This window comes from Achromobacter sp. D10 (assembly GCF_035282245.1).
In the GTDB taxonomy this organism is placed as follows: Bacteria; Pseudomonadota; Gammaproteobacteria; order Burkholderiales; family Burkholderiaceae_B; genus Achromobacter; species Achromobacter insolitus.
In genome coordinates this window covers 342,071-397,855 of record NZ_JAYJLE010000002.1, presented here as the reverse complement: position 1 = coordinate 397,855, position 55,785 = coordinate 342,071, and the positions used below count along the sequence as shown (strand labels likewise).

53 protein-coding genes and 2 tRNA genes (2 of these 55 only partly in view) are annotated in these 55,785 nt (G+C 65.1%); 19 read left to right on the top strand and 36 right to left on the bottom strand.

Going from position 1 to position 55,785, the window contains the following annotated elements; translation table 11 throughout:
- A protein-coding gene (locus VCS63_RS08665) for a phosphate/phosphite/phosphonate ABC transporter substrate-binding protein (protein WP_063642141.1) crosses the window boundary here: on the bottom strand, positions 1-64 show its beginning. It extends 872 nt beyond the left edge of the window; only the first 64 of its 936 coding nucleotides appear in the window; the start codon lies at positions 62-64; its stop codon lies beyond the left edge, outside the window.
- Positions 65-293: 229 nt separating this feature from the next.
- On the opposite strand from VCS63_RS08665, the gene VCS63_RS08660 reads away from it, so the two are divergent.
- On the top strand, positions 294-1,133 hold the full coding sequence (locus VCS63_RS08660) for an HAD-IIA family hydrolase (RefSeq protein ID WP_323879326.1): 840 nt from the start codon (positions 294-296) through the stop codon (positions 1,131-1,133).
- Here the strand turns inward: VCS63_RS08660 and VCS63_RS08655 are convergent.
- The 4 genes from VCS63_RS08655 to VCS63_RS08640 form a co-directional block, all read right to left on the bottom strand.
- Entirely contained in the window at positions 1,127-2,029 is a 903-nt protein-coding gene (locus tag VCS63_RS08655; protein ID WP_232033759.1) for a MurR/RpiR family transcriptional regulator, read from the bottom strand. The genes VCS63_RS08660 and VCS63_RS08655 overlap by 7 nt on opposite strands.
- A 160-nt stretch (positions 2,030-2,189) precedes the next feature.
- Positions 2,190-2,666, bottom strand: coding sequence for a preprotein translocase subunit SecG (secG, locus tag VCS63_RS08650; RefSeq protein ID WP_042796655.1), 477 nt, complete (start codon positions 2,664-2,666; stop codon positions 2,190-2,192).
- A gap of 21 nt (positions 2,667-2,687) precedes the next feature.
- Positions 2,688-3,434: a triose-phosphate isomerase gene (gene tpiA / locus VCS63_RS08645; RefSeq protein WP_042796654.1), complete on the bottom strand. Its 747-nt coding sequence runs from the start codon at positions 3,432-3,434 to the stop codon at positions 2,688-2,690.
- A 140-nt stretch (positions 3,435-3,574) separates the two neighbouring features.
- On the bottom strand, positions 3,575-4,552 hold the full coding sequence (locus VCS63_RS08640) for an NAD(P)H-quinone oxidoreductase (protein ID WP_042796653.1): 978 nt from the start codon (positions 4,550-4,552) through the stop codon (positions 3,575-3,577).
- A 116-nt stretch (positions 4,553-4,668) separates the two neighbouring features.
- Between VCS63_RS08640 and VCS63_RS08635 the strand changes: the two genes are divergently transcribed.
- A tRNA-Ser gene (locus VCS63_RS08635) sits at positions 4,669-4,756 on the top strand.
- A gap of 145 nt (positions 4,757-4,901) precedes the next feature.
- Here the strand turns inward: VCS63_RS08635 and VCS63_RS08630 are convergent.
- Positions 4,902-5,516 (bottom strand): DUF4202 domain-containing protein, encoded by a 615-nt coding sequence (locus VCS63_RS08630; RefSeq protein WP_323879322.1) that lies wholly within the window; start codon positions 5,514-5,516, stop codon positions 4,902-4,904.
- Between the two features lie 181 nt (positions 5,517-5,697).
- On the opposite strand from VCS63_RS08630, the gene VCS63_RS08625 reads away from it, so the two are divergent.
- Positions 5,698-6,135, top strand: a complete 438-nt coding sequence (locus tag VCS63_RS08625; RefSeq protein ID WP_042796652.1) for a universal stress protein — start codon at positions 5,698-5,700, stop codon at positions 6,133-6,135.
- Here VCS63_RS08625 and VCS63_RS08620 read toward each other — a convergent pair.
- From VCS63_RS08620 to VCS63_RS08600, 5 genes are all read right to left on the bottom strand, one after another.
- Positions 6,119-7,087 (bottom strand): hydroxymethylglutaryl-CoA lyase, encoded by a 969-nt coding sequence (locus VCS63_RS08620; protein ID WP_323879321.1) that lies wholly within the window; start codon positions 7,085-7,087, stop codon positions 6,119-6,121. The genes VCS63_RS08625 and VCS63_RS08620 overlap by 17 nt on opposite strands.
- 25 nt (positions 7,088-7,112) lie before the next feature.
- Positions 7,113-8,072 carry a Bug family tripartite tricarboxylate transporter substrate binding protein gene (locus VCS63_RS08615; protein WP_063642144.1) on the bottom strand — a complete coding sequence of 320 codons (960 nt, stop codon included), beginning with the start codon at positions 8,070-8,072 and terminating at the stop codon, positions 7,113-7,115.
- A gap of 75 nt (positions 8,073-8,147) precedes the next feature.
- Positions 8,148-9,356 (bottom strand): CaiB/BaiF CoA transferase family protein, encoded by a 1,209-nt coding sequence (locus VCS63_RS08610; protein WP_063642145.1) that lies wholly within the window; start codon positions 9,354-9,356, stop codon positions 8,148-8,150.
- A gap of 200 nt (positions 9,357-9,556) precedes the next feature.
- Positions 9,557-10,477, bottom strand: a complete 921-nt coding sequence (locus VCS63_RS08605) for a LysR family transcriptional regulator (RefSeq protein ID WP_063642146.1) — start codon at positions 10,475-10,477, stop codon at positions 9,557-9,559.
- Positions 10,478-10,577: 100 nt separating this feature from the next.
- Entirely contained in the window at positions 10,578-11,528 is a 951-nt protein-coding gene (locus VCS63_RS08600) for a LysR substrate-binding domain-containing protein (RefSeq protein WP_112966555.1), read from the bottom strand.
- Positions 11,529-11,611: 83 nt separating this feature from the next.
- Here VCS63_RS08600 and VCS63_RS08595 point away from each other — a divergent pair, with 83 nt between their 5' ends.
- From VCS63_RS08595 to VCS63_RS08585, 3 genes are all read left to right on the top strand, one after another.
- Complete coding sequence (locus VCS63_RS08595; protein WP_063960058.1) at positions 11,612-12,535, top strand: carbon-nitrogen hydrolase family protein; 924 nt, start codon at positions 11,612-11,614, stop codon at positions 12,533-12,535.
- 514 nt (positions 12,536-13,049) lie between these two features.
- Positions 13,050-13,739 (top strand): glutathione S-transferase family protein, encoded by a 690-nt coding sequence (locus VCS63_RS08590; protein ID WP_253637696.1) that lies wholly within the window; start codon positions 13,050-13,052, stop codon positions 13,737-13,739.
- Positions 13,740-13,923: 184 nt separating this feature from the next.
- On the top strand, positions 13,924-14,487 hold the full coding sequence (locus VCS63_RS08585) for a PIN domain-containing protein (RefSeq protein ID WP_416379185.1): 564 nt from the start codon (positions 13,924-13,926) through the stop codon (positions 14,485-14,487).
- A gap of 5 nt (positions 14,488-14,492) precedes the next feature.
- On the opposite strand, the gene VCS63_RS08580 is transcribed toward VCS63_RS08585, so the two are convergent.
- The 4 genes from VCS63_RS08580 to rpsO form a co-directional block, all read right to left on the bottom strand.
- Complete coding sequence (locus VCS63_RS08580; protein WP_063642149.1) at positions 14,493-15,710, bottom strand: threonine ammonia-lyase; 1,218 nt, start codon at positions 15,708-15,710, stop codon at positions 14,493-14,495.
- A gap of 14 nt (positions 15,711-15,724) precedes the next feature.
- Positions 15,725-16,453 carry a hypothetical protein gene (locus VCS63_RS08575; protein ID WP_042796645.1) on the bottom strand — a complete coding sequence of 243 codons (729 nt, stop codon included), beginning with the start codon at positions 16,451-16,453 and terminating at the stop codon, positions 15,725-15,727.
- Between the two features lie 226 nt (positions 16,454-16,679).
- Positions 16,680-18,842 carry a polyribonucleotide nucleotidyltransferase gene (pnp, locus tag VCS63_RS08570; protein ID WP_042796644.1) on the bottom strand — a complete coding sequence of 721 codons (2,163 nt, stop codon included), beginning with the start codon at positions 18,840-18,842 and terminating at the stop codon, positions 16,680-16,682.
- 90 nt (positions 18,843-18,932) lie between these two features.
- Positions 18,933-19,202, bottom strand: a complete 270-nt coding sequence (gene rpsO / locus VCS63_RS08565; RefSeq protein ID WP_006223612.1) for a 30S ribosomal protein S15 — start codon at positions 19,200-19,202, stop codon at positions 18,933-18,935.
- Positions 19,203-19,511: 309 nt separating this feature from the next.
- Between rpsO and VCS63_RS08560 the strand changes: the two genes are divergently transcribed.
- The gene (locus tag VCS63_RS08560; RefSeq protein WP_076816005.1) at positions 19,512-20,030 is read left to right on the top strand and encodes a hypothetical protein; all 519 of its coding nucleotides are present in this window, start codon (positions 19,512-19,514) and stop codon (positions 20,028-20,030) included.
- 64 nt (positions 20,031-20,094) lie between these two features.
- On the opposite strand, the gene pssA is transcribed toward VCS63_RS08560, so the two are convergent.
- From pssA to VCS63_RS08540, 4 genes are all read right to left on the bottom strand, one after another.
- On the bottom strand, positions 20,095-20,868 hold the full coding sequence (gene pssA, locus VCS63_RS08555; RefSeq protein WP_013391930.1) for a CDP-diacylglycerol--serine O-phosphatidyltransferase: 774 nt from the start codon (positions 20,866-20,868) through the stop codon (positions 20,095-20,097).
- 179 nt (positions 20,869-21,047) lie between these two features.
- Complete coding sequence (gene ilvC, locus VCS63_RS08550; RefSeq protein WP_042796642.1) at positions 21,048-22,064, bottom strand: ketol-acid reductoisomerase; 1,017 nt, start codon at positions 22,062-22,064, stop codon at positions 21,048-21,050.
- A gap of 76 nt (positions 22,065-22,140) precedes the next feature.
- Positions 22,141-22,632, bottom strand: a complete 492-nt coding sequence (gene ilvN / locus VCS63_RS08545) for an acetolactate synthase small subunit (RefSeq protein ID WP_006223608.1) — start codon at positions 22,630-22,632, stop codon at positions 22,141-22,143.
- Positions 22,633-22,643: 11 nt separating this feature from the next.
- Entirely contained in the window at positions 22,644-24,413 is a 1,770-nt protein-coding gene (locus VCS63_RS08540; protein WP_223306567.1) for an acetolactate synthase 3 catalytic subunit, read from the bottom strand.
- A 418-nt stretch (positions 24,414-24,831) separates the two neighbouring features.
- Here VCS63_RS08540 and VCS63_RS08535 point away from each other — a divergent pair, with 418 nt between their 5' ends.
- Positions 24,832-27,054, top strand: a complete 2,223-nt coding sequence (locus VCS63_RS08535) for an FUSC family protein (protein WP_063642151.1) — start codon at positions 24,832-24,834, stop codon at positions 27,052-27,054.
- Between the two features lie 57 nt (positions 27,055-27,111).
- Here the strand turns inward: VCS63_RS08535 and yaaA are convergent, their stop codons facing one another.
- The 3 genes from yaaA to VCS63_RS08520 all read right to left on the bottom strand — a co-directional run bounded on the left by yaaA (position 27,112) and on the right by VCS63_RS08520 (position 30,000).
- Positions 27,112-27,882 (bottom strand): peroxide stress protein YaaA, encoded by a 771-nt coding sequence (yaaA, locus tag VCS63_RS08530; protein WP_042796641.1) that lies wholly within the window; start codon positions 27,880-27,882, stop codon positions 27,112-27,114.
- Between the two features lie 15 nt (positions 27,883-27,897).
- Positions 27,898-28,680 (bottom strand): 3-hydroxybutyrate dehydrogenase, encoded by a 783-nt coding sequence (locus VCS63_RS08525; protein WP_042796640.1) that lies wholly within the window; start codon positions 28,678-28,680, stop codon positions 27,898-27,900.
- 102 nt (positions 28,681-28,782) lie between these two features.
- Complete coding sequence (locus tag VCS63_RS08520; protein WP_112966559.1) at positions 28,783-30,000, bottom strand: cation:proton antiporter; 1,218 nt, start codon at positions 29,998-30,000, stop codon at positions 28,783-28,785.
- Positions 30,001-30,280: 280 nt separating this feature from the next.
- On the opposite strand from VCS63_RS08520, the gene VCS63_RS08515 reads away from it, so the two are divergent.
- Positions 30,281-30,371 (top strand) — tRNA-Ser (locus tag VCS63_RS08515).
- Positions 30,372-30,521: 150 nt separating this feature from the next.
- On the opposite strand, the gene VCS63_RS08510 is transcribed toward VCS63_RS08515, so the two are convergent.
- The 4 genes from VCS63_RS08510 to VCS63_RS08495 form a co-directional block, all read right to left on the bottom strand.
- Positions 30,522-32,120 carry a methyl-accepting chemotaxis protein gene (locus VCS63_RS08510; RefSeq protein ID WP_290367547.1) on the bottom strand — a complete coding sequence of 533 codons (1,599 nt, stop codon included), beginning with the start codon at positions 32,118-32,120 and terminating at the stop codon, positions 30,522-30,524.
- A 364-nt stretch (positions 32,121-32,484) separates the two neighbouring features.
- Positions 32,485-33,102 carry a flavin reductase family protein gene (locus VCS63_RS08505; protein ID WP_042796637.1) on the bottom strand — a complete coding sequence of 206 codons (618 nt, stop codon included), beginning with the start codon at positions 33,100-33,102 and terminating at the stop codon, positions 32,485-32,487.
- Between the two features lie 3 nt (positions 33,103-33,105).
- Positions 33,106-34,056, bottom strand: a complete 951-nt coding sequence (locus tag VCS63_RS08500; protein ID WP_042796636.1) for a carbon-nitrogen hydrolase family protein — start codon at positions 34,054-34,056, stop codon at positions 33,106-33,108.
- A 14-nt stretch (positions 34,057-34,070) separates the two neighbouring features.
- Positions 34,071-35,723, bottom strand: a complete 1,653-nt coding sequence (locus tag VCS63_RS08495) for an MFS transporter (protein ID WP_323879307.1) — start codon at positions 35,721-35,723, stop codon at positions 34,071-34,073.
- A 171-nt stretch (positions 35,724-35,894) separates the two neighbouring features.
- Here VCS63_RS08495 and VCS63_RS08490 point away from each other — a divergent pair, with 171 nt between their 5' ends.
- Positions 35,895-36,743: an IclR family transcriptional regulator gene (locus VCS63_RS08490; RefSeq protein WP_323879305.1), complete on the top strand. Its 849-nt coding sequence runs from the start codon at positions 35,895-35,897 to the stop codon at positions 36,741-36,743.
- A gap of 18 nt (positions 36,744-36,761) precedes the next feature.
- Here VCS63_RS08490 and VCS63_RS08485 read toward each other — a convergent pair whose 3' ends face one another.
- From VCS63_RS08485 to VCS63_RS08475, 3 genes are all read right to left on the bottom strand, one after another.
- Positions 36,762-38,348 (bottom strand): EAL domain-containing protein, encoded by a 1,587-nt coding sequence (locus VCS63_RS08485; protein ID WP_323879302.1) that lies wholly within the window; start codon positions 38,346-38,348, stop codon positions 36,762-36,764.
- 99 nt (positions 38,349-38,447) lie between these two features.
- Complete coding sequence (locus tag VCS63_RS08480; protein ID WP_323879299.1) at positions 38,448-39,428, bottom strand: tripartite tricarboxylate transporter substrate binding protein; 981 nt, start codon at positions 39,426-39,428, stop codon at positions 38,448-38,450.
- Between the two features lie 55 nt (positions 39,429-39,483).
- Positions 39,484-40,611 (bottom strand): mandelate racemase/muconate lactonizing enzyme family protein, encoded by a 1,128-nt coding sequence (locus VCS63_RS08475; protein ID WP_042796632.1) that lies wholly within the window; start codon positions 40,609-40,611, stop codon positions 39,484-39,486.
- 162 nt (positions 40,612-40,773) lie between these two features.
- Between VCS63_RS08475 and VCS63_RS08470 the strand changes: the two genes are divergently transcribed.
- On the top strand, positions 40,774-41,652 hold the full coding sequence (locus VCS63_RS08470; protein ID WP_042796631.1) for a LysR family transcriptional regulator: 879 nt from the start codon (positions 40,774-40,776) through the stop codon (positions 41,650-41,652).
- Between the two features lie 14 nt (positions 41,653-41,666).
- Here the strand turns inward: VCS63_RS08470 and VCS63_RS08465 are convergent, their stop codons facing one another.
- A complete protein-coding gene (locus tag VCS63_RS08465) occupies positions 41,667-42,863 on the bottom strand; it encodes an amidohydrolase family protein (RefSeq protein WP_063960047.1) in 1,197 nt (398 codons plus the stop codon).
- A gap of 67 nt (positions 42,864-42,930) precedes the next feature.
- Positions 42,931-43,128, bottom strand: a complete 198-nt coding sequence (locus VCS63_RS08460) for a hypothetical protein (RefSeq protein ID WP_042796629.1) — start codon at positions 43,126-43,128, stop codon at positions 42,931-42,933.
- A gap of 191 nt (positions 43,129-43,319) precedes the next feature.
- Here VCS63_RS08460 and VCS63_RS08455 point away from each other — a divergent pair, with 191 nt between their 5' ends.
- The gene (locus tag VCS63_RS08455; RefSeq protein ID WP_164793358.1) at positions 43,320-43,832 is read left to right on the top strand and encodes a hypothetical protein; all 513 of its coding nucleotides are present in this window, start codon (positions 43,320-43,322) and stop codon (positions 43,830-43,832) included.
- Between the two features lie 318 nt (positions 43,833-44,150).
- On the top strand, positions 44,151-44,480 hold the full coding sequence (locus tag VCS63_RS08450; RefSeq protein WP_042796627.1) for a virulence factor: 330 nt from the start codon (positions 44,151-44,153) through the stop codon (positions 44,478-44,480).
- A gap of 115 nt (positions 44,481-44,595) precedes the next feature.
- Here VCS63_RS08450 and VCS63_RS08445 read toward each other — a convergent pair whose 3' ends face one another.
- From VCS63_RS08445 to VCS63_RS08425, 5 genes are all read right to left on the bottom strand, one after another.
- A complete protein-coding gene (locus tag VCS63_RS08445) occupies positions 44,596-44,757 on the bottom strand; it encodes a hypothetical protein (RefSeq protein ID WP_162726401.1) in 162 nt (53 codons plus the stop codon).
- On the bottom strand, positions 44,744-44,992 hold the full coding sequence (locus VCS63_RS08440) for a hypothetical protein (RefSeq protein WP_082884704.1): 249 nt from the start codon (positions 44,990-44,992) through the stop codon (positions 44,744-44,746). Before VCS63_RS08440 ends, VCS63_RS08445 begins: the two co-directional genes overlap by 14 nt.
- A gap of 232 nt (positions 44,993-45,224) precedes the next feature.
- Positions 45,225-46,583 (bottom strand): serine--tRNA ligase, encoded by a 1,359-nt coding sequence (serS, locus tag VCS63_RS08435; RefSeq protein WP_042796625.1) that lies wholly within the window; start codon positions 46,581-46,583, stop codon positions 45,225-45,227.
- A gap of 42 nt (positions 46,584-46,625) precedes the next feature.
- Positions 46,626-47,966, bottom strand: a complete 1,341-nt coding sequence (locus tag VCS63_RS08430) for a replication-associated recombination protein A (RefSeq protein WP_323879295.1) — start codon at positions 47,964-47,966, stop codon at positions 46,626-46,628.
- 87 nt (positions 47,967-48,053) lie between these two features.
- Positions 48,054-48,845: a deaminated glutathione amidase gene (locus VCS63_RS08425; RefSeq protein ID WP_082884705.1), complete on the bottom strand. Its 792-nt coding sequence runs from the start codon at positions 48,843-48,845 to the stop codon at positions 48,054-48,056.
- 153 nt (positions 48,846-48,998) lie between these two features.
- On the opposite strand from VCS63_RS08425, the gene VCS63_RS08420 reads away from it, so the two are divergent.
- The 6 genes from VCS63_RS08420 to VCS63_RS08395 form a co-directional block, all read left to right on the top strand.
- On the top strand, positions 48,999-50,270 hold the full coding sequence (locus VCS63_RS08420; RefSeq protein ID WP_323879292.1) for an amino acid deaminase: 1,272 nt from the start codon (positions 48,999-49,001) through the stop codon (positions 50,268-50,270).
- Positions 50,271-50,414: 144 nt separating this feature from the next.
- On the top strand, positions 50,415-51,971 hold the full coding sequence (locus VCS63_RS08415) for an ABC transporter substrate-binding protein (RefSeq protein ID WP_063642158.1): 1,557 nt from the start codon (positions 50,415-50,417) through the stop codon (positions 51,969-51,971).
- Positions 51,972-52,108: 137 nt separating this feature from the next.
- A complete protein-coding gene (locus VCS63_RS08410; RefSeq protein WP_042796622.1) occupies positions 52,109-53,050 on the top strand; it encodes an ABC transporter permease in 942 nt (313 codons plus the stop codon).
- A gap of 115 nt (positions 53,051-53,165) precedes the next feature.
- Complete coding sequence (locus tag VCS63_RS08405; protein ID WP_042796621.1) at positions 53,166-54,035, top strand: ABC transporter permease; 870 nt, start codon at positions 53,166-53,168, stop codon at positions 54,033-54,035.
- 2 nt (positions 54,036-54,037) lie between these two features.
- Entirely contained in the window at positions 54,038-55,045 is a 1,008-nt protein-coding gene (locus tag VCS63_RS08400) for an ABC transporter ATP-binding protein (RefSeq protein ID WP_042796620.1), read from the top strand.
- Positions 55,042-55,785, top strand: partial view of an ABC transporter ATP-binding protein gene (locus tag VCS63_RS08395; protein ID WP_063960046.1) — the 5' portion only. It continues 258 nt past the right edge of the window; only the first 744 of its 1,002 coding nucleotides appear in the window; the start codon lies at positions 55,042-55,044; the stop codon falls past the right edge of the window. Before VCS63_RS08400 ends, VCS63_RS08395 begins: the two co-directional genes overlap by 4 nt.

The following is a 55,785-nucleotide window of genomic DNA, read 5'->3' as shown; positions in this document are numbered from 1 at the left end:
CGAGAGGCGCGGAGGCGAGCAGGGAAAGCAGCGCCAGAGCGGGCGCGCAAGTACGGATTTTCATTTGATTGGTCCTGGTCTTGGGGAAGTTGCCATCGGGGCGCAAGAAGCGCGGCCCTGATTCCGGAACGCAGATTAGTCACCGCACATGACAGGCAAATGAAAATTTCTCAAATCAAAAAAATGATTTTTTGAATTTTGTTCAGATAGAATCACAGCCGCCGGGGATGCCCGAATCGTCGCGACGCCCCATCCCTCAACCCGCACGCGTTTCGACGCCCACTCGCCGATCCATGACTCGCATTGCCAGCACTTCCCTCTCTTCCTCGCCGCAAACCTCAAGCGCGCAACCGCCCTGGACCGCCTGCTCGCGCGGCCTGATCCTGGATCTGGACGGAACCTTGATACGCGGACATGAGGTGATACCCGGCGCCAGCGAACTACTGACCCGCTGGGCGGGGCGCTACGTCATCGTGTCCAACAACTCCACCGATACGGCGGCGGGCCTGGCGCCGCGCCTGCGCACAATGGGATTGCCGGTACAGGCCGAAGCACTGGTCCTGGCCGGTGAACAGGCCTTGCGCCATATCGCCCGCCAGCATCCGCGCGCCGGGCTGATGCTCTGCGCCTCGGAGGCGCTGCAGGCCTGCGCCGCCGGCCTGGGCTTGAAGCTGGTGTCCCGCAACGCGGACATCGTGCTGCTGGCGCGCGATCTTGCCTTTTGCTATGGCACCTTGCAGACCCTGGCGCGAGAGCTTGCGCAAGGCGCGGCGTTGATGGTCAGCAATGGCGACCTCACCCACCCCGGCCCGCAAGGGGCTGTCGTCCCCGAGACGGGCGCGCTGCTGCAGGCGGTGCTGGCGTGCGCGCCCGGCGCGCGCCCGCGCATACTGGGCAAGCCCGGCGCCATGCTGCTGGAGGAAGGCCTGCGCCGGCTGGGCCTGACGCCGGCCGACGCGACGGTCATCGGCGACAACGTGCGCACCGATGCGCTGGGCGCGGTACGCCTGGGCATCGGCTATCTGCTGGTCGGTAATGCGCCCCACGCGGATGCGCCGGACGTGGCCGCGCTGCTGGACAGCGCATGCGCGCGCCGGCATGAACTGCCGGCGGGCATCGAGGGCGATCAGTAGCGCTTGTTCGACAGCACGTCGAAGGTGCTGCGCAGCGTGGAGACGGCCTTGTCGTAATCCGACAGGGCCAGGCAGGCGATCAGGGTGTCGATGATGGCAAGCTGCGCCAGCCGGCTGGTCATCGCCTCGGTGCGGAAGCGCGTCTCGCGCGACATGGTGTGCAGCACCACGTCCGCATGTTCCTGGATGGGTGACTTGCCGAAATTGGTGATGCAGATCGTGCGCGCGCCGGCTTCTTTCGCCAGCCGCGTTGCCAACACGGTTTCATGCGTGCTGCCCGAATGCGAGATGGTCAGCACCGCAACGTCCGGCCCGGTCAACGAAGCGCTGATGGCCTGCACGTGGGAATCGGTAACGGCGGTGGCATGCAGCCCGATGCGCAGCATGCGGTAGTGCGCGTCGTGCGCGATCACGGCCGAGCTGCCGATACCGTAGATTTCCACGCGGCGGGCGCTGCGGATCAGATCCACCGCCGCCGATAACGCGGCCACGTCCAGCACCGATTCAGTTTCCTGCAGTGTCTGGATATTGCTGTGGAATATCTTGCTGACCACCTGCGCGGGCGAATCCTGGGCAGCGAGGTCTTCGTGGATGTACTGCACCGGCTGCACGATCTGCTGGGCCAACGCGATTTTCAGTTGCTGAAAACCCGTGGCGCCCAGCAGCTTGCAGAAACCCACCACGCTGCCTTCGCTGCACTGGGTACGTTCCGCCACCTCGCTGACCGACATGTGCACCACCTCGGCCGGGTGGCGTATGACGAATTCTCCGATGCGCTGCGAGGCCGCTCCCATCGAGGGCAACAAGCTCTGGATGCGCGACAGCATGGCCTGCGGCGAGCCCCGCTGCGGATCGGCGGCTGACGGCGTGCGGGAAGAGCGTTTGGATGTGGCCATGGCGGGATAGAAAAACGGAAACCGGATGCGAAGGCAACGATACCCTACCCGCATCCGGCGTGGCGACCGCGCATGCTACCGACCGCGGATGACAGCATGTCCTGGCGGGCCGCGCCCATGAAAAAGGCCGGCATGTGCCGGCCTTTCCGTTTGCTGTGGCTTACTTCGCAGGCGTCGCGGGCGCTTCCGTCGGCTTGTCGCCTGCGGCCGGAGCTGCCGGGGCAGCCGGTACCGAGGGCACCGAGGCGTCAGGCTTGGCCGGCGCGGCGGGGACCGAAGAGGCGCCAGGAACCGACGATGCGCCGGCGGGGGCAGGCGCGGCGCCCGGCACTTGCGGAACCGAGCGGTCAGCCGGGTAGCTCTGCATCACGCCGGAATCCACGGCGGGGCCGCTGGTGCCCTTGTGGCTGACATAAGCCAGGCCGGCGGTGGAGGCAAAGAAGACCACGGCGGCCCACTTGGTCGCGCGCGACAGGAAGTTCGCCGCGCCGGTGGCGCCGAAAAGGCTGCCGGCGGAGCCGCTGCCGAAAGCGGACCCCATGTCGGCGCCTTTGCCCTGCTGCAGCAGGACCAGGACGATGATAGCCAGCGCCGAGATCACTTGGACGGCCAGCAGGATTTTGAGCATCAAGGGCATTACAGACTCCGGAACGGAAACTTAGATGGCGGCGATTCGCAAAAATTCTTCGGCCACGAGCGACGCGCCGCCGACCAGGGCCCCGTCGATATCAGTCATGGCGAACAAACTGGCGGCGTTGGCAGCTTTGACGCTGCCGCCGTACAACACTTGCACCTGCGCGGCGCCCAGCGCGCGCAGAGCGGCGCGGATCGCGCCATGGACTTCCTGCGCCTGCTCGGGGCTGGCGCTGCGGCCGGTACCGATGGCCCAGACGGGCTCGTAAGCCAGGACCATGCGCGAAACCGCCTCGGCGCCCAGCGCCAGCACGGGCTTCAACTGGCGTTCGATCACGGCCAGGGTGTTACCGGCATCGCGGTCGGCCAGGGATTCGCCAACGCAGACGACCGGCGTCAGGCCGGCAGCCAGCGCGGCCTGGGCCTTGGCAGCCACGGCTTCGTCGGTTTCACCGTGGAGCACGCGGCGCTCGGAGTGGCCAGCCAGGGCCCAGCGGCAGCCGAATTCCTTCAGCATGGCACCGGAGACTTCCCCGGTGTAGGCGCCTTTTTCATGGGCGCTGACGTCTTGCGCGCCCCAGGACACGCTGCTGCCGGTCAGGGCCGAAGCCGCTTGCGCGAGATAGGGAAACGGCACGCAGACGCCGATTTCGCAGTGGCTAGCAGCATCCGCGGCGCGCAGCTCCGTCAGCAACGCGGCGTTCTCGGCCAGGTTGCCGTGCATCTTCCAGTTGCCCAGCACGAGGCGGGCGCGGTTTTCGACTGAAGTCATGGCGAGGTATCTGTATCGGTTGGACTGGGCGAGCCAAGGGCTGCGTAGCAACCGCCCACGGGCCTGCCTGGAAAAAATTCCAGGCGAAACCCGTGATTGTATCCTGTTGCGGGACGCTACGCCGAGCGTCCCCCCATTTCTTACATGGTCAGGATGATTTTGCCTATGTTTTCACCGCTTTCCATCATGGCATGGGCGCGCGAGGCCTCGGCCAGCGGGAAGGTGGCGTGCACAATGGGCTTGATGGCCCCTTTTTCCAGCAGGGGCCAGGCGTGCTCGCGCAGGGCGCGCGCGATCGCGCCCTTGAAGGCCACCGGACGGGGACGCAGGGTCGAGCCGGTGATGGTCAGGCGGCGGCGCATGACCTGGGCGGTGTCCACATTGGCGTGCGCGCCGCCCAGTTGGGCGATGATCACGATGCGGCCGTCATCGGCCAGGCATTGCATATCACGGGCGATATAGTCGCCGGCCACCATGTCCAGGATCACGTCCACGCCGCGTCCGCCGGTGGCGTCCAGCACTTCCTTCACGAAATCCTGGGTCTTGTAGTTGATGCCGCGATCCGCGCCCAGCGCTTCCACGGCGCGGGCCCGGTCGTCGCTGCCAACCGTGGCGTAGACCTTGTGACCCATGGCGCGGGCCAGCTGGATCGCCGTGGTGCCGATGCCGCTGGCGCCGCCGTGCACCAGCAGCGCCTCGCCTTCGGACAGGCGGCCGCGGTCGAACACGTTGCTCCAGACGGTGAAGTAGGTTTCCGGCAGGCCTGCGGCCTCGATGTCGGACAGGCCCTTGGGAATGGGCAAGCATTGCGCGGCGGGCGCGACGCAGTATTCCGCGTAGCCGCCGCCCGCCACCAGGGCGCAGACCTTGTCGCCCAGGGCAAAGCCGCTGCCCGCCAGGTCGCCGCCGACGATTTCGCCCGCCACTTCCAGGCCCGGCAGGTCCGAGGCGCCGCGCGGCGGCGCGTAATTGCCTTTGCGCTGGAACACGTCGGGACGGTTGACGCCCGCGGCGCTCACTTTGATCAGGACTTCACCCGCGCCGGTTTCCGGCGTGGGGCGTTCCACGGGGACCAGGACCTCCGGGCCACCGGGGCGAGAGATTTCTACGGCGTGCATCGCGTGCCTCCTTTGCAGCAAATGGATTATTATTGCGCCCTTTACGGCGTATCGTGTTCCCGGCCAGGTAGATTGTTTGCCTGATGGGCGGATCACCGGAAATATACGCAATACCAGGAAGCGTGGCAGAGTGGTCGATTGCACCGGTCTTGAAAACCGGCAACGGGCAACCGTTCGTGAGTTCGAATCTCACCGCTTCCGCCAGAACATCCGATGCCAGCTGCGCATCGCCGCCCCGGAAGGTGTATGTGTCCCAAAGGCTGCCGTAAGCATGCAGCCGCGGCAGGAACATGTTCACCCCGAGGTGTGCACCCCGAGGAAGGCGAAGCTCGTCACAAGCTCCCCTTCCTTACCCACCCGCCAGCGCCGTTTTCAAATAACCCCGCCCCCGTTCGCTGAGCGGCAGCGTTGCGGCAATCTGTCTGCCGGCGTCATCCATCTTGTTCCAAGTCTTCTGCAACACCGCCACCACCTTGTCCGGATAGCGGTCGCAGAACTCCTCGTACTGGTGCTCAAGAAATACCAGGCACAGCGCGTTTTCCATGCATTGGACGTCGGGATCGTGCTTGATGCCCTGCTTGCGCACAATCTTCAATACCGCTTGTATGGTTTCCGCGTCATGGCCCGCCTGCGCGAGCAAGCGTTGCGCAATGGCGGCGTGATGCTCCTTGAGCGTGTTGCGCCATTGCAGATAGCCTGCCCTGCCGGCCGGACAGGCATCGCGCGGCACCTCCCAGCGTCCGATATGTTGGCAACGAGCAGCCAGGCGCAAGGCAATACCGGCCTGCGGCGCCAGCTTCATCACCCAGCCATGCAGGAACTGCGCATGCAGCCATTCGCGCGGATGCGCCGCACCGTTCCAGTCAGCCAGGTTGGGATCCCGCCGGTTGTAGTCGTCGAAAAGTTGCAGGGCGCGCTGCAGCGGCGCGTCGTCCGCCTTCATCGGCGTGGGCGAAAAGTCCATGCGGCCTCCTGTTGCGTCATCGGTCAGAGCGCGGTTCCCAGAGTGTAAGGGACGACAACGGGCTATTTCTTCACGGTTCGCCCAACGCCGCGACTAGGCGTAGTATGGGGATAGCTGCCGCTGTTCACGCTCCTAGGGCCGCCCGGACCCGCGCCGCCCTCCCCACCCTCAGGAGGTAGTCATGTACAAGCACATACTCATCCCCATCGACGGATCCGCGCGGGCCTATGCCGGCCTGGCGCAAGGATTGGGCCTCGCCCGCGCCCTGGGCGCGAGCGTAACGGTGTTGACGGTGTACAGCGCCTTCCGCCCCACCTCCATGGAAACCGTGCACCTGGAAGGTGTGCACACGGAATACGCGCGCGAGGCCACGGAATCGGCCAAGACCTACCTGGCGCAAGCAAGCGCCCAGGCCAGCGCCGCAGGCGTGCCCTGCACCGCCGAAATGCGCGAAAGCAACGACCCGGCGCAGACCATCATCGACGTCGCCATGACCCAGGGCTGCGACCTGATCGCCATGGCGTCACGCGGTCACGGCGGGCTGGCGGCCGTATTGCTGGGCAGCCAGACGCAAAAAGTGATGGCGCATTCGACGCTGCCGGTCATCGTGTACCGCTAAGGCGAGCGTCGCTCGCACTCGGGACCGGGACAGGAGCCCGCGCGCCGTAGGTCCTGGGTATGCCGGCAGCCGCCACGCCGCTGCGCAGGTTTTCCTGCGGCAATGCCTGCGCCAGCAGCGGGCGGGCCTCCAACAGCCGGGACAGGTCCACACCCGTGCGGTACCCCATGCTCTCCAGCATGAAGACCAGGTCTTCGGTGACGATATTGCCCGACGCGCCGGGCGCGAAGGGGCAGCCGCCCAAGCCACCCAGGCAGGAATCGAAGGCGCGGATGCCTTCGTCGAGGCCGGCCAGGGCATTGGCCAGCCCCAGCCCCATGGTGTCATGCAGGTGCAGCTTGACCAGCCGCGCGCCCACGGCATCTTGCGTTGCACGTACCGCTATGCGCACCAGGCCCGGGTGCGCGTAGCCCACGGTATCGGCCAGCGCAATCTCGTCGGCCCCGGCCAGCGCGGTAGCGGCGGCGACCTGCGCCACCCGGCGCACGGGCACCGTGCCCTCCAGCGAACAGCCAAAGGCGGTGGCGACCGCGGCATCGATGCGCATGGGCCGCGGCTGCGCCCGCGCCCAATCGACGATGGAGGCCAACACGTCCACCTGGGCGTCGGTGCCCTTGCCCACGTTGGCGCGGCTATGCGTGTCGCTGACCGAGACGGGAAACGACAACGCATGGGCGCCAGCCTCGTAGGCGGCGATGGCGCCCTTGAGGTTGCATACCAGCGCAACCACGGTCAGGCCATCGATCTTCAGGACGTCGGGAAGAATGGCGCCGGTGTCGGCCATCTGCGGCACGAGCCTCGGCGACACGAAGCTGCCCGCCTCGATCTCGCGCAGGCCGGCATCGGCAAGCTGCCGAATCCAGCGCAGCTTGTCGGCGGCGGACATCATGCCCTTGGCCATTTGCAAACCGTCGCGCGGTCCCACCTCGCAAAGCCTGACTTCCTGGTTCATTTGCTGTCCTGTTTTCGTTCCCGCGCTACTGCTGCACCACGATGCCGGCGCTCTCGATCGTCTGCTTCGCCTTGCCGATGTCCGACTGGATCAGCGCGGCAAATTGCTCGGTGGAGACCGGATCGGTTTCCAGTCCTTGCGATGCCAGGGCTTCCTGCACGTCCTTGCGTGCGAGCAACTTGTTGAAGTCGCTGTTCAGGCGCGACACGATGGCCGGCGGCGTCTTGGCGGGCGCCAGCACGCCGTAGTAGGTCACGACGCTGAAGTCCTTGTAGCCCAGCTCCGCGACCGTGGGCACGTCGGGCAGTGCCGGATTGCGCCTGGGCGAGGTGACCGCCAGCGCGCGCACCTTGCCGGACTTGATCAGCGTCGCCGCCGACGAGATCGAGGACCCCGCGAACTGCAGGTGTCCGCCCATCAGGTCCGCGAGCGCCGGCGCGGAACCTTTGTATGGCACGTGCTGCATCTTGAAGCCGGCCGCGTGCTGCAGCATTTCGATGGCGATGTGCACGCCCCCGCCCGTGCCCGACGTACCGTAGGAAATCTTGTTGGGGTCCTTCTTGGCCGCGTCGATCACGTCCGGCAAGGTCTTGTACGGGGAACTCTCGGACACCAGCAGCACCATGGGCGTGGTGGCCACCAGCGCCACCGGGGCCAGATCCTTGACCGGGTCGTACGACACTTTCATCAGGAGGGGAATCAGCGTGACGTTATCGGACTGGCCGATCACCAGGTCGTAGCCCTGGGCCGGCGACCGCGCCGCTTCGGCCAGCCCCAGCGCCGTACCCGCCCCCGGCTTGTTCTCGGGGATGACGGACCAGCCGTTCAGTTCATGCAGCTTGGTGCTCATCAGGCGTCCGATGTAATCGGTGCCTCCGCCCGGCGTGGACGGGATGATGATGCGAATGGGCTTGCTGGGGTAGTCCTGGGCGTGCGCGGCACAGGCGGCGGCCAGCGCGGCCACCGCAAACAGTTTGCGGATCATCTCGACGTGTCTCCTCTTTGATGGATGTCTTGGCGGTCTGCGCCGCCTCGACAGGTATCGGGCGCTACCGCCCGTTCATGCAATCACGCCCGCGCTGCGCAGGGCTTCGATACGCGCGGCATCGCAGCCCAGCCCCTGCAGGATGGCCTGCGTATCGCCGCCCTGCCGCGGCGGATCGAAACGCTTGCCGGCTTTCAGCCCGTCAAATTCGATGGGCAGCGCAGCCGCGGAGATCTCGCCGCCCTCCGGCAGCCGGGTCTTCAGCAGCGCCCCACCGGCGTTCAGATGCGCGTCGTCCAGCAGATCGTGCGGTTGGCGTATCGGCCCATAGGACAGCCCGGCGGCTTCCAGGGCCGCGCACAGCTCGTCGGTCTTCCAGTGCTTCAGGATCTCGCCCACCCCTGGCACCAGCCAGGGCCGCGCCGCCTCGCGATCGACGGCGGTAGCCAGGCGCGGATCGGCGGCCCATTCGGGGGGCAGGAATTTCTGGGCAAAATTGCGCCATTGCGCATCGCCGACGACGGCGACGAACACGCGTCCGTCCGCTGTCTCGAACACGTCGTACACGCCCCAGGGAGGCCGGCGTTCCGCGCCCATGGGCTTGGGCGCCGCGCCCGTCAGCTGGAACTGTGCAATGAACTGCGCGACCAGCAGCAGGTTGTTCTCGAACAGGCCGGAGCGCACGTGCCTGCCACGCCCCGTGGCGTGGCGGTCGTGCAGCGCCGCCAGCGCGCCCACCACGCCGAAGGTGCCGCCCAGGATGTCGTTGACCGAAGCCGCCACGCGCTGCGGAGTGTCGGCGCCGCCGTTGATGTAGGCCAGTCCGCCCATCATCTGCACCACTTCATCGAGCGCGGTGCGCTGCTTGTAGGGACCGGAAAGAAAGCCCTTGAGCGAAACGTATATGAGGCCGGGGTTCTCGGCCGACAGGGACGCGTAGTCCAGCCCATACTGGGCCAGGCTACCGTCGCGGAAGTTCTCCACCACCATGTCGGCCTGCAGCGCCAGCTGGCGCACCACGGCCTGCCCTTCCTGCGCCTTCAGGTCGATGGCCAGGCTTTGCTTGTTGCGGTTGAAGACGGGAAAGTAGCCGCTGCCCGAGCCCTTGAGGCGCCGCGTGCGGTCGCCTTCTATCGGTTCCACCTTGATCACTTCGGCCCCCAGGTCGGCCAGCGCCAGGCCTGCCGCCGGCCCCATGATCATGTGAGACAACTCCAGCACCTTGATGCCGCGCAGCGGCAATTCGCTGTTGTCCAGGTAGGGTGAAGCCGGTGTTGCTGCCATCTGCATATCCTTGGGGCCTGACGCAATGAAGACAGGCGGCGGCAAAGCCGATGCATGCCGGCCATGCCGCCGCCCCTATGCCTCCATCATCGGCGGCAAGGCGCGCTGGCGGGTAGCGGTCTTTGAGCACGGGGGCATTCTCGTTTGGGAACGTCCGGGAAAGCCCTGAGCCCTCCGGCACGCCGGCACGCGGCCCCCGTTCAGGCGGCGCCGGCCACGCCCAGGTGCGTCAGCAGCACGCGGGCCGCGGGTGGCAATGCCTCCAGCCCCAGCACGGCGATACACAGCGAAGTGCTGGACCATGCGCCGACAAGCGGAATGAAGCGGATGTCCAGGTTGGCATGCCGCGCCTTGAGATACATGGGCACCACCGCTACGCCCATGCCGCGCGCGACCAGCATGCAGATGGTTTCGTGCGAACTGACGCGGGCGCTGATGCGCCGCATCACGCCCGCCTCCTGCGCGGCCTGCTGGAACACCGCGCTGATGCCGTTGTCGCGGTTCAGCTCTATCTGCTCGAAAGGCAGCAATTGCGCATAGTCCAGTGTCTCGCGGTCGGCAAGCAGATGCTGGCCCGGCACGACCGCCGCCAGATCGCAGCGACCGCAAGGAAACACCTGCAGGCCGTCATGGCCGAAATCGGAGCCGACCGCCACGTCGGCCTGGCCATCCAGCACGGCGCGGAACACCTCCTGCGTCGTGCCTTCTTCCAGCGAGATATCGATCTGGGGATAGGCCCGGCGGAAAGACTGGATCTGCGCCGGCAGCTCGCCGGACAGCGCCGCCACACTGACCGCCAGGCGGATGCTGCCGCGCACGCCGGTAGCAAAGCCCGCCATTTCGCGGCGCATGCGGTCCATGCTCTGCAGCACCATGCGCACGTGCGTGGCGAGGGCATTGCCCGCAGGCGTGGGCTGCACTCCCTTGACCCCACGCTCCAGCAACGGCACTCCGAAGGCATCCTCCATTTCGGACATCCGCTTGCTGACGGCGGAAGGCACGATGTTTTCCCGAGCGGCGGCGCGCGCCAGGCTGCCCTCTTCCAGCGCGGCGAGAAACAGGCGGAGAGACACGGGATCGATATCGCGGGGATGCGGCGGCGGAGACTGAACTGGCTTCATGGCGGGAAGTGTCGTGCCTTGCAACGGGATCCAGGCATCGGGGTTTTCCCGGCCCGGGGCGTCCTGGGGGTTGGTGGGTGTTGGTGGGCCTTGCTGGGCGTTACACGGTCGCCGGCCGCTCTCCGCCGGGCTTCCATTCAAAGCCATTCAACAGGCCCAGCAGGCCACGTCTGGCCGCGGCTACCGCCTCATCGCGCAAGGCGTCGGCGCGCCAGCCCATTTCGATGGCGTACCCCGGCATGGCGACCGGGCAAGGCAGCATGCGCAGGCCGGAAGCGGCGGCCAGGCCGCGCGCCGCATGCGCGGGCAATGTCGACAGCGCATCGCTGCCAGGCAACAGAAATGCCAGCGCCGAAAAATGCGTGGTAGATGCCTGCACCCGGCGCGCCAGCCCCAGGGCGTGCAGCACTTCGTCCACGACGCCGATGAAACCGCCTGACGACACCAGCACATGCTGGCGGCTGATGAACTCCTCCACCGATAGCGTGACCTGGCCCGGCGCGAGGCTGGCGGGGTCCATCAGGCAGGCATAGCCGCCTTGCCCGACGGTCACGCGCTGCAAGGCATGCGCCGTCAGGCCGCCCGAGGCGATCACCAGGTCGGCCTCGCGCGCCATCAACATATCGCCCGCCAGCCGGCTGTGCGTCTGCCGGAAAATGATCCGCAGGCCAGGCGCGCTTTCCGCCAGGGCACGGATCGCGTCCCGCCCCAGTGCGATCTCAAAATCATCCGACAGTCCCAGCGTGACCGACCTGCCGGCAAAGCCCGCCGCTCCCGGGCGCGCCAGCGACAGGCTTTGCCGGCACTTGTCCAGCGCTTCGCCGATCACGGGCCGCAGCTCGCGCGCCCGCAGACTGGGCGTTAGCCCTCTGCCCGTGCGCGTGAACAACGGATCGCCATAGAGCGCGCGCAGACGACCCAGCGCCGCGCTCACGGCGGACTGGGTCACCCCCAGGCGCAGCGCGGCGCGTCCTGCCCCGCCTTCGTCGTAGATGGCCTCGAACACCTTGAGCAGGTTGAGATCGGCGGACTCGATATCAATCTGGTTCATATCATTTATCTCTGACCTGGATTGATTGATTTTAGGCTCGGCCGGACACTGAAGCCTGTTGCCACGCCCCGAGATCCCCCGCCATGACCACGAAAACCATCGCCGCGCTACAGATCGGCTCCTCCCCCGAAGGCAAAGCCCGCACCCTGGAAAACATCCTGGCCTACGAAAGCGAGATCGCCGCCTCCGGCGCTACGCTCGTGGTCATGCCTGAAGCGCTGCTGGGCGGCTATCCCAAGGGCGAGATCTTCGGCACCCGGCTGGGCTACCGCCTGCCCGAAGGCCGCGAGGCCTTTGCCCGCTATTACGAGAACGCCATCGACGTGCCCGGCCCCGAGACCGAGGCGCTCGCCGGCCTGTCCCAGCGCACCGGCGCCAGCCTGGTCGTGGGCGTCATCGAACGCGGCGGCAATACGCTGTATTGCACCGCCCTGTTCTTCGAGCCCAACACGGGCCTGGCCGCCAAGCACCGCAAGCTCATGCCCACCGGCACGGAACGCCTGATCTGGGGCCAGGGCGATGGGTCGACCCTGCCCGTCGTCGACGCCGAAGCCGGCCGCATCGGCGGCGCCATCTGCTGGGAAAACCATATGCCGCTGTTGCGCACCGCCATGTACGCCAAGGGCGTCGAAATCTGGTGCGCACCCACCGTGGACGAACGCGACATCTGGCAGTGCTCGATGCGCCATATCGCCCACGAGGGGCGCTGCTTCGTGGTCAGCGCCTGCCAGGTGCAGCCTACGCCCGCCGAACTCGGCCAGGATGTGCCGGGCTGGGACGCCAATCGCCCGTTGATCAATGGCGGCTCTGTCATCGTCGGCCCGCTGGGCGACGTGCTGGCAGGCCCCCTGCGCGGCAAGGCTGGCCTGCTGACCGCCCAGGTCGACATGGGCGAACTGGTGCGCGCCCGCTACGACTTCGACGTAGTGGGCCACTATTCGCGCCCCGACGTCTTTTCATTGACCGTGGACGAACGCCCGCGTCCGCCCGTGCGCTTCGTCTCCTGAACGCCCGCTGCGCCCCGGGCTCCGGACGCAGGGATGGTATAGTCTCGCCCGCTGCCGGCCCTTGCGGGGCTGCGCAACGCCCGAGTGGTGAAATTGGTAGACACAAGGGACTTGAACTAATTTGAGCCCTTTGGGGGAAACTCCAAAGGTGTAGCCCGTCAAACTCGGCGAATGCCCTGGACCCGTTCCGAGCCAACGCCGAGCCAAGCCCAGGTCGCATGACCGGGGAAGGTGTAGAGAGCAGACGGCGGGCACCTACGGCCGCAAGGCTATGGTGAAGGCGTGCTCCAGACCACGAACAGCGCATCCGCGCTGGCGGCGAAAGCCGAAGTGGTAAGAAAATCCCTCGGCCTCGCGGCCGTACCGGTTCGATTCCGGTCTCGGGCACCACCCCCCTCCTGCAGGCAGGCGTGCAACCTTCGTCGCAATCCGGCGAACCGCCTTCCTCGTCAACCTGACGCGCGCAAAATTCCGCTTGCCGATCTAATCTAGTCCGGTAACCAGGGAGCGCGCCATGATCACCCTCTACTCGTACCCCGGACTCTACGGGCTGGAAGACAACAATCCCTACGGCCTGAAGATCTACGCCTTCCTGAAGCTCTGCCGGTTGCCGTTCGACCACCGCCACACGCTGGATGTCCAATCTGCCCCCCGCGGCCAATTGCCGTACATCGCCGACGGGGAGCAGCGCATCGGCGACAGCGACACCATCATCACGTACCTGAAGCGCGCGTACGACCTGACCATCGACGACTCCCTCACGCCGACGCAGCACAGGCAGGACCTGCTGGTCCGCCGCGCGTTGGACGACCTGTACTGGGTCATGTCCTACTCCCGCTGGCGCGACGACCGCTATTGGCCCATCTTCCGCAAAGCGCTGCTGGACGCCCACCCGGACGTCACGCCGGAGCAAGTGGACGCTGCCCGCCAATACAATTTCCAGCGCTACCACTACCAGGGCATCGGACGCTATGCACCCGAAGACGCGTACGCGCGCGGGATCGCCGATCTGGAAGCCATCTCCAGCCTGCTGGGCGACAACGGCTTCATGTTTGGCCCCAATCCGGGTAGCGTGGACGCAGGCATCTACGGCTTTATCGCCAATATCTATTTCTACGCCATTGATACGCCGCTCAAGCAATGCCTGGTGTCTCGGCGCAATCTGGTCAGCCACTGCAACGCCGTGCGCGCCGAGCTGGGTTAGGCCCTGCACAGGCGCGCAGGCGCCCAGCCCCTCGGCCATTTCCAAAAAACGTTATTCTTGCGCCTCGCTTTCCATTTATCCGCCCCCACTGCCTCCGGCGCGCCATGCGCCAGCAGGGCCCAGACCGCACTTGACCGCCTCTTCCCCCACCCCGCCCTTCATCGTCCTCGACGCCTGCGTCCTTATGTCCGGCATCCTGCGCCGCCTGCTGCTCCGCCTGGCGGAGGCCGGTGTGTACACCCCGGTATGGACGGACCGCATCGGCGAGGAATGGCGCCGCAATGCCTCGCGCATCTGGGAGATCCCGCCGGAGGTGATGATGGAACTGTGGGACGACATGAACGCCCGCTTTCCTGGCGCTCGCGAAGCGGACACGCAGCTCTACGAGGCCTCTTTGCGCTACAGCGATCCCAAAGACTTCCACGTGATCGCAGCCGGCCTGGCACGGCGCGCGCGCTGCGGCTTGCAGCAACCGCCGGTGGTGCAAGTGCTGACCTGGAACCTGAAGGATTTCAACCGTTCCGAACTGCGCCGCCAGGGGCTGGACGTCTACAACCCCGACCGCATGCTGACTCACTGGTGGCAGGCGGCGCCTGACGCCATCCGGGCCGCAGCGGCGCAGGTGCCGGCGGATTACGTGGCGCTGGGCCGCGAACCCGAACCGCTGTCGGCCACGCTGCACCGCGAGCGCCTGTATGGGCTGAAGAGTCTGTTGGCGCGAGATGCCGCGCAGAGCGGCGGCGCCTGAACCGCTCAGTGGTCGTGGTTGCTGGCGGCGAAACCCGCCGCGTTCAGCACGTCGATCACTTCCTGGATGTGCTCATGGCCGCGCGTCTGCAACACGAAGTCCACCTCGACATTGCGGACAGGCAATGAGGTGAAGGCACGCTGATGGTGCACTTCGGTGATGTTGGCTTGCGCATCGGCGATAAGCTTGGTGGCATGGGCCAGCGCGCCGGGCAGGTCGCGCAGATCCACCCGGATGCGAGCCAGGCGGCCGGCGCGCACCATGCCACGTTCGATCAGCTCGCCCAGCATCAGCGGATCGATGTTGCCGCCCGTCAGCACCAGGCCGATACGCTTGCCTTTGTAGCGGTTGCTGCCTTCTTCCTGCGCGCGCAGCAGCGCAGCCAGGCCGGCGGCCCCCGCGCCTTCTACCACCGATTTCTCGATTTCCAGCAGCACGACAATGGCGTGCTCGATATCGCTTTCGCTGACCAGCTCGATGCGGTCGACGAGCTGGCTCACGATGGGCTGGGTCAGCGCGCCCGGCGATTTCACCGCGATGCCCTCGGCGATCGTGTAGGCGCCCAGCGGCATGGACACACCCTTGACGGCCGCGTACATCGACGGGAAACGTTCGGTCTGCACGCCGATGATCTCGATGCCGGGCTTGAGCGCCTTGGCGGCCGTGGCTATGCCTGAAATCAGGCCGCCGCCGCCAATGGCGATGACCAGGGTATCCAGCTGCGGCTGGTCTTCCAGCATTTCCAGTGCCACCGTGCCCTGCCCAGAAATGACCGCTTCGTCATCATAGGGGTGGATCATGATCAGGCCGCGCTCCTGGGCCAGTTCGTAGCCGCGCGCCTTGGCGTCATCGAAGGTATCGCCGGCCAGCACCACTTCGGCGCCAAAGCGGCGCGTATTGGCGACCTTGACAGTGGGGGTGAAGCGCGGCATCACGATCACGGCAGGCACCCCCATGCGCTGGGCATGGTAGGCCACGCCCTGCGCGTGGTTGCCCGCGGAGACGGCGATCACGCCCTTGGCGCGTTCATCCTCCGACAGCGTCAACATGCGGTTGAGCGCGCCGCGCTCCTTGAACGAAGCCGTGAACTGCAGGTTCTCAAATTTCAGCCAGATCTCGGCGCCGAAAATATCGGACAGCGTGCGGGACAGGGTAAAGGGGGTCTTCAGCACCTGGCCGCGCAGGTTCTCGCGGGCGGTCTGGATGGAAGCGATATCGATCACGATGGAAAATCCTGTTAGCGCACTGGCAGGAAATTGAAGAGCAGCAGACCCTGCGCGTAGTTGATCCCGATACGCCGCGTGTTCTCGCCGAGCAGATTGGCGATCAGGTCCAGACGGCCGATGATGGCGCCGAATTCGCGTTCAAAGCTGAGATTGGTGGCGTTCTGGGACATTTCGTTGGCCAGCAGCAAGGGTTCGCCCTGGGCATTGCGGCGCGACGCCAGCAGCCAGGCCGCTGCCTCGACGTTCCGTGCGGCATTGTAGACCCGCTGTCCGTCCAGCGCGTCGGTGGCGTACAGGCGCGTCTTGCCGTTATGGGCCGCGATGATGGTGTCCGCCAGGCCGTAAATGAAGGCGGCGACCCGGTCGCCGGAATAGTTGGGGTCCAGGGACACGGCCAGGATCTGGATGTCTCGCAACCCGGCCAGGTCCTTGGGCGGAATGCGGACTTCGATGGAATGCTTGACCAGCGACACGGCTTTGGGCAGATCGGGTGCTCCCGACTTGCGCCATTCGCGCGGATTGCGGCGGTAGAGCTTGTCCAGCAGTACGTAGAGGCTGGCCAGGTTGTCGCGGACTTCCAGCGTGACGGTACGATTGAAGTCCGTCTGGCCGAACTGGTCGGCGGACATATCTTCGCTCTTGGGGCTGCCCTGACCCGGTCCGGGGCTGCTGCTCATGCAGCCGGTCAGCAGCGCCGCAAGCAGCACCGCGGCACTGGCGGGTCTGGCCCACGCCGTCATGCCTTGCCCATCCATTTCCCCCCTGTCCGTCACGGCGCGAATGCCATCCTCCCTGTGCGGGTGGCTCCGCTCTCGCGCAAGACTTTACAGGAAGGTAGGCGCCGTTGGGAGATGTCCGGCGCATGAAGAAGCAAGAAGATGAGTCCGGGCCGGCCGATACTGGGCCGCGCCCGGCCATGAAAAACGGCGCCCTGGGGCGCCGTTTCATACTACCGGTTGCGCGCGCTTATTCGGCTTGCGGTTCCGATTGGGGGGCAGCTTCAGGAGCGGCAGCGGCTTGCTGCTGCTCGATGCCGCCGATCGCCTTGATGGACAGGCGCAGGCGGCCCTTGTCGTCGGCCTCGATGACCTTGACGCGGACTTGCTGGCCGACCTTCAGCACATCGTTGATGTTGGCGATGCGGTAGTTGGCGATTTCCGAGATGTGCAGCAGGCCGTCGCGGCCCGGCAGCACTTGCACGATGGCGCCGAAATCCAGCAGGCGCAGCACCGCGCCTTCGTAGATCTGGCCCACTTCGACGTCGGCGGTCAGCTCGACGATGCGGCGCTGGGCTTCCTTGGCCTGCGCTTCGTCGACGCTGGCGATCACGATCGTGCCGTCGTCGGAGATGTCGATCTGCGTGCCGGTTTCTTCGGTCAGCGCGCGGATGGTGGCGCCGCCCTTGCCGATCACGTCGCGGATCTTCTCGGGATTGATCTTGATGGTCAGCATGCGCGGGGCGAAAGCGGACAGCTCGCCACGCGAACCGTCCAGCGCTTCCTTCATCTTGCCCAGGATGTGCAGGCGGCCTTCGCGGGCCTGAGCCAGCGCCACTTGCATGATTTCCTTGGTGATGCCCTGGATCTTGATGTCCATCTGCAGTGCGGTGACGCCGTTCTCGGTGCCCGCGACCTTGAAGTCCATGTCGCCCAGGTGATCTTCATCGCCCAGGATGTCCGTCAGCACGGCGAACTTGCCGCCGTCCAGGATCAGGCCCATGGCCACGCCAGCCACGTGATCCTTGACCGGCACGCCGGCGTCCATCATGGCCAGCGAGCCGCCGCAGACCGAAGCCATCGACGACGAGCCGTTGGACTCGGTGATTTCCGACACGATGCGGATGGTGTACTGGAAGTCTTCCGGAGCCGGCAGCAGCGGGATCAGCGCGCGCTTGGCCAGGCGGCCGTGGCCGATTTCACGGCGCTTGGGCACACCAATGCGGCCCGTTTCGCCGGTGGCGAACGGAGGCATGTTGTAGTGCAGCATGAAGCGGTCGCGGTATTCGCCCATGAGCGCGTCGATGATCTGCTCGTCCTGCTTGGTGCCCAGCGTGGCCACGACCAGCGCCTGGGTTTCACCACGAGTGAACAACGCGCTGCCGTGGGCGCGCGGCAGCACGCCCAGGCGCACGCTGATCGGGCGCACGGTGCGGGTGTCGCGGCCGTCGATGCGCGGCTCGCCGTTCAGGATCTGGCCGCGAACGATGGCGGATTCCAGCGAGAACAGGATGTTGTCGACGGTGACGGCGTCCGGAGCCGGCTCGCCCTTTTCAGCGGCGGCGGCGTTCAGCTTGGCCGAGACGTTGGCGTAGACTTCGCGCAACTGGGTGGTGCGGGCTTGCTTTTCGCGGACCTGGTAGGCGGCGTTCAGGCCTTCCTGGGCAGCCGCGGTGACGGCGGCGATCAGGGCCTCGTCCTTGGCGGGCGCTTGCCATTCCCAATCGGGCTTGCCAGCGTCCTTGACCAGTTCGTGAATGGCGTTGATGACGGCCTGCATTTGCTGGTGGCCGTAAACCACGCCGCCCAGCATGATTTCTTCGGACAGCTGGTCGGCTTCGGATTCAACCATCAGCACGGCGTTTTCGGTGCCGGCGACAACCAGGTCCAGCTTGGACGACTTCAACTGCGAGGCAGTCGGGTTGATGGCGTACTGGCCATCGATGTAACCCACGCGCGCGGCGCCGATCGGGCCGTTGAACGGAATGCCCGAAATGGCCAGCGCGGCCGAGGCGCCGATCATGGCGGGAATGTCGGGATCGATTTCGGGATTGACCGACAGCGTGTGGATGACCACCTGGACTTCGTTGTAGAAGTCTTCGGGGAACAGCGGACGCAGGGGACGGTCGATCAGGCGCGAGGTCAGCGTTTCCTTCTCGGAGGGCTTGCCTTCGCGCTTGAAGAAGCCACCCGGAATACGGCCGGCGGCGTAGGTCTTCTCGATGTAGTCAACGGTCAGCGGGAAAAACGTCTGACCCGGCTTGGCCTTCTTGGAAGCCACAACGGTGGCGAGGACGACGGTGTCCTCGACCGACACCACGACGGCGCCGGAAGCCTGGCGAGCGATCTCGCCAGTTTCCAGTACGACCGTGTGCTGGCCATACTGGAACGATTTTGTCACTTTGTTGAACATGACGATTATTCCTTACAAATGAAAAACCGTGGCCGTCGCGACATGCGTCGCACCGACCACGGTTGCGTCATGGGGAGCCAGCCCCGTCGATCACTTGCGCAGACCGAGTTTTTCGATCAGTGCGCGGTACGAATCGGGATTGCGGCCCTTGAGATAGTCGAGCAGCTTGCGGCGACGGCTGACCATACGGAGCAGACCGCGGCGCGAGTGATGGTCCTTCATGTGTTCTTTGAAGTGACCGGTCAGTTCGTTGATGCGGGCGGTGAGCAGAGCCACCTGAACTTCGGGGGAGCCGGTATCGCCTTGAGCACGTTGGAATTGCGCGACGATATCGGATTTCTTGATGTCAGCTACAGACATTTATGACCTCTTCGGACATGCGACAGGGCCGAGGCGCCCTGACGTGGTTGGGAAAAAATTTTGCGTGGACCTGGCTGAATTCGCTTTCTCACTGCTGCCATTGATGACTCAAACAGAAGCCCGGAACCGGGTGTGGGCGCGGCGTTTCAACACCGGGACCAGGCACCTGGAGAGCTCTGCGGCCAGCGCAAAGTATCTTGCAAAATCAATACACTTGATAAAGCTCGATGATTATAGCCGATTCGCTAGAATTACCCCAATGAGGGCGCCTGCCCCGCCGCAGGTCGCGGTGCGACGTAAGGAGAAAATATGTCTAAATATTACAAAAGTGCCCGTCTGGCGCTGGCCGCCGCGGTCGTGGCCGGGCTGACCGCCTGCGCAAACATGGCCCAGATCCCGCCCGGCACGCCCTACGCCGACGTGCTGTCCAAGTTCGGACAACCCAACTTCGAATGCCCGCAAGCCAATGGCGGACGCCGCGTCATCTGGACGCAGCAGCCGATGGGCCAATATGCCTGGGGCACCAACGTAGGCACGGACGGCCGCGTGGGCCAGGTGGTCCCGCTCCTGACGGATGCGCACTTCAAGGTGCTGAGCGAAGGCGAATGGGGTCCTGACCGCGTGCGCTGCGAATTCGGCCCGCCCGCCCGCATCGAGGAAGCCGGCCTGGGCGAAAAACGCGAGGTGGTCTGGTCGTACCGCTACAAGGAAAACGGCGTATGGAACTCGCTGATGTACGTATACATGGGCCGCGACGGCAGCAGGCTGACGCACTTCCATCCCGGGCCGGACCCCATGTACGACGACGATCGGTTCATGTGGCGCTGAGCCATCCCTGAAAAACACAACCCGCCATCCGGCGGGTTTTGTTTTAGGGGGCAGCCTGCCGCGATCAGGAGGACTGGCTGCGGCGCTCCTGTGTCAGGCGGCGCGCGCGGTTCCAGCGCCAGGCCCACATGATCCAGCCCGACAGGCCATACAGCACGAACAGGCCGAATAGCACGACCGGGGGATCGCTGGACACGAAGACGAACACGGCCACCACCAGCAGGATGCCCCAGAACGGCACGCTGCGACCCAGCGCGAAACTCTTGCCACTGAAGAACGGCGCATTCGACACCATGGAAATGCCGGCGTACATGGTCAGCGTGAACGCCGCCCAGGCCATCAGGCTGTCATGGATGGGCAGCTTGTTGTCCACGGCCAGCCAGACGAAACCCGCCACCAGCGCGCCCGCGGCCGGACTGGGCAGCCCCTGGAAGTAGCGCTTGTCCACCACGGCAATGTTGGTGTTGAAACGCGCCAGGCGCAGCGCGGCCCCGGCCACGTAGACAAAAGCGGCCAGCCAACCCCAGCGGCCCAGGTCGTTCAGGATCCATTCGTACATGACCAACGCCGGCGCCACGCCGAAGGAAGTCATATCGGACAGGGAATCGTATTGCTCGCCAAAGGCGGACTGCGTGTTGGTCAGGCGGGCGACCCGGCCATCCATGCCGTCCAGCACCATGGCCGCGAAAATCGCGATGGCAGCCACTTCGAAGCGGTCGTTCATGGCCTGCACGACGGCGTAGAACCCCGCGAACAGTGCGGCGGTGGTGAACGCGTTAGGCAGCAGGTAAATGCTGCGGTGGCGGTTCTCGGAATCGCGCATGGAAAAATTGGGCATGGTCTCAATAACTTACAACGAACATTGAAAGGTTAACCCATCTGGCCCCGCTTGCGGGTCGGAGCAAGCCGCGTGCCTGGCAAGATCGACGGGGACGCCGGCAAAAAAAACGGCATGCCCTCGCAGGCATGCCGCTTCGACCCTGATTACGCGGGGCTGGCCCCGCGCAGTGGCAGGGATCAGTTCTTGGACTTGTCCACCAGCTTGTTGGCGGCGATCCAGGGCATCATGGCGCGCAGCTTGCCGCCCACTTGCTCGATCTGCGATTCCGCGTTGATGCGGCGGCGCGAGGTCAGCGTCGGAGCGCCGGCGGTGTTTTCCAGGATGAACTTCTTGGCGTATTCGCCGGTCTGGATGTCCGTCAGGCACTGGCGCATGGCCTTGCGGGTTTCGTCGGTGACGATCTTCGGACCCGTTTCGTATTCGCCGAACTCGGCGTTGTTCGAAATCGAGTAGTTCATGTTGGCGATGCCGCCTTCGTAGATCAGGTCGACGATCAGCTTCAGTTCGTGCAGGCACTCGAAGTACGCCATTTCGGGGGCGTAGCCGGCTTCCACCAGCGTGTCGAAACCGGCCTTGATCAGTTCGACGGTACCGCCGCACAGCACGGCCTGTTCGCCGAACAGGTCGGTTTCGGTTTCTTCGCGGAAGTTGGTTTCGATGATGCCGGCACGGCCGCCGCCGTTGGCGCTGGCGTACGACAGGGCCACGTCACGCGCGGCGCCCGACTTATCCTGATACACGGCCACCAGGTGGGGCACGCCGCCGCCCTGCTTGTAGGTGTTGCGCACGGTGTGGCCCGGAGCCTTCGGGGCGATCATGATGACGTCAATGTCTTCGCGCGGCACGACCTGGCCGTAGTGCACGTTGAAGCCGTGGGCGAACGCCAGGGCGGCGCCAGCCTTGATGTTGGCGTGCACTTCCTTGTTGTAGACGGAAGCGATGTTCTCGTCGGGCAGCAGCATCATGACGATGTCGGCGGACTTGACGGCGTCGGCGACTTCCTTGACTTCCAGGCCGGCGTTGGCGGCCTTGTTCCACGAGGCGCCGCCCTTGCGCAGGCCAACCACGACCTTCACGCCCGACTCATGCAGGTTCTGCGCATGCGCGTGGCCTTGCGAGCCGTAGCCGATGATGGCAACAGTCTTGCCCTTGACGAGGGAGAGATCGCAGTCTTTGTCGTAGAAAACTTTCATGGTTTTGCTCCAGATTCCAGTATTTTGGATATTTGTTTAATTCAGATGTAGGGTGCGGCTTGGCCTGGAAGGCCGGTCAAATCTTCAAAATCCGTTCACCGCGTCCGATGCCGGACACGCCGGTGCGCACGGTTTCAAGGATGGCACTGCGGTCCAGGGCCTCCAGGAAGGCCTGTACTTTTTCCTGCACCCCCGTCAATTCGATGGTGTAGGACTTGTCGGTCACGTCGATGATGCGGCCGCGGAAGATGTCCGCCATGCGCTTCATTTCCTCGCGCTCCTTGCCGACCGCGCGTACCTTCACAAGCATCAGCTCGCGCTCGATGTGCGCGCCTTCGGTCAGGTCGACGACCTTGACCACGTCCACCAGGCGGTTCAGGTGCTTGGTGATCTGCTCGATCACTTCGTCGGAACCGGTGGTCACGATGGTCATGCGCGACAGCGTGGAGTCCTCGGTGGGCGCCACCGTCAGGGTCTCGATGTTGTAGCCCCGCGCGGAAAACAGTCCCACCACGCGCGACAGCGCGCCGGGTTCGTTCTCGAGGAGGACGGAAATCACGTGTTTCATGGGTGGCCTCCTTACAGGTCTTCAGAGCCGAGCAGCATTTCGGTCAGCCCGCGGCCGGCCTTGACCATCGGCCACACGTTCTCGGTGCGGTCGGTGATGAAGTCCAGGAAGACCAGGCGGTCCTTGTGCTTCTTGAACGCTTCGCGCAGCGCCGGCTCGACATCCGCCGGACGTTCGATGCGCAGACCCACGTGGCCATAGGCCTCGGCCACCTTGACGAAATCGGGCAGCGAATCCATGTAGGACTCGGAATAGCGCGAACCGTAGTCGATCTGCTGCCACTGCCGGACCATGCCCAGGAAGCGGTTGTTCAGGCAGACGATCTTCGGCGTCAGGCGGTACTGGTGGCAGGTCGACAGTTCCTGGATGTTCATCTGGATGGACGCTTCGCCGGTGATGACGGCGACGTCCTGCCCCGGATTGGCCATCTGCACGCCCATCGCGTACGGCAGGCCCACACCCATGGTGCCCAGGCCGCCGGAGTTGATCCAGCGGCGCGGCTTGTCGAACTTGTAGTACTGCGCCGCCCACATCTGGTGCTGGCCCACGTCGGAAGTCACGAAGGCGTCGCCGCCGGTCACTTCCCAGAGCTTTTCCACCACGTATTGCGGCTTGATGACTTCGTCCGAGTTGGCGAACTTCAGGCATTCCTTGCCGCGCCAGGTCTCGACCTGCTCCCACCACTTGGTGATGGAGGCGGGCTTGTGCTCGGCCGCGGCGATGTCGTACTGCGCGCTGAGGTCTGCCAGGACGTCCTTGACGTTACCCACGATCGGGACGTCCACGCGCACGCGCTTGGAGATCGACGAAGGATCGATATCGATATGGATGATCTTGCGGGCGTTCTGGGCGAAGTGCTTGGGGTTGCCGATCACGCGGTCGTCGAAACGGGCGCCAATGGCCAGCAGGACGTCGCAATGCTGCATCGCCATATTGGCTTCGTAGGTGCCGTGCATGCCGGGCATGCCGACGAACTGGCCGCTGCTGGCGGGATAGCCGCCCAGGCCCATCAGGGTGCTGGTGCACGGCGCGCCCAGTTGCGTCACGAGCTTGTTCAGCTCGGGCGCGGCATTCGACAGGATGACCCCGCCGCCCGTGTAGATCATGGGCCGCTCGGCGGCCAGCAGCATCTGCACGGCTTTCTTGATCTGCCCCTGGTGGCCCTTGTTGACGGGCGCGTAGGAGCGCATCGAGATCTCGCCCTTGGGCGGCGTGTACTTGCACTGCGCGACGGTGATGTCCTTGGGGATATCCACCAGCACCGGGCCGGGACGGCCGGTGCGCGCGATGTAGAACGCGCGGCGCATGGTTTCGGCCAGGTCCTTGACGTCGCGCACGAGGAAATTGTGCTTGACGCAGGGACGCGTGATGCCGACGGTGTCGCATTCCTGGAAGGCGTCCTCGCCGATGGCCGCAGTGGGCACTTGCCCGCTGATGATGACCATGGGGATGGAATCCATGTACGCGGTGGCGATGCCGGTGACGGCATTGGTCACGCCCGGTCCGCTGGTCACGATGCAGACGCCAACCTTTTGCGACGAGCGCGAATAGGCATCGGCGGCGTGCACGGCGGCCTGCTCGTGACGAACCAGGATATGCTGGAATTTGTCTTGCTTGAAAATCGCGTCGTAGATGTAGAGCACCGCGCCGCCGGGGTAGCCGAAAACGTGTTCCACGCCTTCATCGGCCAGGCAGCGCACGACGATATCGGCGCCATTCAGTTCCATGTTGTCATTCCTTTCAGTACCGGCCCTGCAACCCTGACTGCTGCTCGCCCGGATACGGCGGCAACTGAACCCATACCGGTTCCGACAACATGATCCGGCGCTTTGCGGCTCACGGAGCCACGCCACCCGGACACCTTGCCGACCCGGCACACGCTCGACAGAACGCAGTGCAAACGCCCCTGGGGGACGCTGGAGGTCGAAATGGAAGCCTTGGCAACACACGCTTGTGGCGCGGCCAACGGCAGGTGTAACTGCTGCGGGATGACTGGGAGGTGACCCTGGCAATCCGCCTCAACGCACCGGTTTCGGATAGGCAGACCGGCGCAAGTGGAGCAATTTACCGCGTTGCGTCAAAGGTAGCAAATCGACCTTTCTCCAAGCGTTGCGCAGAAGGTTCGGTAACTATCTGACCCCAAAAATTGGAACAGTCTCTCTATACTTGTTTCGTCACCCAGAACCGAGCCCCCCGCCCATGGATTTGCGCATTGCCAGCATCCGCCGCTTCCTCTACAGCCACTACTTCTTCGGAGGGGTGCGGCAAGGGGTCGGAATGCTGTTGCCGGTGCTGGTGCTGGGCGGTATCTTCGGTAACTACACGACGGGCCTGGTCGCGACCTTCGGCGCGCAATGCCTGGCCATCATCGACCAGCCGGGCGGACCGCAGCGCCATCGCACCAACGAGATGCTGGGCGGCGCGGCGCTAGGCACGCTGACCGTCATCATCACGGGCCTGGCATCCTCGCATCCCGTGCTGATCTGGCTGGCGGTCATCGCGCAGTGCTTCGTCTATTCGATGTTCACCGTGTTCGGCAAGCGCGGCGGGCTGATCGGCTTTGCCGGGCTGCTGCTGATGACCCTGACCATGCATTCGCCGTTGGCGCCCCACGAGGTGCTGGCGCACGCCGCGGCCACGCTGGGCGGCGCATTGTTCTACGTTGCATTCAGCCTGGGCTTTTCACGGCTGTTCTGGCTGCGCGAGGAGCAGCAGGCCATGTCCGTGGCGCTCTTTGCCACCGCCGACTACGTCGCGGCGCGCGCCACTTTCTATGACGAAACGGCCGATCTGGACGACGCCTATCGCGACCTGATCCAGCGCCAGTCCATCATGACCGAAAAGCACCAGGCGGCGCGCGACATGGTGCTGCGCGCCCTGCCTCGCGGCAAGGGGCTGGGCGACCGGCAGCGCGTGATGATCTGGAACATGTTCGTGGACATGCTGCAGCTGCTGGACACGCTGGTGGCCACGCACACCGATTACCCCGCGCTACGCCGCGCGCTGGCCGGCAGCGACTGCCTGATGTTCATGCGTGACGCGCTGGTGAAGATGTCGCTGGAGCTCAACCGCATCGCGCTGGACGTGTCGCGCGGACGCAAGGTGCAGTACCGCAGCAGCGCCCGCGCTGAACTGCGCGCCATCGAATACGAAATCGAACAGCTCAAGCAACAGGGCCTGGGCGAGCGCGAGCCCGAGATGCTCGCCCTGATCGTCCAGGTATTGCGCCGGCTGCGCAACTCGGCGCGCATCGTCGACCGCCTTGCCGACCACACCGCCGCCTCGCCGGATGCCAAACCCACTGACGTGCTGCGCATCAACAAGTCGCTGACGCGCTTCATCTCGCGACAGGAATTCCGCGTGGGGCTCCTGACCAGCAACCTGCGGCTGGACTCGCCGCATTTCCGCTATGCGCTGCGGGTAACGGCCGCCGCGGCCATCGCCATGACGCTGGCCAGCCAGTGGCTCTCACCCGCGTTTTCCGCGCACAACTACTGGATCATGCTGACGATCGTCATCATCATGAAGCCGGGCTTTGCGCTAACGCGCCAGCGCAATAGCTGGCGCCTGACGGGCACGCTGATCGGCTGCATCCTGGCCCTGCTCCTGTTCAACCTGACCGACCGGCCGGAGATCCTGTTCGCGGTGCTGCTGGGCGCCTGCATCATGGGCAACAGCCTGGTGCAGCTGAACTACATGGCGAGCGCCACTTTCAATACCCTGTTCGTGGTGCTGGTGTTCCACTTCGTGTCCCCGGGCACCGTCTCGATGTCGGTGATCGGCGAACGCGCCATCGACACGCTGCTGGGCTGCGCGCTGGCGCTGATCTGCAGCTACATCCTGCCCTGGTGGGAAGCCCGCTACCTGAAGCCGCTGGCCGCGGCGGCAACGCGCGCCAATCGCGAATACCTGATCGCGGGCATGCGCTACGTCGAGGCCATGCAGGCCCATGGCGCGCCGGTGGGCGCCGCAGCCGGCGAGACGCCGGCCGTGACGGACGCCGACCTGGCATGGCGCCTGGCGCGCAAGAATGTGCACATCGCATTCAGCAATTTCGCTGAAGCCTTCTACCGCATGATGAGCGAGCCCACGTCGCACCAGGTAAGCGTACCCGAGCTGAACAACCTGCTGATCCAGAACCACATCCTGGCTTCCCAGATCACGGCGGCCATTCCCATCCTGGCCAGCCTGCCCGCCACGCCCGACGCCGTGCAGCGGGCGCTGACCGGCATGGTGGACCTGCTGGACGAGCATCGCGCCCAGCCGCCAACCGACCTGCCTACGCAATTCAACACTGAAGGGGAGCAGGCCGCCCTGGTCTATCCGGTCAAGCAAATGCTGAAGGCCGCGCACATGATCCGCCAGGAGCTGCACGCGTTGGCCGATCCCACGCACGCGCCGCCGGTGGCGGCGGCCGTGTAACGCCGTGAATCCCGTCGGACGAGTTGGGGAATCCCGGGCGCAGGGCCCGGGACCGGGTCAGACCTTGCGCCGGAATACCAGCTTGTCTTCCGACGAAGCGGAGGCGTCGAACTTATAGCCTTCGAGGTCGAAGCCTTGCAGGCCTTCCGGCTTGGACACCTTATGCAGGATCGCGTAGCGCGCCATCAAGCCGCGTGCGCGCTTGGCGTGGAAGCTGATGACCTTCCAGGCACCGTTCTTCCAGTCCTGGAAGACACACTGCACCACGCGCGCCTTGAGGGTCTTCAGGTCGACCGACTTGAAGTATTCCTCGGATGCCAGGTTGACGATCACGGGCGCCTTCTGGCCAGCCTGCCGTTCGTTCAGGTATTCGGCGATGGCCGGTCCCCAATACTCGTACAGGTTCTTGCCCTTGGGCGTAGCCAGGCGCGTGCCCATTTCCAGGCGGTACGGCTGCATCAGGTCCAGCGGGCGCAGCACGCCATACAGGCCGCTCAGGATGGCCACGTGTTCTTGCGCCCAGTCCAACTGCTTGGCCGACAGGGTCGCGGCTTCCAAGCCTTCGTAGACGTCGCCATTGAAGGCCAGCACGGCCTGGCGCGAATTGGCCTGCGTGAAGCTGCGCTTCCAGCTGGCATAGCGTTGCACGTTCAGTTCGGACAGCGCCGGGCTCAGGCTCATGAGCTCGGAAATATCCTCGGCCGACTTGGTCTTCAGCACCTTGATCAGGCCGGCAGCCTGGTCCACGAACAGCGGCTGGGTATGCGTCTCGATGTGCAGCGGCGAGTCGTAGTCCAGCTTTTTGGCGGGTGAAAGCAGAAACAACATTCCGGAAATTCCTTTTTAGCGTGCCGTCCAGCCGCCATCGACCGAGACGGACGTACCTGTAATTTGAGCGGCGGCATCCGAAGCCAGGAACACGGCGGTGCCCCCCAATTGCTCCGGCGTCACGAATTGCAGCGACGGCTGCTTCTCGCTCAGCAGTTCGCGCGCGGCCGTTTCCTGGTCGACGCCATTCTTTTCCGCCAGCGCGGTGATCTGTTTTTCAACCAGAGGGGTGCGCACCCAACCCGGGCAGATCGAGTTGGCGGTGATGCCCTGCCCGGCGGTCTCCAGTGCCGTGACCTTGGTAAAGCCGACCACGCCATGCTTGGCCGCAACGTAGGCCGACTTGTTGGCCGACGCCACCAGCCCATGGGCAGAAGCGATATTGATGATGCGGCCAAAACCCTGCTTCTTCATGTGCGGCAAGGCGGCGGCCGTGCCATGGAACACGGCGGACAGGTTCAGCGCCAGGATTGCATCCCACTTTTCCGCGGGGAAATCCTCGATCAGCGCGGTGTGCTGGATACCGGCGTTATTGACCAGGATGTCAATGCGGCCCATCTGGCGCACGGTGTTCTCGACCAGCTCGCGCACGGCGGCGCCCTTGGACAGGTCGGCGCCGTCGTAGATCACCTTCACGCCGTGCTTGTCGGCCAGGCCGGCGCGGACCTTTTCGATTTCGGCGGCGTCGCCAAAGCCGTTCAAGACGATATCGGCGCCTTGCTGGGCGAAGGCTGTGGCGATACCCAGGCCGATGCCGCTGGTGGAACCGGTGACAAGGGCGACTTTTCCTTTAAGCATGAGCATTCTCCTGTGGTCGGGCACATTGGACGGGCCAAGCGGGGTTCAAGTGTAGCTGCCCGGCATGGCGGCAATCATGCCATGCCCGTACGGCCCGCGGGGTCAAGCAGCGGGCGGAGGATCGCGCGGCGCAGGAGGGTTCTGCGTCTCATCCTGGACCGGCTCCGCCGCCGGCAGATCAGCCATGCCGCCCCGGTTCTCAGGGATGCGCTCCAGCAGCTTGATCAACATCGGCACCACGCCCATCGAGATCGCCACGATGACGGACAGCACGTCGCGCTGTTCCAGGTTCACCAGTTTGTTGTCCCAGGCTTCGTTGAAGATGGCGAAGCTGAACTCCCCGCCCTGCGCCAGCGCCAGGGCGAACAGCAGGCGGTGATAACGCGGCAACCCGAGAAAGCGGGAAAATCCATACAGAATCGAGGCCTTGACCAGCAGCAGGGCAAATACGCCCAAAAGAATGAAAGGCCAATGGCTGGCCACCACCTTCAGGTTAACGGACATGCCGATGGCCACGAAGAACAGGCCCAGCAATAAACCCTTGAACGGGTCGATCGCCTTTTCCAGGTCGTCCCGATAGCGCGATTCGGCCATCAGCACGCCCACCAGGAATCCGCCCAGGCCGGCGGACAGGCCGGCGAAGTCGAACAGTTGCGCGGCGCCCACCACCATCAACAAGGCCGCCGCGGTGAACAATTCGTTCAGTTGCGCCTTCGCCGCCCAACCCAGCAGCCGCAGCCGGTACGCGGCAGCCACCACCAGCACCGCGATCAACGCCTCCTTGAAGGATGGCGCCGAAGTGCCGTCGGAACCGAGCAGACCCGCCGCCACCAGCATCGGAATTGCCGCCATGTCCTGGAAAAGCAATATCCCCAAGGCCGACCTGCCCAGCGGCGTGCGCGTCAGCATGCGCTCATCCAGCAGCCGCAAGGCCACCGCCGTCGAGGACAAGGCTAGCGACAGGCCGCACAGGATCGCCGCCTGCCACTCCATGCCGGCCAAGTGCCGCAGCGCGGCGCCGAACACCACCGCCAGTAGCAGCCCGCAAGCCAGCATCTGCAAAGAACCCAGCACGAAGACTTCGTTGCGCATGGCCCACAGGCGCTTGGGGGAAAGCTCCAGCCCGATGATGAACAGCATCATCACCACGCCCCACTGCGACACCCCGATCATCGTGTCCACGTTGGTGACCAGCCTGAGGCAGGACGGCCCAACCAGCACGCCGGCCAGCAGATAGCCGGGGATGGCGCCCAGGCCCAGCAACTGGGTGAGAGGCACGCACAGTACGGCCGCAAGCAGGAGGATAAGGATCAGATCCATGGGACGAGCGGTTCCGGGATGTGCGCCTGGACGGAAGGATGCCCGGACTGGAACGCCGGGCATGTCGGAATTCTGGGGCAAAGAACCCCGCCACTGAAAGCCGGTTGAAACCCGTTGTGGGAGACTACCCACGCCCCCTTTACACAAACAAAAAAAATCCTGTAGAATTGCGGGCTTCGCTGCTTCGACAACGTAGATCCTTCCGACCAGGGGTCTTTAGTGGAAGACCCGGCCCGGGGCAAACCCAGCTAGGACAACCACCGTTACGAAACCCAGCCACGGAGAGGTGGCAGAGTGGTCGAATGTACCTGACTCGAAATCAGGCGTACGGTATCCCCGTACCGTGGGTTCGAATCCCACCCTCTCCGCCAAGTATTCCAAGCACTTGTGCCTGATTCAAGCGATCAGCCAAGCGCAACTCAAAAGCCCCTTCCGAGGGGCTTTTGTTTTTTCCGGCGTATTTCTCTTCCGACCCATGAACGCCTCTGGCCGGAAGATTGGCCCGAGGCGCTCTCCTGAGGCTAGTACGCCGTGAGCTGCAAGGCCGCCGACGCCTGGCGGGGCGCGGCCAGCACAGCCCCCGCCGCCGCGCCCGGCAACTTGAATGCGCTGACCGCCCGCGTCAACTCCGCCGTCTGGTCCTGCATGGACCCCGCCGCGGCGGCAGCCTCTTCGACCAGCGCCGCATTCTGCTGCGTCACTTCGTCCATCTGCGACACGGCGAGGTTGACGTGCCCGATGCCGTCCGCCTGTTCGGCGGACGCCGCGGCGATCTCGCCCATGATGTCCGTCACGCGCCGCACGGCGCCGACGATCTCCTGCATCGTCGACCCGGCGCGTTGCGCGCTGCCGGAACCCTGGTCGATTTTCTGCACGGTGTCTTCGATCAGGGTCTTGATCTCCTTGGCGGCCTGGGCGCTGCGTTGCGCCAGGGTGCGCACCTCGGCGGCGACCACGGCGAAGCCCTTGCCCTGCTCGCCCGCCCGCGCCGCTTCCACCGCCGCGTTCAGTGCCAGGATGTTGGTCTGGAAGGCGATTCCCTCTATCACCGAAACAATATCGGCGATCTTGACCGAACTGGCCGAAATCGCGCTCATGGTGCTGACGACTTCGGAAACCGTGGAGCCGCCCAGGGAAGCCGTGTCGGACGCCGCCGCGGCAAGCTGGTTGGCCTGCATGGCGCGTTCGGCGTTCAGCTTCACGGTGGACGACAGTTGCTCCATCGAAGCCGCAGTCTCTTCCAGCGACGCGGCCTGCTGCTCCGTCCGGGAAGACAGGTCGGTGTTGCCCGCCGCGATCTCGCCGGATGCGGAAGCAATGCTGTCGACGCCCGCGCGTATCCTGGCGACGGTGCCGGCCAGGTTCGCATTCATGGACTCCAGCGCCCGCATCAGTTGCCCGATTTCGTCGCGGGAAGTCACGGCGATGGAACTGGTGAGATCGCTGGCTGCGACCGTGCGCGCCACGCGCACCGCCTCGGACAGCGGACGCGTAATGCTGCGCGTCAGCAAAATGGCCAGCAGCAGGCCGCTGACCACCGCGATGGAACCGATGGCGATCATCCAGAAATTGGCCGTGCCGTATGCGCTCTGGATATCGGCGGCCCGGGCGTCGATTTCGGCCCGCTGCAGGCTGGACAAGCGTGTGATCTGTTCAATGAACTGGCGCGTCGCCGGCAGGAACTCCCGATTGAAAATGGCGTCGGCGGCCTGCACGTTGCCTTCCTGCTTGGCCTTGAAGATGCCGTCACGGGTACGCAGATAGTCCGCGCGGGACTTCCGGATGCCTTCCCACAGGTCTTTTTCCTGATCGCTTTGGATCAAGGGTTCGATTTGCTGCTGCAGCGCCGAGGAATTCCGGGTGGAGGCCGCCGCTTCTTCCGCGAAAAAGCCCGCCAGGCTGGCGTCGGCGCTTTTGGCGATCGCCGTAGTGCGCGTCACCCCGGACTGGATGTTGCGGGCCCAATCGTTGATCAGGCGCTCCTTGATCAAGGAGCGTTGCGTCACGGTTTCGACCGACTGGTTGATATTGGCCAGACTGACCAGGCCCACCACGCACATGACGATGATCATGGCCAGCAGGATGGCAAATCCACCCGCAAGGCGGGTTCCAAGCTTCATGTTGTTCATATTGCTCCCGGCTACTTCAGGGGCAATCGGACACGCACTCGGGCAGAAGCCTCGACGCCGGGCAATCGCCGCCGCCAATGCTAGCCAGATGCCCGCAAGCCCCTGGATATCCGCCCCCAAAATTGTGTCCGTTGTATATGAAAGATGCCGCCGGAAGCCTCTGTTGCGAGGACAAACGAGACAGCCGGCGGAATGCTAACAGCGCCGATTTGGCCCGCATCGAGGGAAATGAAGAACGAATTGACGCAAGCTCTTCGCTTTGCGTAATCGGTGCCAGATCGCCGGGTCCGGCTGGCCGTCCCCCCAAGAAAAAAGGCGGCTGAAGCAGCCGCCTTTCCCACCGCCCCATCACGTATTACAGCGGTGCCGTCGGCCGCGCCAGTTGGAACAGATCCGTGCTGCGCGCGTACCAGCCGCCGCCATGCATGCGAGCGATCAGCCCCATGGCGGGCGTATCCATGTACCCGCGCTCGGCATCCTGCACGTAGGCATCGTCGACATGCGCGCCCAACACCCGGCCGATCACCACGAGCTGGCGCGGACCGGTCACGATGGTTGCCTGGCTGACGCATTCCAGCGACACCGGAGAGCCCTTGATCAGCGGGGGACGCACATGGGTTGCCGGCAGTGCAGTCAGGCCGGCCGCCGCCAATTCGTCCACATCCGCCGGGTAGTCAGCACAAGTCTGGTTCATTTGCGCGACCAGCGACTCCGGCACCAGGTTCACCACGAACTCGCCGTTCTCGATGATGTTGGCGCCAGAGTCCTTCAGTTCACCGCTGGCATGGCGCATCAGGCCGATGGCCACCGTCGGCGGCTGAGGCCCCATGACATTGAAGAAGCTGAAGGGAGCCGCGTTGACAACGCCTTTGCCAGAAATCGTGGTGAGCCACGCGATCGGGCGGGGCGTGACGGTTGAGGTCAGCACGTTGTAGACCGTCTGCGTCGGCAAGGCGCTGAAATCAAAATGCATGATTCAAGCCTCCCCGGTGTTCAGCGCCGAGACGGCGCGCTTTTCGCGGGTGTCGACTTGCAGCTGGAACACGTCGGGACGGGCGTAATGGCCGGAGACGTCAAAGTCATACTTGCCGCGCAGGATCTGGTTGGGATTGATGTCCGCGTACAGAATGGTCTCGGCCGAAAAATCCGGGCCCGCCAGCACTTCGCCCAGCGGATCGATGATGGCGCTGCCGCCGCGCATCAGCACGGTGTCGGGCGCGTCGCCCAGGGCGCATTCGAAATCGTCGGGATAGGCGTCGCGGCGCAAGTGCTGGCAAGCCGTGAGGACATAGCAACGGCCTTCGAGCGCGATATGGCGCATGCTGGGGATCCAGGAATCGCGGTCGTCGGCGGTGGGCGCGCAATACAACGCCACGCCCTGGCTGTACATGTACATGCGCAGCATGGGCATGTAGTTTTCCCAGCAGATGACGGCGCCGATCTTGCCGTAAGGCGTATCGATGACGGGCATGGTGGAGCCGTCGCCGAAGCCCCAGATCAAGCGCTCGCCCGCGGTGGGCATCAGCTTGCGGTGCTTGCCCGCCAGCCCTTCGCGGCCATTGAAATACAACACGGTGCAATACAGCGTGCCGCCGTCGGCCTCGATGCAGCCCATGACCACGAAGCTGTCGGTGTCGGCCGCGGCCTGGGCCACCAGCGCAACCTCTTCACCGTCCAGCCGGATCGCCTGGCGGTGGTAGCTGGCGAACGCGTCGCGGCCTTCGGGTTTGCGCATGCCTATGGGCGCGCCAAAGGAATTGCCCTTGGGATAGCCGCCCAGGAACGCCTCGGGGAACACAAGCACCCGGGCGCCCTGCTCGGCCGCCTGGCGGATCAGGGAAGCCGCCTTCTCGGCGCAGGCGACGCTGTCGGTGGGGATGGAGGCCGCCTGGATGACGGCAGCCTTGAAGCTCTGTTGCGTGGACATGTCTCTCCTTTTTTTCAGTGTGCAGCGTCTTCGTCGATGGCGCGGGCGCGGGTGTTGGGCAGGAACAGGCTGCCGATGACGCCGACCACTGCGGTCACGACGACCGGATACATCAGGCCGCCAAAGATGTTTCCGCTGGCCTGGGCCAGGTAGGTGGCGGTAAAGGGCACGATACCGCCGAAGATGCCGGCACCGATGTGATACGGGAAGGATAGTGCCGTATAGCGGATACGGGCGGGGAAGAGCTCGACCAGATAGGACGCGACGGGACCGTAGACCATCGCCACGACTGCCGTCATCAGCACCAGGAGCAGGATGATGGTCGTGCGGTCGACGCGCGCGGGGTCGGCGCGCTCGGGATAGCCGGCGGCGGTCAGCGCGCTGGTGTAGGCGGCGCGGTCAAAACCGTTGACGGTCGTGCCGCCCACGCTCATGGCGATGCTCTGGCCGGGCAGCGGCGCCGCATACTCGAAGTTGATGCCCTTGCCGACGAGGAATTTCTTCGCTTGCACGCAGACCTTCTTGTGGTCGGCATGGCTGCCTATCATGGCCGCCTGCAGCCCGAAATCGCAGGCGCCGCCGCTGGTGTCGGCATGCACGCGCACCGGCGTGGTCTGCATGGCCTGCGCCAAGGCCGGGTTGCCCGCCTTGAGCAGCACCTCGAACATGGAGTGGTAGCCGAGAGCCGCGACGAACAGGCCTGCCATCATGATCCACTTGCGGCCGATACGGTCCGACAGCCAGCCAAACAGCACGAAGGTGGGCGCGCCGATGATGAAACCGATCAGAATCAGCGTGTAGACACTGGTCTGATCCAGCTGCACTGCCTGCTGCAGGAAGATCATGACGTAGAACTGGCCGGTGAAGTAGGTCGCGCCCTGGCCGGCGGTGACGCCGATCAGCGCCAGCAGCACCAGCCGCAGGCTGGACCATTGGCCGAACGTCTCCTTGACCGGGTTCTTGGACAGGCGGTTCTGCTGCTTCATGCGCGTGAATACGGGCGACTCGTGCAGCTTGGCACGCACGTAGATCGAAATCGCCAGCATCACGATCGACAGGATGAACGGCAGGCGCCAGCCCCATTGGCGGAAATCCTCCGCGCTCATGGACGCCTGCGTGGACAGGATCACGATCAAAGACAGGATCAAGCCCGCCGACGAGGTGATCTGGATCCAGCCCGTCAGCAACCCGCGGCGCCTGGGTTCGCAGTGTTCGGCCACGTAGATGACCGCGCCGCCGTACTCGCCGCCTACCGCCAGGCCCTGCACCACGCGCAAGGTCAGCAACAGGATCCACGACAAGTGGCCGGCCGATTCATACGTGGGCAGGCAGCCGATCAGCACGGTCGCGCCGCCCATCATGACCACGGTGATGAGGAAGGTGTACTTGCGGCCCAGCTTGTCGCCCAGGTAGCCGAACAGCACTGCGCCCAGCGGCCGGATGATGAACCCCACCGCCAGGGCGCCGAGCGCGGCCAGCAGCGCGACCGTGGGATTGTCCTGCGGAAACAGAACCTGGCTCATGAAGACGGCCAAGGTCCCGTAAATGAAAAAGTCGTACCACTCGAACAAGGTGCCCAGGGTCGAGGCGACCACCACCTGGCGTTCCTCTTTCCTGCTGAGCGTCGGACCCGCCTCGATCCGCTGCATTGCCACATTCGCTTCCATGCCTGCGTTCCCCAAACGTTCTAGATTGATAATGCTGTAGTCATTAACTATTATCAAACTTAACCCGGGGCATGAAAAACTAGGGGAAACCCGGCGCACCCCAGCCCGCGCCCCGCCGGGAGCGACCCGCCCCGCTGCTACACTCCCGCCAGAAAATCAGTGGAGGCAGCAATGGCAAGGCCCGCCGGCAAGGCAGAAAAGAACGCGGAACAGGCGCCGGCCTCGGCGCGCAGGGGCATCCAGTCGATCGAAGTGGGATTCCGGATCCTCGATGTCGTCCGCAAGGCCGGCCGCCCCCTGCCCCTGAAAGAAATCGCCGACGCCTGTGAGCTGACGGTGCCCAACGTCCATTACTACCTGGTGAGCTTCCAGAAGGTGGGCGTGGTGCAACAGCACGCGGACTCCGGCCACTATGGGCTGGGGCCGTATGCGCTGCGCCTGGGCCTGGCCGCCCTCGAACAGTTCGACGTGTTCACCACCGCGCGGCCGATCATGGCCGAAGTCGCCGCGATCACCGGCCACACCGTGTTCCTGGGTGTCTGGGGCAACAAGGGGCCGACCATCGTCTACCGCGTCGAAGGCGCCCGCAGCCGTCCGCTGCTGGAACTGCGCGTGGGCAGCGTGCTGCCGCTGTTGTCCTCGGCGCTGGGCCGCAACTTCCTGGCCCACCTGCCGGAGGCCAGCACGCGAGAACTCCTGGAACAGGAAATGTCCTCATCCGGCCTGGACGGATATGGCAGCGCCGCCGGCAAGTCCTACACGCAGCAAGACGTGCAGGCCATCCGCGACGAAGTCCTCAAGCACCACCTCAGCCGTTGCCGCGACGCGCTGCTGCCTCACTTCACGTCGCTGTCGGCCCCCATCTTCGACATGCTGGGCGAAATGAAAGCCGCCATCACCCTGATGGGCCCCGTCGGCGCCATCGACGATGACCTGCAATCCGAAACCGCCCGCTTGCTCAGCGAAAAAGCCCGCTCGATCTCGGCCACGGCCGGCTGGGTCGAACCGCAGGCGCGCTGAGCGGCGCGGCGGCCCGCCTCATGCGCGCGCGTCGGGCAGCCGGCTGGGCGGCGGCGTACTGGCCACGTTTTTCCGGTAGTACGCAATGAATTCCATCGCCGGCATGGGCTTGCCGTAGAGCCATCCCTGGCCAAAATCCACCTCGCGCGCCTTCAGGTGGTCCGCCTGCTCCTGGCGCTCGATGCCTTCGGCCACGGTCAGCAGATTCAAGGATTTCGCCATGTCGATGATGTGGTCCGTGACCTTGTGGGTCGCCGAATCGGTGCCTATCGTATCGACGAAGGACTTGTCGATCTTCAACGAATCCAGCGGCAGCCGCTGCAGGTACGACAGGCTGGAATACCCGGTGCCGAAATCATCAATGGCCACGGCATGGCCCTGCGCCCGGGCCAGGGCAATGACGCTGCAGGCCTTGTCCACATCCATGAAACCGCGTTCGGTCGCTTCCAGCCAGATCTGCTGCGGATCGATGGCCGTGCCTTCCAGCATGCGCTGGAGCACTCGCAGCGCCTTGCCGTCCTTGAGGTCGCTTGCGCTCAGATTGACCGCGATGTGTGCCCCCCGGTCCTCGCCCAGCAGATCCTCCATGTCCCGGATCACCAGGCGGAACACCTCTTCGGTGATGCGGTTCATCAGCCCGTTGTCCTCGGCGATGGAAATGAAGAGGTCCGGCCGCAGCGTCTTGCCGCCGCGGCGGATCCACCGGACCAGCGCCTCGGCGCCGATGCAACGTCCAGTCCGCAGGTCGATGATGGGCTGGTAGTGCACAACGAACTCCCGACGCCTGATGGCGGCAGCCAATTCGCCCGCGATCGACAGGCGCCGCCGCGACAGCCAGACCACCAGGCCGATCATCACAGCCGCGACCAGCGCCCCCATGGGGAGCCAGAACAGGCGTTCGCGCGGCAACATATCCAGCGCTTCGCTTTGCGGTTCAAGCAGGACCACAGCCAGGTCCGCATTGCGGGCGACGGCGCTGAGATAGGCCTCGTCGATGTCCAGCTTGCCGCCATTGAGCGCCTGGGACACCAGCACCAGATCGGGGTCGTTGCGGGTTCCAAGCATGCCCACGCCAGGCAGGACCACGGCGAGCTGGGCGTCGTCCGCCGCCGCTTTTTCGGTAAAGCGGCCCGGCTCAAGCAAGGCGCTGTAATCGCCGTGGCGCACCGCCACCATCCTGATGGAGGGGCTCAGGACCGGAACGGCGTCCAGCAGCAAGCGCGCGCCGTTGCTCAGTTCGACCTGCGCCGGCACCAAGGGCTCTTCGTAGCTGGGCACGCCCCAGGTGGTGCACTGGACGACGCCACCGGCCACAAAGGCCAGATCGTCCACGGCCCGATCCCGCAAGGCCAGGGCCCGCATGTGGCGAATGTGCTGCGGCGAACAGGGCTCGAACGCAAGGTCGCCCAGATCGCGCAGCGTGGCCACGATCTGGTCCAGCATGTCCTGGGTTTCCGTCAGGATGCGCTCGGCCTGGCCGTCCAGATAGCGCTGCTCGCCCGCCACCGCGCGCGCCCAGGACATGTGCAGCGCGAAGCCGATGGGCAGCAGCGCTGCGGCGGCGGCGAGAGCGATGGCGATGCCGATTACATACTTGCGCGGCATCGAGGCCGTCCCCAGGGATCGCCGGCTGGCGAGGTTATATCTTTTTACACTTTTTGGGGGGCAAGTGTCTGCATCAATTTCCGCGCGCCGGCGGCGGCGTCAGCCTTCCGCTACGATCTTCGCATCTCGGATGGTCCGGGCGTACTTCTGCTGCTCCTGTTTCATGAAATCGGCGAAGCGCTGAACGCTGCCGCCACCGTCTTCCGCCCCCACCTGCGCCAGCTTCTCCTGGACATCGGCCATCGCCAGCACGCGATCGATGTCCTGGTTCATGCGTTGCACCATGGCGGCCGGCATCTTGCCGGGACCCACCATGCCGAACCAGATGCTGGCCTCGAAGCCGGGATAGCCCTGTTCGGCCACGGTGGGCACATTGGGCTGGCTCTTGGACCGCTGCTGCAGGGTTTGCGCCAACGCGATCACCTTGCCGGACTGCACCAGCGGCGTGGCGGTGGTCATGCCTTCGAAGCAGTACTGCACGTGCCCGCCCATCAAGTCGTTCATCAGGGGAGCCGACCCCTTGTAGGGGACGTGCAGCACGTCGATGCCGGCGCGGGCCTTGAAGATTTCCAGCGCAAGATGCTGCGCCGAGCCGCTGCCGGCAGAACCGAATACGATCTTGCCCGGTTGCGCCTTGCATAGCGCGACCAGTTCGGGCAGCGTCTTGGCGGGCTGCGTAGCGCCGCCGATCAGGATGGTGGGCGTCTTGCCGACCAGGGCGATGGGCGTGAAGTCGCGCTCCACCGAATAGGCCAGCTTGGGCTGCAGCCCGGGCGCGATGCCATGGCTGTTGACGTGGGCCATCAGCAGGGTGTTGCCGTCGTTGGGTTGGCGCGCCACCTGTTCGGCGGCGATGATGCCGGCCGCGCCCGCGCGGTTCTCGACGATGACCGGGATATTCCACATCACGCCCAGCTTCTGTCCCAGCAGGCGGGCCAGCACGTCCGTGCCGCCGCCTGCGGGAAAGCCCACCACGATCTTTACCGGCCCTTGCGGCAGGTCTTGCGCCCGCGCCGTCGCCGGCAAGACCAGCGCGGCCCCCAGCGCTGCCGCGCCGGTCATGAATTGCCTACGTTGCATTGCTGTCTCCTCGCGCCGGTCCAGCGGCCGACGACTGATTATCGAAACACTGCCATCAGCGGGCCACGCGGCTCCACTTGCCGTAGCGTTCGACCATGCGCTCGTCAAAGCCGAAGCCCAGGCCGGGTTCCTGGTGCAGGATCACGCGTCCCTGCTTGTGCGTCAGCTGGCGGTCCACCAGCTTGCGGAAGTTCAGCACCTGATCGTCCCAGAAGAATTCGACGTAGCGCGCATTGGGCGTCGCAGCGACCAGCGGAGCGTGCACATCATGGAACCAGTGCGGGCAGACCACGACGCCATAGCTGGCGGCGGTGGCGGCGATGCGCTTCCATTCCGTGATGCCGCCGCAGACCGCGGCGTCGGTTTGCAGAATGCCCGCCGCGCCCTTGTCCAGCAGTTCCTTGTGATACCAGCGGCCATAGCCGATCTCGGCGGTGGCGATGGGCAAGCGCGTCAGGCGCGCCAGCTTGGCATGGCTGTCGATGTCGTCGGGGCCGAAGGGTTCTTCGATGAAGTACGGGTCGTACTGTTCGAAGCGGCGGATGTATTGCATGGCCTGGGTCACGTCCTGCCAGGCGTTGTTGCAGTCCATCATCAGCTCGACGTCGGGTCCGATGGCTGCGCGCGCGGCTTTCAGGCGCGCCTCTTCCTCTGCCGGCGACAGGCGGCCGGTCTTCATCTTGACGGCACGGAAGCCCTTGTCCACGTAGCTCGCCATTTCCTCGCCCAGGTGCTGGGGCGTCTTGCCATCCAGGTAATAGCCGCCGCTGGCGTAGGCCGGCACGGATTCCAGTTCGACCGCGCCCAGGAACTTGTGCAGCGGCAAACCGGCGGTCTTGGCGTTCAGGTCCCACAACGCGATGTCCAGGGCGCTCAGCGCCCGCATCACCGTGCCTTGGCGGCCCTGCAGCAGGGCTTCCTGGTACATGGAATGCCACAGGCCTTCGACGGCATGCGAATCCTTGCCCAGCAGCACCGGACCCAGCAGCCCCTGCACCGCGGCTTCGAAGATGGCGCCGCCGGCGCTGCCCACGTAGCAGAAGCCGATGCCTTCCACGCCGTCGGTGGAACGGACCTTCACGAGGCCGTAATGCCGCGTGGACACGGTGCGGTTCGAAAACGAAGTGACCTTGTCCAGCGGCACCGCGGCGGCGCACACGTCTATGGATTCAATAATGGGCACAACTGGCTCCTTGGTAGTCGGGATATTCGGGCTGGCGCGGCCGGCGCATTGTGCGCGGCCTTAACGCTCTGACCGTATTCTTGCCCCCGCCAAAGAAAACAACAATTATCTTCATCCATCTTTAGAATACGTAAAAAGCATCTTTTAGGGAGGCTCCTGACCGTGGATTCGCGCTTTCTGCAAACCTATGTGCATGTCGTGGAGCTGGGTTCCATCGCCCAAGCCGCGCGCCATCAAGGGCTGACTCCCGCCACCGTGCAACAGCGGTTGCGCGCGCTTGAAGCGGACATGGGTAGCGCCTTGATCGCGCGTTCGGGCCGCACCGTCAAACCCACGCAGGCAGGCTTGCGGATTCTCGAACGGGCTCGCGCCATCCTGCGCGACGTGCGCGACCTGCGTTCCGCCGCCTCCGACACTGAACTTCCGGCCGGCCCATTGCGTCTGGGCGCCACGCCCACCGCGCTGACCGGCATCATGCCGCCCGTGCTGAGAACGTGGGTGGCGCGCCATCCCCATATCGAAATCTATATAGAACCCGCGCCCACCACCCTGCTCTATGGCAAGGTGCTGTCCGGCGAACTGGACGGCGCGCTGCTGGTGCATCCCTTGTTCGCCATACCCAAGACCTGCGCCTGGCGCGACCTGCGGCAGGAACCCCTGGTGCTGGTCACGCCAGCCGGCATGAAGGTGCGGGATCCCCTGGAGATCCTCGCGCGTGAACCCTACATCTGCTATGACCGCAGTGTGGTGGGCGGCAAAATGGCCGACGATTATCTGCGCGCGCGCAGCCTGCGGCCGCATGTGAGGTTCGAGCTCGATGGAATCGATTCCATCGCCAAGCTGGTATCGGAGGGATTAGGTGTGGCGCTGCTGCCCGATTGGGCGGCCACGGGCGAGCCGTCGGCGAGCGTCAGGCGTTGGCCCTTGCCGCCGCCCTGCCCGGTGCGCACCGTAGGCGCGATCTGGCTACGCTCCGGCGTGCGCTCGGCACTGATGCAGGCATTCGTGGAAATGGCCGAGACCCAGCTCGGCCTGGATTGAACGCGAGAGGCCCTTCAGCCCTGGGAAAGCGCGTCCCGGCCGTCGCGCGCCACGACTACGCCGCCCGACACAACCAGGCGGCGCGGCGCCCGTGCGGCCACCGCTTGCGCGATGCAGCTGGCATCGACCAGCACCAGATCTGCGCGCGCCCCCGGCGTCAGCCCATAGTTCAAGAACCCGCAGGCGCGGGCTGCGGCATCGGTCACGCAGTCGAAGGCCCACTCGACTTCATCGTCGCGGCGCAGGTCGTTGCGCAGGCCGATCAACATGGCGCGAGCCAGCATGTCCGGACTGCCATAGGGCGTCCAGGTGTCGCGGATTCCGTCATTGCCGCCGAAGATCGTCACCCCTGCCTCACGGCAGGCTCGCACGGCCGGCACCGGGCGCGACGGCGGCGCCGTGGTCAATAAGGCGACCTCCAACCCGGCCAGCCGACGTAGCAAGCCGTCCAGCCGCTTCGCATCCACGCCGCCCAGACAGAAAGCGTGGCTGATGACGACCTTGCCCTGCATGCCCAGCGCCTGAACGCGGTCCAGGATCAGGTCCAGCGTGAAGGCGCCCAGTTCGCCCGGTTCGTGCAAGTGGATATCGATGGGCTTGCCGTGCTTGTCCGCAATACCGAACAACACATCGAGCGAGCGCGCCGGATCGCGATCGATGGCGGAGGGATCCAGTCCGCCCAGCACATCCGCCCCCTGCCCGAGAGCCTGATCCAGCAACTCGGCCGTGCCTGGCCGGATCAGCAGGCCCGACTGCGGGAAGGCTACGGTCTGGATTTCGACGCGGCCGGCCAGTTCCTGGCGCGTGGCATGCACACCCTCCAGGTGGCGCAACCCCGCTTCGGTGTCGATATCGACATGCGTGCGGATCCGCGTCGTGCCTTCACGCAGGAAGGCCAGGGCCAGGGCGCGCGAATGGCTGGCGGCGTCATGACCGGTTCGAGCGCGCCAGACGCGCTCGTTCTCGATGCGGTCGGTCAGCGCCGGCCCCACTTCGTTCACGTACCAGGGAGAATCCCAGGTGGTCTTGTCCAGATGCGTATGGCCTTCAACCAGACCCGGCAGGAGCAAGGCGCCCGCGCCATCCTCCACGGGCGTGCCCGGGTCGGCGGCGAGGCCGGGCCCAATGCGCTGGATACAGCCGCGGCGCACGAGCACGTCCGCCGCGCCGCCTTGCGGCACGCGGACGTTCTTCAACAACAGATCGGTCATGACAGGGTTCCTGGCACCGCGCGCGGCGGGCGGTCGGGCGCCGGCCGGGGGGCAAGCGCCGTCAGGCTCAGACTTGGGGCGGTTCTATCCAGAAAAAGCGTTCGCCCTGGCGGACCATGTCGGCCACGCCTTCGGCGCCGATGCGGTAATCCGTGCCCATCAGCGTGGCGCCGCCATCCTCGTGGATATGGATGATGGCCAGCGGGTCGTTTGCCATGGTGTACCAGTAGTAACCCGGCTTGAGATCATGCAGGTTCGTAGTCATGTTTCGAGTATACAAACATCCCCGCGCCGTATTCAAAAAGACACACAAATCCAGGCCATGCCTGACATGATGAGCGCGAGACGGCATACTTCCCGGTTCCAGGCCCAAACCGCCCGCACCGTTGGCGTGCGTCGACCCGGCTGTCGCCGCATCGGCGCATATGCGTTGATCGTGAGAGGAACCGCGAGCGTATGAAAAGGCAGTCTCTTCAATTCAGCGAGCCGCTTAAACAAGCTGTTTTGGACGGCCGCAAAGTGCAGAGCCGGCGCATCCTGAAGCCGCAACCGACCAAACTGACCACGGTTTGGTATGCCGATGCCGCGGATTCCGGCAGATGGGTGGCCATGGGGCCATCCCTGGATAACCCTTCCGAACTGCGCAAAACCTCCAGCTGGGTCAGATGCCCTTATGGAAAGTCAGGCGATAGCATCGAATTGACCGACGAAGCGGGCATTCCCTTCGCTACCGCCGTCATTGTGGGCGTGCGCGTGCAACGCCTGCAAACCCTGTCCGAGGCCGATGCCCGCGCCGAAGGTACCCACGCGCTGTATCAAAGCTCCGCCCTGCTCCCTGGCGTGCCGCTGCAGACCGCCTTCGCGTTGACGTGGTGCGAACGCTATGGCGCGCATGCCTGGGCCGCGAACCCCTGGGTATGGGTCGTCGAATTCCGCCGTCAGCAAACGGACGGCGAGCAAGATATCTAGTGCGCGGGCTGCCGGCCCGCCGGGAAAACGGTGCGCCCGCGCAACGCCGTTACGCGGAAACAGGGGCGGATGGTGACCGCCTGTAACCAGGCCGTAAGGCTTCATCCGATTCCAGGCAATTTCAATCCATTTCAATCCTGGCCGTCCCAGAGTGGAGCGGCGCTGCTGCGGGGCAGCAAGAGGCGTGCCCCGTCGGCGGGGGCGGTTGCGGATTGTCGCGATTGACGCCGACCCGTTTACTTCTGGCGGAGCAAAAAGCCCGAAAATGGCATCAACGAATACTCAACTTTGCTGCGTCATGCGGCAGGCAGGTGCAACATGAAAAAATGGCTTATCGCTGGTGCTGGTGCGGCTGGGCTGCTGATCTCCAGCGTCGCCCTGGCTCGTGTGGACGTGGGCATCTCCATCGGCTTGCCCGGTGTCGTGTACCCGGCGCCCGTGTATGTCGCGCCCCAGCCGGTATACGTGCCGCCCCCGCCGCCCGTCTACTACCGCCCGGCGCCGGTTTATGTCGCGCCGCCCGTGGTCTACCCCGCGCCGGTTTATTATCGCGGCGGCGGCCGCTACTATGACCGCGGCTACTATTATGGCCGCGGACGCGGACACGACCACCATCACGGCCGGGGCCGCGGACACGACCGCGATTAAAGCTTGAGGCTGTTGCCGGCCACCAGCCGGTTAACGCCAGCCCGGAAAAGACAAAGGCCACTCGAAAGAGTGGCCTTTTTTCTGCGGGCAATATCCGGTGCCGCGCGGAAATGTCTCAGGCCGCGGGGGTCTGCACGGGTTTACCGGCCAGCGCGACCGGTTGCTGCGGCGCCTGCCGGGACTTGCCGTCCACCCATCGCGGCGCGGCTTCCTGAACGAGATCGATCCAACGGCGGGGCTCGCTCGACGACCGCCACCAACCATTATGCGGACGCATGGGCAAACTCCGGTTCACCGTTGAAACGCACGCCATTAATGCCATGGAACAACTGCAGGCTTTCCTGCTCGGCTTCGTGCAAAGTCGTGAACGGCGCCTGTCCGGGCACGGTCCAGCATTTTTCCGGTGCGGTGCCGCCGACTCGGCGGGTCCAGATCTGCACACGGTAGCCCTGCTCGTCCTCGCGAGCCACGGAGCATCTCACACGAAAATCTCCAATCATTCTTGAAGTCATGGACAACTCCTTGTTATTTAAGTGAATGAAGCGTGTAGCACACGAGGCATATTGTGCCGCAACTATCCGGCCCTTTTATTGGAATACACAATTTCTCACATCAAAATCAGACACTCTCGCCAGGAGATTAATAGTCTCAGACGACAGGAATATGTACAGATAATAAAAAAAAACGGAGCCCGAAGGCTCCGTCTTTTACTCCGCCAAATGACGGATGGACAGCGAAATCCCGTCAGGCTTGCGCCGCCGGATTCAATACCGTCAAACCGCCCATATAAGGCTGGAGCGCTTGCGGGATAAGCACGCTGCCATCGGCTTGCTGGTGGTTTTCCAGCACGGCGACCAGGGCGCGGCCCACGGCCAAACCGGAACCATTGAGCGTGTGGACGTATTCCGGCTTGCCCTGGGCATTACGGAAACGCGCCTGCATGCGACGGGCCTGGAAAGTTTCGCAGTTGGACACCGAGGAAATCTCGCGCCAGGTATTCTGCGCGGGCAGCCACACTTCCAGGTCGTAGGTCTTGGCCGAACCGAATCCCATGTCGCCCGTGCACAGCAGCACCACGCGGTACGGCAGGTTCAGCAGCTGCAGCACGCGCTCGGCATGGCCGACCATTTCTTCCAGCGCCTCGTAGGACTGCTCCGGCTGCGTGATCTGCACCATTTCGACCTTGTCGAACTGGTGCTGGCGGATCATTCCGCGCGTATCGCGGCCGCCGCTACCGGCCTCCGAGCGGAAGCACGGCGTGTGCGCGGTCAGCTTGAGGGGCAGGTCGGCGGCAGCCTGGATGGTGTCGCGGGCCACGCTGGTCAGGGTGATTTCCGACGTCGAGATCAGGTACTGGTCTTCGCGCACGTAAGGCTTGCCCTGATCGTCGACCTTGGGATCGTCGTCGCCGCCGCCCTTGGACACCGCGAACATGTCGTCCTTGAACTTCGGCAGTTGGCCCGTGCCGTACAGCGTCGACGCATTGACGATATAGGGCGTGTAGCACTCGGTATAGCCGTGCGTGCCGGTCTGCAGGTCCAGCATGAACTGCGACAACGCGCGATGCAGGCGCGCGATGGGGCCGCGCATGAACGAAAAGCGGGCGCCGGACAGCTTGGCGGCCATGTCGAAATCCAGCCCCAGGGGTTCGCCAATGGCGACGTGGTCGCGGGCTTCGAACGGCAGGCCGGGCGGGTTGCCATCGGCGCCAGCCTCGCCAGGCAGCCAACGGCGGACTTCGACGTTGTCGTCGGCGGATTCGCCCAGCGGCACGCTGGCGTGCGGCAGGTTGGGCACCGACATCAGCAATTCGTTCAGCGGCTGCTGCAGCCCGGCCAGCTCTTCCTCGAGCTGCTTCAGGCGGACGGGCACAGCCTGCGACTCCGCCATCACGGCGCTGGCGTCCTCGCCCTTGGCCTTGAGCTGGCCGATCTGCTTGGCCAGCGCGTTGCGGCGGGCTTGCAGGGACTCGGTTTCGGTCTGGACGGCCTTGCGGCGGGATTCCAGCTCATTGAACCGTTCCGTGTCGAAGGACACGCCACGGCTCTTGAGGCGGTCTACGACGGTTTGCAGGTCTTTGCGCAGCAGTATCGGGTCTAGCATGGTGATATCGGTGAGGTTGCGTGAAGCAACGGGCGTGGCCCGTTACCGTTTTTTGGCGCGTTCCTGAGCGTCCAGCTCGCGCAGGAATGCCAGCTTTTGCTGGATTTTAGCCTCCAGGCCGCGATCGGTCGGCCGATAGAAGGAGGGATTGAGCCCATCGGGGAAATATTGCTCGGCGGCGGCATAGCCGTGAGGCTCGTCGTGCGCGTAGCGATATGCCTTTCCGTGGCCCAGCTGTTTCATCAATTTGGTGGGCGCATTGCGCAGGTGGATCGGCACCGGCGCGCTGCCGTGCTCGGCCGCGAACTTGCGCGCCTGGTTGTAGGCGTTGTAGACGGCGTTCGACTTGGCCGCACACGCCATGTAGACCACCGCCTGCGCGAGAGCCAGCTCGCCTTCCGGCGAACCCAGGCGCTCGTAGATGTCGGCGCCGTTCACGGCCAGGTCCGTCGCGCGGGGATCGGCCAGGCCGATGTCTTCCACCGCCATGCGAACCAGCCGCCGCGACAGGTATTTGGGATCGGCTCCGCCGTCGATCATGCGGCAGAACCAGTACAGCGCAGCGTCGGGGTTGGAGCCCCGCACCGATTTATGCAGCGCGCTGATCTGGTCATAGAACGCGTCGCCGCCCTTGTCGAAGCGGCGCAGGTTCTGCGACAGCGAAATTTCCAGCCAGACCGCGTCCACCGTGTCCCGGCCCGCCGCCTGTGCCGACTCGGCCACCACTTCGACCGCGCTGATCAGCCGGCGCGCGTCGCCGTCGGCCCAGGCCGCGAGCTGTTCGCGCGCATCAGGCTCGATGCGGATGCGCTCGCCCTCGTCCAGCCCGTCGTTCAGCGCCTGTTCGGCCCGATCGACCAACTGTTGCAGCTCTTCGGTGGTGAGCGATTGCAGCACATACACGCGCGCCCGCGACAACAATGCCGAATTGACTTCGAACGAGGGGTTTTCGGTGGTGGCGCCGATAAAGGTGAACAGCCCGCTTTCCACATAGGGCAGGAATGCGTCCTGCTGCGCCTTGTTGAAGCGGTGCACTTCGTCGACGAAGAGGATGGTGCGCCGTCCCTGGCCTTGTGCCACCTGGGCCACCGTGACCGCGTCACGGATGTCCTTGACCCCGCCCAGCACCGCCGAGATGGCGATGAACTGGGCATCGAAGCCATCGGCCATCAGGCGCGCCAACGTGGTCTTGCCCACGCCGGGCGGCCCCCAGAAGATCATGGAATGCGGACGCCCCGAATCGAAAGCGACGCGCAGGGGTTTGTCCGGCCCGAGCAGGTGCGACTGCCCGACCACGTCGGACAGCGTGCGCGGGCGCAGCCGCTCGGCCAGGGGCACATAAGGCCGATGCGCAGGATCGGCCGCGAAGAGATCGTTGCTCATTGGCAGCAGATGAGGGGAGACAGCAAGTAAATCAAGTCAGCATTACACCATGCCGCGCGCCCGCCCCGCCCTGCGGAGCCCGGCAACCTAGGCCAGCCCCGGCGGCGCGAAGCGCCGGTTCGCCAGCACCGGCAGCACCTTGCGGGCATGGGCCAGCCGTTCGGGGTCGATATCGGCGAACACCAGCGCCGGGGCCTCGCCCGCGCGCGCCGTCACCACGCCCAACGGGTCCACCACCATGCTGCAACCGATGTTGCGTTCACCGCATTCGCCCGTGGCCGCCACGTAGCAGGTATTTTCCAGCGCGCGCGCCGTGACCAGCACTTCCCAGTGCATTTCCTTCAACGGGCCGCGCACCCAGGCGGCCGGCAGCACCAGCAGATCCGCGCCGTCCAGCGCCAGACGCCGCGCCAACTCGGGAAAGCGCACGTCATAGCAGGTCATCAGGCCGACGCGCAGGCCGCCGATGTCCAGCAAGGGCGGAATGTCGGTGCCGGGCGTGACGTTGGTGGATTCCTTCATGTTGAAGGCGTCGTACAGGTGCAGCTTGCGGTACTGCGACAGGATCTGGCCGTCGCGCAGCGTGACCAGCGTATTCCAGACCCGCCCTTCCCCGGTCGGCACGTGCACGCACATCATCGTCGCCAGCTGCGAACCGCGGCTGGCTTCCAGCAGGCGGCTCATGAAAGGGCCGTCCAGCGGCTGCGCCGCCTTCAGGACAATCTGCGGATCGGTGATATCGCGGGCCAGAATGCCCTCGGGCAAAACCAGCAGGCCGGCGCCGCCCGCTCGGGCGCGCTCCATCAGGTCTATGCAGACCTGGGCGTTTTCTTCCCAGACCCGGCTGACGGCGAACTGGCCCAAAGCAACTTTCAGCATGGCGCTTCCTTGTGTCGGAGGTTTTTCCTATTGTCGCGCCAACCGCCGGCCAGCGCCGACTACGGGAAACTCCTAGCTCCCGCATGTAAATTTCTTTCACGATAATGAAAAAAATCAGATTTGACGTAAATATTTTCCATAGCAGGCGCTCCCATGACGAACCCCTTTTTCCCCGCAGCCGCCCTGGACGTGAACGGCAAAGGCCTGGGCGCCTTTCCGGAATCCTGTACCACCGCCGGCGTGGCCGCGCTGAACTGGAACCTGCTCAATGAGGACGTGAGCCTGCCCGTGGCCGTGCTGTACGAGGCCCGCGTACGCCACAATCTGCAATGGATGCAGCGCTTCATGGAGGCGTACCGCGTCAAGCTGGCCCCGCACGGCAAGACCACGATGAGCCCGGCGCTGTTCCGGCGCCAGATCGAGGGTGGCGCCTGGGGCATCACGCTGGCGACCGCGCCACAGGTACAGGCAGCGTATGAGCACGGCATCCGCCGGGTCCTGATGGCCAACCAGTTGGTGGGCCGGGCCAACATGGCCATCATCGCGCGCCTGCTGCGCGATCCGGCCTTCACCTTCTTCTGCATCGTGGACTCCCCCGCCAACGCGGCGCAGCTGGGTGCCTACTTCGGCGAACAAGGCCTGATCCTGCCGGTGCTGATCGAATTGGGCCCGCAGGGCGGCCGCACCGGCGTGCGCGACGACGCCCAATTGCAGGCGCTGGTCGAAGAGATCGGCAAATGGCCCGGCCTGGCGCTGGCTGGCATTGAAGTCTACGAAGGCGTGCTGCAGGAAGAAAGCGCGATCCGCGCCTTCCTGCGCCGCGCCACCGACGCCCTGCGCGGCCTGGCAGCCGCCGGCCGCCTGCGCAAGCACGGCCCCGCGCTGATCTCGGGCGCGGGCTCGGCCTGGTTCGACGTGGTCGCCGAGGAATTCTCGCAACTCGACATTGGCGCGCCGCTCGAAATCGTGCTGCGCCCCGGGTGCTACCTGTCGCATGATGTCGGCATCTACCGATCCGCCGCCGAACGCATCAACGCCCACAATCCCGTCGCCCGGCAGATGGAACCCGGCCTGCAGCCCGCCCTGCAGGTCTGGGCCTACGTGCAATCGTTGCCCGAACCGGGCCGCGCCATCGTGGCAATGGGCAAGCGCGACGCGGCCTTCGACGCCGGCCTGCCGACGCCCGCCGCCTTGTTCCGCCCCGGACGCGATACCGCACCCGGCAAGGCTCCCGCCCACTGGAAGCTGAGCGCGATGATGGACCAGCATGCCTTCATGCAGATCGGCGAAGGCGACGATATCCAGGTCGGCGACATGATCGCCTTCGACATTTCCCACCCCTGCCTGACTTTCGACAAGTGGCGCCAGGTGCTGCTGGTGGACGAGCAGTACCGCGTCACCGATGTGGCCGAGACCTTCTTCTGACCTCTGACATCCGATCCGTTTTCTGAACGACCTTGCCCGCCGCGCCGCGCCGGCACGCGGAGGCAGGAAGCATCGCGGGACTCCGGCGCAACAACTCTTATTACTACAAGCAAAACCCGTTTTTGACCCTCTGGAGAGAGAATCATGAACTTCCGTACCTCCCGGCGAGGCGGTGGGCTCAATAGCCTGCTGCTGGCCGGCGCAATTGGCTTGACCGCATTGTCGACCCCCGCCCTCTGTGCCACGCCGGTCAAGGGAGGCACGATCTCGGTCGCCACCATAGGCGAGCCGCCCACGCTGGATCCCATGACCAGCACGGCCGACCTGGTCGGCATCCTGACCCAGCACTTCTTCGAAACGCTGTACACCTTCGACGACAAGTGGAACCTGACCCCGTTGCTGGCCGACAAGCTGCCGGACGTTTCGCCGGACGGCCTGACCTACACCATCCCGCTACGCCAGGGCATCACCTTCCACGACGGTTCCAAGATGGATTCGTCGGACGTGCTCGCCTCGCTCAAGCGCTGGACCGAAACCGCCACGCGCGGCAAGATGGCCGCCAAGATCATTACGGGCATGGAAGCGCCGGATGCCAACACCGTCCGGATCACGCTCAAGCAGCCCTATGCGCCCTTGACTGCCCTGCTGGCCATGAACAACAGCGCTGCGGTCATCATGCCCAAGGGCAAGATTGCTCCGGCCCTGACCGAATTCGTCGGCACAGGTCCGTACCAACTGAAGGCGCGCGTGCCCGACCAGTACATCCAGCTGGTCCGCTTCGAAGGCTACAAGCAGCGCGAAGGCGAGCCCGACGGCTTCGGCGGCGCGCGCAAGCAGTACCTGGATGAAATCCGTTTCGTGCCGGTCAGCAACGCCAACACCCGCGTCGAAAGCGCGGTGGCCGGCCAGTTCGACTATGTCGATTCCTTGCCGGTGGAATCGCTGCCCAAGCTCAAGAACGGCCGTTCCGATCCCGTGATGCTCAAGCCCTTCGGCTGGCCGCGCCTGGTGCTCAACACCAAGCAAGGCATCATGTCCAATCTGGCGGTACGCCAGGCCGTGCAGCTGGCCCTCAACGAAGAGGACATGCTGTACGCCGCGTTCGGCGACAAGAACTTCTACAAGCTCAATGGCGACCTGTATCCCGAGGGCTATCCCTGGGCCACGTCGCTGGGCGGCAAGGTCTACAACAAGGGCGATGCCGCCGGCGCGAAGAAAATGGTGGACGGCGCCAATGTGCAGGACCGCAAGATCCGCATCCTGACCAGCCAGCAATACGAGTTCCACTACAAGATGGCGCTGGTGGCCGCGGAGTACCTGAAGGCCGCCGGCTTTACCGTGGACATGCAGGTGGTGGACTGGGCCACGCTGACGCAGCGCCGCCAGGACCCGGCCTTGTGGGATATCTTCATCACGCACAGCCCGTTCCTGCCCGAACCCGCGCTGATCGACTTCCCGTCCAAGGACGCGCCGGGCTGGTGGGACACGCCGCGCCGCAACCAGACACTGGATGCCTTCAACCAGGCCCGCAGCCAGGAAGAACGCGTCAAGCGCTGGGCTGACGTCCAGCAGGCCGTGTACGACGAAGTGCCCTTTATCAAGGTCGGTGACTTCAACGCCCAGGCCGCCCGCTCGCCGTCGCTGCAAGGCACCAAAGCCGTGCCGTGGCCCTACTTCTGGAACGCCTGGAAGTCCAAGTAAGACAGGGTGTCACGCGGCAGGCGTAGCCGGAACCCAACGGCCTGCCGCGCAACCCATCGGCGCATGCCTGCAAGCGCGCTCGTCATCGAGCGCGCCGCACCCTCCCCACGATACGACGCTTTCTTAGGACATCCATCGTGTTGCGTTATCTCTTAAACCGGCTGGTCGGGCTGGTGGCCGTGATGTTCATCGTCGCGACCATCGTGTTCGTGATCATCCGCGTCACGCCCGGCGACCCGGCGGCCGTGATGCTGGGTCCGCAAGCCAGCCAGCAGGACATCGCCGCGCTGCGCACCCAACTGGGGCTGGATCAGCCTCTGGCGGTGCAATACCTGTCGTGGCTGGGCAAGCTGGCCCAAGGCGATCTGGGCCAATCCATCTTCATGAACAAGCCGGTGTTGTCGGCTCTGGCCGACCGCGCCGAGCCCACGATCCTGCTGACGCTCATGTCGCTCATGATCGCCAGCGCCATCGCGCTACCGGTGGGCATATTGTCGGCGGTCAAGCGCGGCACCACGCTGGACCAGTCGGTGCTGTCTTTCTCGATGTTTACCTCCAGCGTGCCCAGCTTCTGGCTCGGGCTGCTACTGATGCAATTATTCTCGGTAAAGCTGGGATGGCTGCCCGTGGCCGGTTACGGCGGGCCCGATGCCTCGCTCATGACCCGCCTGTCGCACCTGATCCTGCCCGCCGTGGTGCTGGGCCTGGTGAACTCGGCGCTGATCACCCGCTTCATCCGTGCCAGCATGCTGGACGTGCTGCGCGACGACTACGTGCGCACTGCGCGCGCCAAGGGCCTGCCGGAAAGCAAGGTGATCCTGAAGCATGCCGTGCGCAATGCGCTGATCCCGATCTTGACCGTGCTGGGCCTGACCACGGCGCTGCTCATCAGCGGCGCGGTGGTGACTGAAACCGTGTTCGGCCTGCCGGGCGTAGGCAGCCTGGTGGTGTCGGCGGTATTGCGCCGCGACTACCCCGTCATCCAGGGCGCGCTGCTGATCATCGCGGCCATCTACGTCCTGATCAATCTCATCATCGATCTGCTGTACCTGCTGGTCGATCCCCGGGTCCGCTACTGATGATGAATCCCACCCCCGAAGCGCCTGCGGCGCTTCCCCCTCAAGGGGGCGCCGCCTGCGGCCCGGCGAAGCCGGCTCCGCGCGGCCCCGACGCATCGCAAGTGGAGCATTTGAAATGACAACCGGGACTACTGTGAATTCCGGAACCGACCGCTGGCAGGTGCTGCGCCTGCTGGTGTCGCGCAAGACCGTGCTGATCAGCCTGATCGTGATCGTCGTGCTGGTCCTGGCCGCGCTGCTGGCGCCTTGGATCAGCCCCTACGATCCGTTCAAGCTGTCCATCATGAACCGGCTGAAGGGGCCGGGCGCCGCGCATTGGTTCGGCACCGACGACTTCGGGCGCGACGTGTTCAGTCGCGTCATCTACGGCGGCCGCCTGTCGCTGATGGTGGGCTTCTCCGTCGTGATCGTCTCCAGCGTGCTGGGCATTGCGTTGGGCTTGATTGCGGGCTTCTTCCGCTCGGCGGACAAGGTCGTTTCGCGCCTGATCGACGCCATGATGGCCTTCCCCGACATCCTGCTGGCGATCTCGCTGGTGGCCGCGCTGGGTCCCTCGCTCATCAACGTGGTGATCGCGCTGGGCATCGTCTATACGCCGCGCCTGGCGCGCATCGTGCGCGCCTCGACGCTGGTGATTCGCGAACTGCCCTTCGTCGAAGCGGCCCGCGCGCTCGGCGTGCCCACCTGGCGCATCGTCACCGTGCACGTGCTGCGCAACCTGGTGTCGCCCATCCTGGTGCAAGGCACCTTCATCTTCGCCTACGCGATCCTGGCCGAAGCCGGCCTGTCCTTCCTGGGAGTGGGCGTTTCGCCTGACATCCCTACCTGGGGCACCATGATCAACGCCGGCCAGCAATACATGGGCTCGGCCGACTGGATCATGATCTTCCCCGGCATCGCCATCGTGCTGTCCGTGCTGTCGCTGCAATTGGTCGGCGACGGCCTGCGCGACGTCCTCGATCCGCGCCTGCGCAAGGAGCTGTAATCATGACCGCAAGCACCCGAGACGTCGTGCTTTCCGTGGAAGGACTCAAGACCTGGTTCCACAGCCGCGACGGCATCGCCAAGTCCGTGGATGGCGTGACCTTCGACCTGGCCCGCGGCGAAACGCTGGCCATCGTCGGCGAATCCGGCTCCGGCAAGTCCGTAACCAGCCTGTCCATCATGGGCCTGCTGCCCAAGCCGGCGGGCCGCATTGAGGCCGGCAAGATCCTGTTCCGCGACCGCCAGGGCGTTCAGCACGATCTGGCTCATGCCACGCCCGCCACCCTGCGCAAGATCCGCGGCGCCGAAATCGCCATGATCTTCCAGGAGCCCATGACGAGCCTGAACCCGCTATACACCGTGGGCGACCAGATCGCCGAGGCCGTGTTGCAGCACGAGGGCGGTTCCTACGATGCCGCCATGCGGCGCGCCCGCGAAATGCTGGAGCGCGTGGAGATCCCGGCGGCCGACCGGCGCATCAATGAGTATCCGCATCAGATGTCGGGCGGGATGCGCCAACGCGTGATGATCGCGCTGGCACTGGCCTGCAACCCGGCAGTGCTGATCGCCGACGAGCCCACCACCGCGCTCGACGTGACCGTGCAGGCGCAGATCCTGGACCTCCTGCGCCGGCTCCAGGCCGAGATGAACATGAGCATCCTGTTCATCACGCACAATCTGGGCGTGGTGGCCGAGATCGCGCACCGCGTGGCGGTCATGTATGCCGGCCGCGTGGTCGAGGACGCGGGCGTCTACGACCTGTTCGAAAAACCCACTCACCCCTACACGCGTGGTCTGCTGTCCTGCATTCCCACGGCCGCCCTGCTGGCGTCCGGCGAACGCCTGCGCGCCATCCCCGGCAACGTGCCCAGCGTGCTGTCGCTACCGCCTGGCTGTACGTTCGCGCCGCGCTGCCCGCTGGCCGCCGACGATTGCCGCGCCGCCGTGCCCGAACTCGTGCCGGTGCAGACCGAACACCGCGCGCGCTGCATCAAGGTGAATTCGATATGACGAACAGCCCCATCCCCGTCCGCGCTGAAGAGCCGCTGGTGCGGATCCAGGACCTGAAGGTCCATTTCCCCACATCCCAGGCGCGCAACGCCCCGGTGGTGAAGGCGGTGGACGGCGTCAGCTTCGACGTGCCGCGCAACACCATCGTCGGCCTGGTCGGCGAGTCCGGCTCGGGCAAGACCACCACCGGCCGCGCGCTGCTGCGCCTGTTCGCCCCCACTGCCGGACGCATCTTGTTCGACGGGCAGGACATCACCAAGCTGTCCGAAAAACAGATGCTGCCCTGGCGCCGCCGCATGCAGATCGTGTTCCAGGATCCCTATGCCAGTCTCAACCCCCGCATGACGGTGGCCGAGATCCTGGGCGAAGCGCTGGACACCCATCAACTGGCGCAACACCGCCGCATGGCCCGCATCGGCGAGCTGCTGGAACGCGTGGGCCTCAATGCCGACCACAGCCGGCGCTACCCGCACGAATTCTCCGGCGGCCAGCGCCAGCGCATCGGCATCGCCCGCGCGCTGGCGGTGGAACCCGACTTCATCGTGGCCGACGAGCCCGTGTCCGCGCTGGACGTGTCGGTACAGGCGCAGGTGCTGAACCTGCTGCAGGACCTGCAACGCGACCTGGGGCTGACCATGCTGTTCGTGGCCCATGACCTGGCAGTAGTGGACTACCTGTGCGACGAGGTCGTGGTGATGTACCTGGGCCGCGTCATGGAGCGCGGCCCGACCAGCGAAGTC

Coding starts and splice junctions, on each gene's coding strand:
- VCS63_RS08520 (WP_112966559.1), bottom strand. CDS start 30,000: ATGGATCTGATCCTTATCCTCCTGCTTGCGGCCGTACTGTGCGTGCCT.
- VCS63_RS08425 (WP_082884705.1), bottom strand. CDS start 48,845: ATGCTGAAAGTTGCTTTGGGCCAGTTCGCCGTCAGCCGGGTCTGGGAA.
- rpsO (WP_006223612.1), bottom strand. CDS start 19,202: ATGTCTGTAGCTGACATCAAGAAATCCGATATCGTCGCGCAATTCCAA.
- ilvN (WP_006223608.1), bottom strand. CDS start 22,632: ATGAAACACGTGATTTCCGTCCTCCTCGAGAACGAACCCGGCGCGCTG.
- tpiA (WP_042796654.1), bottom strand. CDS start 3,434: ATGACTTCAGTCGAAAACCGCGCCCGCCTCGTGCTGGGCAACTGGAAG.
- VCS63_RS08560 (WP_076816005.1), top strand. CDS start 19,512: ATGTCTAAATATTACAAAAGTGCCCGTCTGGCGCTGGCCGCCGCGGTC.
- VCS63_RS08415 (WP_063642158.1), top strand. CDS start 50,415: ATGAACTTCCGTACCTCCCGGCGAGGCGGTGGGCTCAATAGCCTGCTG.
- VCS63_RS08430 (WP_323879295.1), bottom strand. CDS start 47,966: ATGAGCAACGATCTCTTCGCGGCCGATCCTGCGCATCGGCCTTATGTG.
- VCS63_RS08660 (WP_323879326.1), top strand. CDS start 294: ATGACTCGCATTGCCAGCACTTCCCTCTCTTCCTCGCCGCAAACCTCA.
- VCS63_RS08625 (WP_042796652.1), top strand. CDS start 5,698: ATGTACAAGCACATACTCATCCCCATCGACGGATCCGCGCGGGCCTAT.
- VCS63_RS08495 (WP_323879307.1), bottom strand. CDS start 35,723: ATGGAAGCGAATGTGGCAATGCAGCGGATCGAGGCGGGTCCGACGCTC.
- VCS63_RS08450 (WP_042796627.1), top strand. CDS start 44,151: ATGAAAAAATGGCTTATCGCTGGTGCTGGTGCGGCTGGGCTGCTGATC.
- VCS63_RS08600 (WP_112966555.1), bottom strand. CDS start 11,528: ATGAACCAGATTGATATCGAGTCCGCCGATCTCAACCTGCTCAAGGTG.
- VCS63_RS08525 (WP_042796640.1), bottom strand. CDS start 28,680: ATGCTTAAAGGAAAAGTCGCCCTTGTCACCGGTTCCACCAGCGGCATC.
- VCS63_RS08510 (WP_290367547.1), bottom strand. CDS start 32,120: ATGAAGCTTGGAACCCGCCTTGCGGGTGGATTTGCCATCCTGCTGGCC.
- VCS63_RS08630 (WP_323879322.1), bottom strand. CDS start 5,516: ATGGACTTTTCGCCCACGCCGATGAAGGCGGACGACGCGCCGCTGCAG.
- VCS63_RS08480 (WP_323879299.1), bottom strand. CDS start 39,428: ATGCAACGTAGGCAATTCATGACCGGCGCGGCAGCGCTGGGGGCCGCG.
- VCS63_RS08490 (WP_323879305.1), top strand. CDS start 35,895: ATGGCAAGGCCCGCCGGCAAGGCAGAAAAGAACGCGGAACAGGCGCCG.
- VCS63_RS08590 (WP_253637696.1), top strand. CDS start 13,050: ATGATCACCCTCTACTCGTACCCCGGACTCTACGGGCTGGAAGACAAC.
- VCS63_RS08585 (WP_416379185.1), top strand. CDS start 13,924: ATGTCCGGCATCCTGCGCCGCCTGCTGCTCCGCCTGGCGGAGGCCGGT.
- VCS63_RS08615 (WP_063642144.1), bottom strand. CDS start 8,072: ATGATCCGCAAACTGTTTGCGGTGGCCGCGCTGGCCGCCGCCTGTGCC.
- VCS63_RS08505 (WP_042796637.1), bottom strand. CDS start 33,102: ATGCATTTTGATTTCAGCGCCTTGCCGACGCAGACGGTCTACAACGTG.
- VCS63_RS08420 (WP_323879292.1), top strand. CDS start 48,999: ATGACGAACCCCTTTTTCCCCGCAGCCGCCCTGGACGTGAACGGCAAA.
- VCS63_RS08535 (WP_063642151.1), top strand. CDS start 24,832: ATGGATTTGCGCATTGCCAGCATCCGCCGCTTCCTCTACAGCCACTAC.
- VCS63_RS08405 (WP_042796621.1), top strand. CDS start 53,166: ATGACAACCGGGACTACTGTGAATTCCGGAACCGACCGCTGGCAGGTG.
- VCS63_RS08610 (WP_063642145.1), bottom strand. CDS start 9,356: ATGGCAGCAACACCGGCTTCACCCTACCTGGACAACAGCGAATTGCCG.
- VCS63_RS08485 (WP_323879302.1), bottom strand. CDS start 38,348: ATGCCGCGCAAGTATGTAATCGGCATCGCCATCGCTCTCGCCGCCGCC.
- pnp (WP_042796644.1), bottom strand. CDS start 18,842: ATGTTCAACAAAGTGACAAAATCGTTCCAGTATGGCCAGCACACGGTC.
- pssA (WP_013391930.1), bottom strand. CDS start 20,868: ATGCCCAATTTTTCCATGCGCGATTCCGAGAACCGCCACCGCAGCATT.
- VCS63_RS08465 (WP_063960047.1), bottom strand. CDS start 42,863: ATGACCGATCTGTTGTTGAAGAACGTCCGCGTGCCGCAAGGCGGCGCG.
- yaaA (WP_042796641.1), bottom strand. CDS start 27,882: ATGTTGTTTCTGCTTTCACCCGCCAAAAAGCTGGACTACGACTCGCCG.
- secG (WP_042796655.1), bottom strand. CDS start 2,666: ATGCCCTTGATGCTCAAAATCCTGCTGGCCGTCCAAGTGATCTCGGCG.
- VCS63_RS08620 (WP_323879321.1), bottom strand. CDS start 7,087: ATGAACCAGGAAGTCAGGCTTTGCGAGGTGGGACCGCGCGACGGTTTG.
- VCS63_RS08595 (WP_063960058.1), top strand. CDS start 11,612: ATGACCACGAAAACCATCGCCGCGCTACAGATCGGCTCCTCCCCCGAA.
- VCS63_RS08400 (WP_042796620.1), top strand. CDS start 54,038: ATGACCGCAAGCACCCGAGACGTCGTGCTTTCCGTGGAAGGACTCAAG.
- VCS63_RS08460 (WP_042796629.1), bottom strand. CDS start 43,128: ATGACTACGAACCTGCATGATCTCAAGCCGGGTTACTACTGGTACACC.
- serS (WP_042796625.1), bottom strand. CDS start 46,583: ATGCTAGACCCGATACTGCTGCGCAAAGACCTGCAAACCGTCGTAGAC.
- VCS63_RS08500 (WP_042796636.1), bottom strand. CDS start 34,056: ATGTCCACGCAACAGAGCTTCAAGGCTGCCGTCATCCAGGCGGCCTCC.
- VCS63_RS08440 (WP_082884704.1), bottom strand. CDS start 44,992: ATGACTTCAAGAATGATTGGAGATTTTCGTGTGAGATGCTCCGTGGCT.
- VCS63_RS08640 (WP_042796653.1), bottom strand. CDS start 4,552: ATGCACGCCGTAGAAATCTCTCGCCCCGGTGGCCCGGAGGTCCTGGTC.
- VCS63_RS08455 (WP_164793358.1), top strand. CDS start 43,320: ATGAAAAGGCAGTCTCTTCAATTCAGCGAGCCGCTTAAACAAGCTGTT.
- VCS63_RS08605 (WP_063642146.1), bottom strand. CDS start 10,477: ATGAAGCCAGTTCAGTCTCCGCCGCCGCATCCCCGCGATATCGATCCC.
- VCS63_RS08575 (WP_042796645.1), bottom strand. CDS start 16,453: ATGACGGCGTGGGCCAGACCCGCCAGTGCCGCGGTGCTGCTTGCGGCG.
- ilvC (WP_042796642.1), bottom strand. CDS start 22,064: ATGAAAGTTTTCTACGACAAAGACTGCGATCTCTCCCTCGTCAAGGGC.
- VCS63_RS08445 (WP_162726401.1), bottom strand. CDS start 44,757: ATGCGTCCGCATAATGGTTGGTGGCGGTCGTCGAGCGAGCCCCGCCGT.
- VCS63_RS08655 (WP_232033759.1), bottom strand. CDS start 2,029: ATGGCCACATCCAAACGCTCTTCCCGCACGCCGTCAGCCGCCGATCCG.